47 protein-coding genes (2 of these 47 only partly in view) are annotated in these 57,671 nt (G+C 59.1%); 33 read left to right on the top strand and 14 right to left on the bottom strand.

Going from position 1 to position 57,671, the window contains the following annotated elements; genetic code table 11:
• Positions 1 to 1,113 carry the 5' portion of an electron transfer flavoprotein-ubiquinone oxidoreductase gene (locus ACA070_RS22280; RefSeq protein ID WP_461975748.1) on the bottom strand. It extends 552 nt beyond the left edge of the window, so the window shows 1,113 of its 1,665 coding nt (coding positions 1-1,113); it begins with the start codon at positions 1,111 to 1,113; its stop codon lies beyond the left edge, outside the window.
• A gap of 549 nt (positions 1,114 to 1,662) precedes the next feature.
• Between ACA070_RS22280 and ACA070_RS22275 the strand changes: the two genes are divergently transcribed.
• The 10 genes from ACA070_RS22275 to ACA070_RS22230 all read left to right on the top strand — a co-directional run bounded on the left by ACA070_RS22275 (position 1,663) and on the right by ACA070_RS22230 (position 11,101).
• Positions 1,663 to 2,412, top strand: a complete 750-nt coding sequence (locus ACA070_RS22275; protein ID WP_064676439.1) for an electron transfer flavoprotein subunit beta/FixA family protein — start codon at positions 1,663 to 1,665, stop codon at positions 2,410 to 2,412.
• Positions 2,413 to 2,414: 2 nt separating this feature from the next.
• Positions 2,415 to 3,344 carry an electron transfer flavoprotein subunit alpha/FixB family protein gene (locus tag ACA070_RS22270; RefSeq protein ID WP_462028177.1) on the top strand — a complete coding sequence of 310 codons (930 nt, stop codon included), beginning with the start codon at positions 2,415 to 2,417 and terminating at the stop codon, positions 3,342 to 3,344.
• Between the two features lie 80 nt (positions 3,345 to 3,424).
• Complete coding sequence (locus ACA070_RS22265) at positions 3,425 to 4,261, top strand: substrate-binding periplasmic protein (RefSeq protein WP_497448364.1); 837 nt, start codon at positions 3,425 to 3,427, stop codon at positions 4,259 to 4,261.
• Between the two features lie 9 nt (positions 4,262 to 4,270).
• Positions 4,271 to 4,627, top strand: coding sequence for a DUF4398 domain-containing protein (locus ACA070_RS22260; protein WP_497448363.1), 357 nt, complete (start codon positions 4,271 to 4,273; stop codon positions 4,625 to 4,627).
• Entirely contained in the window at positions 4,624 to 5,436 is an 813-nt protein-coding gene (locus ACA070_RS22255) for an OmpA family protein (RefSeq protein WP_497448362.1), read from the top strand. The genes ACA070_RS22260 and ACA070_RS22255 overlap by 4 nt, the downstream gene beginning before the upstream one ends.
• 201 nt (positions 5,437 to 5,637) lie before the next feature.
• Positions 5,638 to 7,077 carry an aminotransferase-like domain-containing protein gene (locus tag ACA070_RS22250; protein WP_109633782.1) on the top strand — a complete coding sequence of 480 codons (1,440 nt, stop codon included), beginning with the start codon at positions 5,638 to 5,640 and terminating at the stop codon, positions 7,075 to 7,077.
• Positions 7,078 to 7,166: 89 nt separating this feature from the next.
• Entirely contained in the window at positions 7,167 to 7,658 is a 492-nt protein-coding gene (locus tag ACA070_RS22245; RefSeq protein WP_497448361.1) for a translation initiation factor 2, read from the top strand.
• Positions 7,659 to 7,823: 165 nt separating this feature from the next.
• Positions 7,824 to 8,078: a YkgJ family cysteine cluster protein gene (locus ACA070_RS22240; RefSeq protein ID WP_497448360.1), complete on the top strand. Its 255-nt coding sequence runs from the start codon at positions 7,824 to 7,826 to the stop codon at positions 8,076 to 8,078.
• Positions 8,079 to 8,118: 40 nt separating this feature from the next.
• Entirely contained in the window at positions 8,119 to 8,724 is a 606-nt protein-coding gene (locus ACA070_RS22235) for an START domain-containing protein (RefSeq protein ID WP_497448359.1), read from the top strand.
• A gap of 283 nt (positions 8,725 to 9,007) precedes the next feature.
• A complete protein-coding gene (locus ACA070_RS22230) occupies positions 9,008 to 11,101 on the top strand; it encodes an LTA synthase family protein (RefSeq protein WP_497448358.1) in 2,094 nt (697 codons plus the stop codon).
• 60 nt (positions 11,102 to 11,161) lie between these two features.
• Here the strand turns inward: ACA070_RS22230 and ACA070_RS22225 are convergent, their stop codons facing one another.
• On the bottom strand, positions 11,162 to 11,320 hold the full coding sequence (locus ACA070_RS22225; protein ID WP_169858239.1) for a DUF3309 family protein: 159 nt from the start codon (positions 11,318 to 11,320) through the stop codon (positions 11,162 to 11,164).
• Positions 11,321 to 11,599: 279 nt separating this feature from the next.
• Here ACA070_RS22225 and ACA070_RS22220 point away from each other — a divergent pair, with 279 nt between their 5' ends.
• The 3 genes from ACA070_RS22220 to csrA all read left to right on the top strand — a co-directional run bounded on the left by ACA070_RS22220 (position 11,600) and on the right by csrA (position 13,142).
• Positions 11,600 to 12,415 (top strand): SDR family oxidoreductase, encoded by an 816-nt coding sequence (locus tag ACA070_RS22220; protein ID WP_497448357.1) that lies wholly within the window; start codon positions 11,600 to 11,602, stop codon positions 12,413 to 12,415.
• A gap of 64 nt (positions 12,416 to 12,479) precedes the next feature.
• Entirely contained in the window at positions 12,480 to 12,812 is a 333-nt protein-coding gene (locus tag ACA070_RS22215) for a YnfA family protein (protein ID WP_131061342.1), read from the top strand.
• A 144-nt stretch (positions 12,813 to 12,956) separates the two neighbouring features.
• Positions 12,957 to 13,142: a carbon storage regulator CsrA gene (csrA, locus tag ACA070_RS22210; RefSeq protein WP_403107393.1), complete on the top strand. Its 186-nt coding sequence runs from the start codon at positions 12,957 to 12,959 to the stop codon at positions 13,140 to 13,142.
• Positions 13,143 to 13,147: 5 nt separating this feature from the next.
• Here the strand turns inward: csrA and ACA070_RS22205 are convergent, their stop codons facing one another.
• Positions 13,148 to 13,375: a YheU family protein gene (locus ACA070_RS22205; protein ID WP_010461751.1), complete on the bottom strand. Its 228-nt coding sequence runs from the start codon at positions 13,373 to 13,375 to the stop codon at positions 13,148 to 13,150.
• A 308-nt stretch (positions 13,376 to 13,683) separates the two neighbouring features.
• Between ACA070_RS22205 and ACA070_RS22200 the strand changes: the two genes are divergently transcribed.
• Positions 13,684 to 14,646, top strand: coding sequence for an IS110 family transposase (locus tag ACA070_RS22200; RefSeq protein ID WP_497447722.1), 963 nt, complete (start codon positions 13,684 to 13,686; stop codon positions 14,644 to 14,646).
• A gap of 106 nt (positions 14,647 to 14,752) precedes the next feature.
• On the opposite strand, the gene ACA070_RS22195 is transcribed toward ACA070_RS22200, so the two are convergent.
• From ACA070_RS22195 to ACA070_RS22185, 3 genes are all read right to left on the bottom strand, one after another.
• Complete coding sequence (locus ACA070_RS22195) at positions 14,753 to 15,943, bottom strand: osmoprotectant NAGGN system M42 family peptidase (protein WP_497448356.1); 1,191 nt, start codon at positions 15,941 to 15,943, stop codon at positions 14,753 to 14,755.
• 160 nt (positions 15,944 to 16,103) lie between these two features.
• Positions 16,104 to 17,852: an N-acetylglutaminylglutamine synthetase gene (gene ngg / locus ACA070_RS22190; RefSeq protein ID WP_497448355.1), complete on the bottom strand. Its 1,749-nt coding sequence runs from the start codon at positions 17,850 to 17,852 to the stop codon at positions 16,104 to 16,106.
• Between the two features lie 3 nt (positions 17,853 to 17,855).
• Entirely contained in the window at positions 17,856 to 19,628 is a 1,773-nt protein-coding gene (locus ACA070_RS22185) for an N-acetylglutaminylglutamine amidotransferase (RefSeq protein ID WP_497448354.1), read from the bottom strand.
• 296 nt (positions 19,629 to 19,924) lie between these two features.
• Between ACA070_RS22185 and ACA070_RS22180 the strand changes: the two genes are divergently transcribed.
• Positions 19,925 to 24,739 (top strand): NEL-type E3 ubiquitin ligase domain-containing protein, encoded by a 4,815-nt coding sequence (locus tag ACA070_RS22180; protein ID WP_497448353.1) that lies wholly within the window; start codon positions 19,925 to 19,927, stop codon positions 24,737 to 24,739.
• Between the two features lie 5 nt (positions 24,740 to 24,744).
• Here the strand turns inward: ACA070_RS22180 and mnmC are convergent, their stop codons facing one another.
• A complete protein-coding gene (gene mnmC, locus ACA070_RS22175) occupies positions 24,745 to 26,727 on the bottom strand; it encodes a bifunctional tRNA (5-methylaminomethyl-2-thiouridine)(34)-methyltransferase MnmC2/FAD-dependent 5-carboxymethylaminomethyl-2-thiouridine(34) oxidoreductase MnmC1 (protein WP_497448352.1) in 1,983 nt (660 codons plus the stop codon).
• A gap of 278 nt (positions 26,728 to 27,005) precedes the next feature.
• Between mnmC and pap the strand changes: the two genes are divergently transcribed.
• Complete coding sequence (gene pap / locus ACA070_RS22170; RefSeq protein ID WP_497448351.1) at positions 27,006 to 28,529, top strand: polyphosphate:AMP phosphotransferase; 1,524 nt, start codon at positions 27,006 to 27,008, stop codon at positions 28,527 to 28,529.
• Between the two features lie 102 nt (positions 28,530 to 28,631).
• Entirely contained in the window at positions 28,632 to 29,816 is a 1,185-nt protein-coding gene (locus ACA070_RS22165; RefSeq protein ID WP_497448350.1) for a thiolase family protein, read from the top strand.
• Positions 29,817 to 29,938: 122 nt separating this feature from the next.
• On the opposite strand, the gene ACA070_RS22160 is transcribed toward ACA070_RS22165, so the two are convergent.
• Positions 29,939 to 30,133 (bottom strand): DUF6316 family protein, encoded by a 195-nt coding sequence (locus tag ACA070_RS22160; protein WP_497448349.1) that lies wholly within the window; start codon positions 30,131 to 30,133, stop codon positions 29,939 to 29,941.
• A gap of 211 nt (positions 30,134 to 30,344) precedes the next feature.
• On the opposite strand from ACA070_RS22160, the gene ACA070_RS22155 reads away from it, so the two are divergent.
• Complete coding sequence (locus ACA070_RS22155) at positions 30,345 to 31,304, top strand: DMT family transporter (protein ID WP_497448348.1); 960 nt, start codon at positions 30,345 to 30,347, stop codon at positions 31,302 to 31,304.
• A gap of 131 nt (positions 31,305 to 31,435) precedes the next feature.
• Here ACA070_RS22155 and ACA070_RS22150 read toward each other — a convergent pair whose 3' ends face one another.
• The gene (locus tag ACA070_RS22150) at positions 31,436 to 32,830 is read right to left on the bottom strand and encodes a class II fumarate hydratase (protein ID WP_497448347.1); all 1,395 of its coding nucleotides are present in this window, start codon (positions 32,828 to 32,830) and stop codon (positions 31,436 to 31,438) included.
• A 191-nt stretch (positions 32,831 to 33,021) separates the two neighbouring features.
• Between ACA070_RS22150 and ACA070_RS22145 the strand changes: the two genes are divergently transcribed.
• The 7 genes from ACA070_RS22145 to ACA070_RS22115 all read left to right on the top strand — a co-directional run bounded on the left by ACA070_RS22145 (position 33,022) and on the right by ACA070_RS22115 (position 40,989).
• Complete coding sequence (locus tag ACA070_RS22145; protein ID WP_461955129.1) at positions 33,022 to 33,552, top strand: DUF2059 domain-containing protein; 531 nt, start codon at positions 33,022 to 33,024, stop codon at positions 33,550 to 33,552.
• Positions 33,553 to 33,564: 12 nt separating this feature from the next.
• Positions 33,565 to 33,864 (top strand): BolA family protein, encoded by a 300-nt coding sequence (locus tag ACA070_RS22140; RefSeq protein ID WP_497448346.1) that lies wholly within the window; start codon positions 33,565 to 33,567, stop codon positions 33,862 to 33,864.
• A gap of 296 nt (positions 33,865 to 34,160) precedes the next feature.
• A complete protein-coding gene (trhO, locus tag ACA070_RS22135) occupies positions 34,161 to 35,102 on the top strand; it encodes an oxygen-dependent tRNA uridine(34) hydroxylase TrhO (RefSeq protein WP_497448345.1) in 942 nt (313 codons plus the stop codon).
• A 39-nt stretch (positions 35,103 to 35,141) separates the two neighbouring features.
• Positions 35,142 to 35,744 (top strand): DsbA family protein, encoded by a 603-nt coding sequence (locus tag ACA070_RS22130; protein ID WP_497452007.1) that lies wholly within the window; start codon positions 35,142 to 35,144, stop codon positions 35,742 to 35,744.
• A complete protein-coding gene (locus ACA070_RS22125) occupies positions 35,737 to 37,554 on the top strand; it encodes an ABC transporter ATP-binding protein (RefSeq protein ID WP_497448344.1) in 1,818 nt (605 codons plus the stop codon). Before ACA070_RS22130 ends, ACA070_RS22125 begins: the two co-directional genes overlap by 8 nt.
• A gap of 135 nt (positions 37,555 to 37,689) precedes the next feature.
• On the top strand, positions 37,690 to 40,149 hold the full coding sequence (locus ACA070_RS22120) for an EAL domain-containing protein (protein ID WP_497448343.1): 2,460 nt from the start codon (positions 37,690 to 37,692) through the stop codon (positions 40,147 to 40,149).
• Between the two features lie 45 nt (positions 40,150 to 40,194).
• Positions 40,195 to 40,989, top strand: coding sequence for an iron-containing redox enzyme family protein (locus ACA070_RS22115; protein WP_497448342.1), 795 nt, complete (start codon positions 40,195 to 40,197; stop codon positions 40,987 to 40,989).
• Positions 40,990 to 41,131: 142 nt separating this feature from the next.
• Here ACA070_RS22115 and ACA070_RS22110 read toward each other — a convergent pair whose 3' ends face one another.
• From ACA070_RS22110 to ACA070_RS22090, 5 genes are all read right to left on the bottom strand, one after another.
• Positions 41,132 to 42,058, bottom strand: coding sequence for a GGDEF domain-containing protein (locus ACA070_RS22110; protein WP_497448341.1), 927 nt, complete (start codon positions 42,056 to 42,058; stop codon positions 41,132 to 41,134).
• A gap of 374 nt (positions 42,059 to 42,432) precedes the next feature.
• Positions 42,433 to 43,173, bottom strand: a complete 741-nt coding sequence (locus ACA070_RS22105; RefSeq protein WP_007899713.1) for a YciK family oxidoreductase — start codon at positions 43,171 to 43,173, stop codon at positions 42,433 to 42,435.
• A gap of 189 nt (positions 43,174 to 43,362) precedes the next feature.
• Complete coding sequence (mupP, locus tag ACA070_RS22100; RefSeq protein ID WP_497448340.1) at positions 43,363 to 44,034, bottom strand: N-acetylmuramic acid 6-phosphate phosphatase MupP; 672 nt, start codon at positions 44,032 to 44,034, stop codon at positions 43,363 to 43,365.
• 4 nt (positions 44,035 to 44,038) lie between these two features.
• Complete coding sequence (gene ubiG / locus ACA070_RS22095; protein ID WP_109633737.1) at positions 44,039 to 44,737, bottom strand: bifunctional 2-polyprenyl-6-hydroxyphenol methylase/3-demethylubiquinol 3-O-methyltransferase UbiG; 699 nt, start codon at positions 44,735 to 44,737, stop codon at positions 44,039 to 44,041.
• A gap of 61 nt (positions 44,738 to 44,798) precedes the next feature.
• Entirely contained in the window at positions 44,799 to 46,130 is a 1,332-nt protein-coding gene (locus ACA070_RS22090; RefSeq protein ID WP_497448339.1) for a TRZ/ATZ family hydrolase, read from the bottom strand.
• Positions 46,131 to 46,238: 108 nt separating this feature from the next.
• Between ACA070_RS22090 and mtnA the strand changes: the two genes are divergently transcribed.
• The 8 genes from mtnA to rpsA all read left to right on the top strand — a co-directional run.
• Positions 46,239 to 47,315: an S-methyl-5-thioribose-1-phosphate isomerase gene (gene mtnA, locus ACA070_RS22085; protein WP_497448338.1), complete on the top strand. Its 1,077-nt coding sequence runs from the start codon at positions 46,239 to 46,241 to the stop codon at positions 47,313 to 47,315.
• A gap of 425 nt (positions 47,316 to 47,740) precedes the next feature.
• Entirely contained in the window at positions 47,741 to 50,404 is a 2,664-nt protein-coding gene (gene gyrA / locus ACA070_RS22080; RefSeq protein ID WP_461955117.1) for a DNA gyrase subunit A, read from the top strand.
• A 251-nt stretch (positions 50,405 to 50,655) separates the two neighbouring features.
• A complete protein-coding gene (gene serC / locus ACA070_RS22075) occupies positions 50,656 to 51,741 on the top strand; it encodes a 3-phosphoserine/phosphohydroxythreonine transaminase (RefSeq protein ID WP_056744078.1) in 1,086 nt (361 codons plus the stop codon).
• Complete coding sequence (gene pheA, locus ACA070_RS22070; RefSeq protein WP_028620536.1) at positions 51,741 to 52,835, top strand: prephenate dehydratase; 1,095 nt, start codon at positions 51,741 to 51,743, stop codon at positions 52,833 to 52,835. Before serC ends, pheA begins: the two co-directional genes overlap by 1 nt.
• A gap of 10 nt (positions 52,836 to 52,845) precedes the next feature.
• Positions 52,846 to 53,958 (top strand): histidinol-phosphate transaminase, encoded by a 1,113-nt coding sequence (gene hisC / locus ACA070_RS22065; RefSeq protein WP_497448337.1) that lies wholly within the window; start codon positions 52,846 to 52,848, stop codon positions 53,956 to 53,958.
• 28 nt (positions 53,959 to 53,986) lie between these two features.
• Positions 53,987 to 56,194: a bifunctional prephenate dehydrogenase/3-phosphoshikimate 1-carboxyvinyltransferase gene (locus ACA070_RS22060; RefSeq protein ID WP_497452006.1), complete on the top strand. Its 2,208-nt coding sequence runs from the start codon at positions 53,987 to 53,989 to the stop codon at positions 56,192 to 56,194.
• Complete coding sequence (gene cmk / locus ACA070_RS22055) at positions 56,191 to 56,880, top strand: (d)CMP kinase (protein ID WP_497448336.1); 690 nt, start codon at positions 56,191 to 56,193, stop codon at positions 56,878 to 56,880. The genes ACA070_RS22060 and cmk overlap by 4 nt, the downstream gene beginning before the upstream one ends.
• A 119-nt stretch (positions 56,881 to 56,999) precedes the next feature.
• Positions 57,000 to 57,671 carry the 5' end (the start) of a 30S ribosomal protein S1 gene (gene rpsA, locus ACA070_RS22050; RefSeq protein WP_074874771.1) on the top strand. The gene runs 1,023 nt beyond the window's last position, so only the first 672 of its 1,695 coding nucleotides appear in the window; its start codon is at positions 57,000 to 57,002; the stop codon falls past the right edge of the window.

Raw genomic sequence — 57,671 nt, 5'->3', positions numbered from 1 at the left:
CAGCTCTTCGGTGCCGTCCTTTTCAGCGAACAGCGCCTCGGCCACGGATTCAGCGGCGAGCATGCCGGACTTCATCGCGGTGTGGCTGCCTTTGATCTTGGCGAAGTTCAGGGTGCCGAGGTCGCAACCGATCAGCGCGCCGCCCTTGAAGACCATTTTCGGCAGCGAGTTCAAGCCGCCTTTGCAGATGGCGCGAGCGCCGTAGCTGATGCGCTTGCCGCCTTCCAGGTACTGCTTGAGCACCGGGTGATGCTTGAGGCGCTGGAACTCATCGAACGGCGACAGGTACGTGTTGCTGTAGGAAAGATCGACGATCAGACCGACGACAACCTGGTTGTTTTCCAGGTGATAGAGGAACGAGCCGCCGGTGTTCTCGGTGCCCATAATGTCCATCGGCCAGCCGGCGGTGTGGACCACCAGGCCTGGTTGATGCTTGGCCGGGTCGACTTCCCAGATTTCTTTCAGGCCGATGCCGTAGTGCTGGGCGTCGGCTTCGCTGTCGAGGTTGAAGCGCTTGATCAGTTGCTTGCCGATGTGGCCACGGCAACCTTCGGCGAACAGCGTGTACTTGCCGCGCAGTTCCATGCCCGGGGTGTACAGGCCTTCTTTCGGATTGCCTTCGCGGTCAACACCCAGATCGCCGGTGATGATCCCGCGAACCACACCGTTCTCGTCGAACAGCGCTTCCTGAGCGGCGAAGCCCGGGTAGATTTCTACGCCCAGGTTTTCGGCCTGCTGGGCCAGCCAGCGGCACAGGTTGCCCAGGGAGATGATGTAGTTGCCATCGTTGTGCATGGTCTTGGGCACAAAGAAGTCAGGAATTTTTTGCGCGCTGTCGGCGTTTTTCAGGACGAAGATGTCGTCGCGGGTCACTGGCGTGTTCAGCGGCGCGCCAAGTTCTTTCCAGTCCGGGAACAATTCGTTCAGGGCGCGGGGTTCGAAGATCGCGCCGGACAGGATGTGTGCGCCGACTTCGGAGCCTTTTTCGACCACGCAGACGCTGATTTCCTTACCGGCTTCAGCAGCCTTCTGCTTCAAGCGGCAGGCGGCGGAAAGACCCGCGGGGCCGGCACCGACGATGACCACGTCGAATTCCATGTATTCGCGTTCCACAGGTTATCTCCTACTCAAGGCTCAACAGTTTTTTTTCTAATTGGAGGTTTGGTGTCGCATCCATGAATTCCTGCGTAATGCGCGGAACAGGACAATCGATAGACCACCTTTCTCTCTGGGTGGCGCATTATATCTACACCACTCCTAGCGTCCAATACAAACGTTTGTTTGAATTGGCTCAAAGCCAGAGAAATCAAAGTCACGCGGCTTATGAACGGCTATTTTGCCGTATTGACCGGAATAGGCGTTCCGGTCAAGATACGGTCGGTTTTGCGCTCGCCGTAGGCTGACTGTTGGTATCAAGAGCACCTCTAAAGACAGGGCGATGGCAGTACAAGGTGATTTGCTGCGCAGGTTTGGCGCGCAGTTTACACGCCGCGATAATGAATGACTTGTCGGTCACCACTGACGAACGGTCATCACGCCTCGTGAGCAAGGTTCACCCGATACACCTGCCAGCGTTTTTAGAGGTGCCCTTGCGCCGATGAGCATCAAACCGCCAGGTTCGCCTAGGCGACTTTCTTTTCACCGGAGAGTAACGAGGAATCCATGAAGGTTCTTGTAGCTGTCAAACGCGTTGTGGATTACAACGTCAAGGTTCGCGTCAAGGCGGACAATTCCGGCGTAGACCTCGCCAACGTCAAGATGTCGATGAACCCGTTCTGCGAAATCGCAGTGGAAGAAGCCGTACGCCTGAAAGAGAAAGGCGTTGCGACTGAAATCGTCGTCGTCTCCATCGGCCCGACCACCGCTCAAGAGCAACTGCGCACCGCGCTGGCTCTGGGTGCTGACCGCGCCATCCTCGTTGAATCCGCCGAAGACCTGACATCGCTGGCCGTTGCCAAGCTGTTGAAAGCTGTTGTCGACAAGGAACAGCCTCAGCTGGTGATCCTTGGCAAACAAGCCATCGACAGCGACAACAACCAGACTGGCCAGATGCTCGCTGCGTTGAGCGGCTACGGTCAGGGCACTTTCGCGTCCAAAGTCGAAATCAGCGGCGACAGCGTTGCTGTGACTCGCGAAGTCGACGGCGGCGCGCAGACAGTTTCCCTGAAACTGCCGGCCATCGTCACCACCGACCTGCGTTTGAACGAGCCGCGCTACGCGTCCCTGCCAAACATCATGAAAGCCAAGAAGAAGCCTCTCGAAGTGCTGACTCCGGACGCTTTGGGCGTTTCCACCGCCTCCACCAACAAGACCGTGAAAGTCGAAGCGCCAGCTGCACGCAGCGCGGGTATCAAGGTCAAGTCGGTGGCTGAACTGGTCGAGAAACTGAAAAACGAAGCGAAGGTAATCTAATCATGACTATCTTGGTAATCGCTGAACACGACAACAAGGTCGTGGCCCCGGCCACACTGAACACCGTGGCTGCTGCCGCCAAAATCGGCGGTGACATCCACGTTCTGGTTGCCGGCCAGGGCGTTGGCGCCGTGGCTGAAGCCGCTGCGAAAATCGCTGGCGTGGCGAAAGTGCTGGTGGCCGACAACGCCGCCTACGCTCACCAACTGCCGGAAAACGTAGCGCCGCTGGTAGCTGAGTTGGGCAAGGGCTACAGCCACGTCCTGGCTGCTGCAACCTCCAACGGCAAAAACATCCTGCCGCGCGTTGCCGCTCAGCTGGACGTTGACCAGATCTCCGAGATCATCTCGGTCGAAAGCGCTGACACCTTCAAGCGCCCGATCTATGCCGGTAACGCGATCGCTACCGTTCAATCGAACGCTGCGGTCAAAGTGATCACCGTGCGTGCCACCGGTTTCGACCCGGTTGCTGCCGAGGGTGGTTCGGCCGCTGTTGAAGCGGTTGCTGCTGCTCACGACGCTGGCATTTCGAGCTTCGTTGGCGAAGAACTGGCCAAGTCCGATCGTCCGGAACTGACCGCTGCCAAAATCGTCGTTTCCGGCGGTCGCGGCATGCAGAACGGCGACAACTTCAAACACCTGTACGCCCTGGCCGACAAGCTGGGCGCTGCCGTCGGTGCTTCCCGCGCCGCGGTCGACGCAGGTTTTGTACCCAACGACATGCAGGTCGGTCAGACCGGCAAAATCGTTGCTCCACAGCTGTACATCGCCGTCGGTATCTCCGGCGCGATCCAGCACCTGGCCGGCATGAAAGACTCCAAAGTGATCGTTGCGATCAACAAGGACGAAGAAGCGCCGATCTTCCAGGTGGCCGATTACGGCCTGGTGGCAGACCTGTTCGAAGCCATCCCCGAGTTCGAGAAGCTGGTCTAATCCAGTCGCTTGACTTATAAAGAGCCCGACCTTTTGGTCGGGCTTTTTTTTGTTCCGGATTTGGGTGGGAGAGTATCGCCATGGATTTGCGCCGCGTGTGTGGCTGGTCATTACTGCTGGGGCTGACGGTGCTGCCAGCGTTGGCCGTGGCTGCCGGCAAGTGCGAACGCCTGGTGGTGACCGGCAGCCCTGACGCGCCGCCGTACTTGTGGCAAGACCCGCAAAACCCCAAATATTTGATCGGCGCCAGTGCTGACCTGTTGCAACACGTGGCAGGGGAGTTGGGCATCAAGGTCGAATTGCTTTACGCCGGCAAGCGCTCCCAGGCTCTGGACGAGGTACGCAGCGGACGCATGGACATGCTGGCTGATGCGCCGTTGACAGTCAGCGAGCTGGACACCCTGGATTACATCCATCCGCCGCTGCTGGAAAACGACTATCTGGTCTGGACTCGAAAAGACTCGGCATTGGTCTACAACGAAGCGCAAGACCTTCACGGCCATCCAGGTGCCGTGTCGGAAAAGTCTCGAATGACCCAGGCATTCGGCACTTTTGCCGAGCAGCAATTGACCCTCGTGCGTACGCCGAATCTGACCCAGGCCTTTCAGAAATTGTTGCTGGGCGAGGTGGAATTTGTCCTCGCGGGACGCTACTCGGGCATGGCCGCCGCGCAAACCCTGAGCATGGCCAACGACCTGATCGCTCGCCCCCAACCGGTCGACAAACCCGGCCTGTTCCTCGCGGTTTCCCATAACTCCGCCTGCAACGATCCGTGGTTGCGCGGACAGCTGGCCAAAAAGGTGACAGAATTGCCCGCGTCCGGACTGACGGAGGCCGTGGTGCAACGCAATATCGAACGCTGGAAAGCGCAGCAACAGCAGCCACCGCAACAACCCGTCAGTACCCCAAAACAGTAGGGATTTTTAGTGAGTATTCGACCTCTTTTCGCTGCCCTGGCCGTTCTGGCTCTGGCGGGTTGTGCAGCCGATCCGGCGCCGAATGAACAAATACGCCTGACCGAGCAGGCACTCGTGCAAGCCAAAGCCGTGGGTGCCACCGCCGAAGACGTGCCGGAAATGAAACTGGCCGAAGACAAGTTTTCCCGTGCCCAGGGCGACATGACGGATCAGTCCTACAAACATGCGCGCATGCGTGCCGAACAAGCCGAACTGGACGCGCGCCTGGCCGAAGCCAAGGTGCTGACCCTCAAGAGCGAGGAGCAGCTGAACGTGCTCAACACCCGCATCACTCGCCTGCGCAAGCAACTGGGAGATGCCAAATGAGCCTCAAGTCCAAAGCACTCGGCGGTTTGATCCTGGCAGGTTGCGCAAGCCTTTACGGCTGCGCCGGCCAACACAGCGAGGCCGTGTTGCAACAGGCCGGAACTGACTTTCAGAAGGTCAAGGAAGACTCCAACGTGCTGCGAATCGCGCCCAAGGACGTGATCCGTGCCGGTGAGTCCCTGGCCCGCGCCGATCGTCTTACCAGCTATTGGGGCAGCGGCTCGGACGTGGTGCATTACGCCTACCTGAGCCAGCGCTACAGCGAAATCGCCCGTGAACACACCAATCAGGTACTCAACGAAGAGCGCGCGGCGAAGCTCGAATTGGAACGTCAGCGCCTGCAACTGGCCCTGCGTGAGTCCAAGTTGCTCAGCGTGCAGCAGCAGGGCAAATGGCTCGAAGAGCAGATCGTTGCACTGGCAACCACACAGACCGACCGTGGTCTGGTGATGACACTGGGCGATGTACTGTTCGATACCGGCGAAGCGGAGCTGAAAAATTCAGCGAACCGTGTGGTGCTGAAGATCGTGCAATTCCTTCAGCTCAATCCCAAGCGCGTAGTCCGCATCGAGGGATATACCGACAGCACGGGCGGCAAGCAGGACAACCGCAAGCTGTCCCGCGACCGTGCGCAATCGGTGGCGGACGTGCTGATGGACCTGGGTATCGACGACAAACGTATCAAAGTCGAAGGCTACGGCGATGAATACCCGGTGGACGTGAACGCTTCCGAGCGTGGTCGCGCGCAGAACCGTCGGGTGGAAATTGTGTTCTCCGACGAAAAAGGCCAGCTCGGCGCCGCCCGCTAAGGGCTGCGTTTCTGGAAAACCCGGCCTGCCCGACAGCGCCGGGTTTTTTTGCGTCTGCCAATTGCCTCTCAAAACAGTACAGTTTTTGCTGACACTGCACTGTACGGTCGACTATTGTGGCAACTGTCCCAGTACACTTCTAAACTGTTCCGGTATTGTTTCACACAAGAATAAAATGCCCGTGAAATCGAGTGCTGCGTCATGACCAATCTCTTGCTCTACCAACGTATTGCTCAGCAACTGGCCGAAGACATCCGCCGTGGTGTCTATCAACCGGGGGAGCGCGTGCCTTCGGTGCGCAAGATGAGCTCGCAGCTCAACGTCAGCCACGCGACCGTTTTGCAGGCCTACGCCAATCTTGAGGATCAAGGGCTGATCCGTGCCCGGCCGCAGTCGGGTTACTACGTGCACCAGACCCCGGCCCTGACGGCGCCAACACCGGACATCGCCCGGGTCGAGCGGCCCGGCCTGGTCACCCGCAGCAGCATCATTCAGCAAGTGCTGGTCGAATCCCGTCGCGAAGGCGTTTTCCCCTTGGGCGCAGCGGTACCGAGCGTCGATTATCTGCCGGTTCGCGCCTTGCATCAGCAATTGGCCAAGGTCACCCGTTTCCATAGCCCGCGTGCCTTCAGCTACATGTTCAGCCCCGGTTTTGAACCGTTGCGCCGACAGGTGGCGATCCGCATGCGTGATGCCGGCGTGGTGGTTGATCCGTCCGAAGTGGTGATCACCCACGGCTGCGTCGATGCGTTGCAGATGTCTCTTCGCGTGTTGACCCGGCCGGGCGACCTGATCGCCGCCGAGTCGCCGACTTACTATGGTTTGCTGCAACTGGCCGACCTGCTGGGCCTCAAAGTCATCGAGATCCCGAGCGACCCGGCGACCGGCATGAGCCTCGAAGCCCTGCAGTTGGCGGCTAACCAGTGGTCGATCAAGGCACTGGTGCTGACCACTCGTCTGAGTAATCCGCTGGGCGGTACCATGCCCGAAGAGCGGCAGAAACAACTGCTGCGCCTGGCCTCGGATTTCGATATCCAGATTGTTGAAGACGATATCTACGGCGAGTTGATGTTCGAACAAGGCCGGACCAAATCACTTAAAGCCTACGACCGGCTTGATCGAGTGATCTATTGCTCGAGCTTCTCCAAGACCCTGTCACCGGGCGTGCGGATTGGCTGGATGATCGCCGGAAAATACCAGCAAGAGATTCAGCGTTTGCAGACGTTCAGTACGCATTCGGCGTGCAGCGTCACGCAAATGGGCATCGCCGCCTACCTGGAGAATGGCGGTTACGACCGTCACTTGCGCTACATCCGGCAGGAATACCGCAAGAATCTCAGCGCCTTCCAATTGGCCGTGCAGCAGTATTTCCCGGAAGGCACGCAGATGACCCGGCCCACGGGCGGCTTCATTCTGTGGGTCAGCTTGCCGGGAAGGGTCAACACTCAGGAACTGCATGTACGTGCGTTGCAGCAGGGCATCAGTATCGCGCCGGGCCTGATTTTCAGTAACACCGAGCAGTTCAATCACTGCATTCGCCTGAACTGTGGCACGCCCTGGAACCGAGAAGCCGAGCGCGCATTGATGACGCTGGGGATGTTGGCCACGCAGCTTTGCCAGGAGACGGCCAGTGGTTTCTGACAAGAACGCCGGTCGTTTCGTACACGTACTTGTCATGCTGCGTACAACAGGGGAGCATATGGCCCTCTGCCGTTAGCGTCGTTGGGTCCATGAAACCTATTTTCCCTGCCGTCTGCCTATCGATTTGTCTCTTCATGACTGTTCATGCCCAAGGCGTCATGGCGGCTTCGACACAGGAAAAACCGGCAGCCAGCAGCGAAACCTCGAAAAAACCAGCGCCAGTCAAGAAAACCGCTGCGGTCAAAAAGAACACCACACCGGTAAAAAAGAAAGCGGCAGTGGTGAAAAAACGACCGCCAATTGCCTCCAAGTCCAAAACCGCCAGTGAGGTCGTGAAAACCAAGCTTCCTTCGGTCGACCTGGATTTGAGCCTGCCCCAGGACATGGCGGAGGAGCTAAAACCGATCGGTACGGTCCCATTGCCCCGGCGCGACGCTGTGTTGCCACAAATGTTCGGTGACAAGAGCGCGCCGTTTCAGCTCAACGGAAGGCTGATCAGCAACGAAATGCAGTTGCAACTGCGAAACGAAGAGCGCCGTGAAGTCGAAGGTGCGGCGCTGGAATTCGAGTTCAAGCGGTAATTCCTTCACATCTGTGACCTGCTGGCCAGACGCTTTGTCGGAGACTGGTCAGTCACATCCGTTTGAGCGCAAAAACCCCGGCCCAGGTAATTTTAAACAACTGTTTTAGCGGTTACTCTGTGCCCCGTCCATTAACACATCGCCCGTCGCGAGGAGCTTGTCGTCATGAAATGCCGTGAAGGCTGTGGCGCCTGTTGCATTGCCCCTTCCATCAGTTCACCGATTCCCGGCATGCCCAATGGCAAAGCCGCTGGCGAACGTTGCATACAACTTTCTGTCGATAACCTGTGCAGTATTTTCGGCGATCCGAAACGTCCTGCTGTGTGTTCGGCGTTTGAAGCCGACGTCGAAGCCTGCGGAAGCAGCAGTGACGAAGCAATCAAGTTGCTGGGTTGGTGGGAGCAAATGACGGCTGCATGATGTGTTCACGAACGGAACTTCAACAATAAGGAATAAGACTATGGGTTCGCTGCATCGTATGGCTGTGCTGTGTGGTTTGACAGTGTTGCTGGCCACCACGGCCGCGCAGGCTGAAGACTGGAAAGTAGCCAAGAATGAAGACGGCATCAAGGTGTCCCTGAGTGAAGTGGCCGGTTCCGACTACAAGGCCTACCAGGGCGTCACCCTGATGAAGACCACCATGGCCAAATTGCGCGCGCTGCAGGAAGACGTGACTGGTGCTTGCGCCTGGATTCACGAGTGCAAGACCCAGAAACTGCTCAAGCACGAAGGCGATCAGAGCTGGACCTACACCCAATTCAATACCCCATGGCCGGTGACCCCGCGTGATTCGGTGCTGCATATCACCACCACCGAAGGCGCCGATGGCAGCCTGACCCGCAAGCTCGAAGGCGTGCCGAAATACGCTCCTGAGGAAAAGGGTTTCGTGCGGGTCACCAAGGTCGAAGGTTTCTGGAAGTTCGTCCCCAAGGGCGACCAGGTCGAAGTGACTTACCAGGTGCACACCGACCCAGGCGGCAGCATCCCATCGATGATCGCCAACAAGTTCGTGGTCGATGCGCCGTTCAACACGCTCAAAGCCCTGAAAGAACGCGCCGAGAAGTAACCGCGCGCTGTTCCATAAAACGCCCCGACCATTCGGGGCGTTTGCGTTTTCTATGAAAGGAGGGGGTTTATTTTGTTTCCGGATATGCGTTGCACGAAATTTTCACAATGCCTCCAAGACAATTCGCCCGCGTCAACATTCCGGGCACTAATCAATGGCAATGCTGCGGTTGATCGTGCAACATTTGCGCACCGCGCAAGCCCCGGGGCCGAGAACTGGCCAACAGAGGGCAGGGCGCCGCTTTACTTTTGAAACTTAAACTTCCAATGGGTCCTAAAACGACATGGCAATCCCGGACGCCCTGAATCAGCAGCGAGCTTCTAGTCGCCTGCTGCAACCGACCGTCAAATCGCATCTGGCCTACACGCTGCTGTGCGCCTTGGTCATGATGGTCATGTTCAGCCTGCTGCGCGTCGCGCTGCTGGTCTATAACCGCGAAATGATCCTCGACACACCGGCCTCGACCTTCTTTGAGGCGTTCGCCAATGGCCTGCGTTTCGACCTGCGCCTGGTGGTCTACCTCAGCATTCCGCTGGTACTGGCACTGTTCAGCGCCCGGGCCATGGCCGCTCGCGGGTTCTTCCGCTTCTGGCTGACCATTGCCTCGAGCATCGCGCTGTTCCTCGGCCTGATGGAGATGGATTTCTACCGCGAGTTCCACCAGCGCCTCAATGGCCTGGTCTTCCAGTACGTGAAGGAAGACCCGAAAACCGTGATGAGCATGCTCTGGTACGGTTTTCCTGTGGTTCGTTACCTGCTGGCCTGGGCTTTCGGTACGTTGATCCTGACCCTCGCGTTCAAGGGCGCGGACCGTGCGACCCGTCCACGCGGTCCGTTCAGCGGCGGCAGCATCGGCACGCGCCAGATCGCCCCGTGGTATGCCCGAGGCGTCGTATTTGTGGTCTGCCTGCTGGTCTGCGTAGTCGCTGCTCGTGGCACTCTGCGTCAGGGCCCGCCAATGCGTTGGGGTGACGTCTACACCACCGACTCGAACTTCGCCAACCAGTTGGGCCTAAACGGCACACTGTCGCTGATTGCGGCGGCCAAGAGCCGGATGTCCGAAGATCGCGACAACATCTGGAAATCCACGCTGGAACAGCCACTGGCTCAGCAGACCGTCCGCGACATGTTGCTGACCCCTGGCGACAAACTGGTGGATGGCGAAACCGCGGCCGTGCGTCGTAACTACTCCCCGGCCGCTGACAAGACCCTGCCGATCAAGAACGTGGTTGTGATCCTGATGGAAAGCTTCGCCGGTCACTCGGTGGGCGCACTGGGTCGTCCGGGGAACGTCACGCCGTACTTCGACAAACTGTCGAAAGAAGGTCTGCTGTTCGACCGCTTCTTCTCCAACGGCACCCACACCCACCAGGGTATGTTTGCCACCATGGCCTGCTTCCCGAACCTGCCGGGTTTCGAATACCTGATGCAGACCCCGGAAGGCAGCCACAAACTGTCCGGCCTGCCGCAGTTGCTCAGCGCCCGTGACTACGACGATGTGTACGTCTACAACGGTGACTTCGCCTGGGACAACCAGTCGGGTTTCTTCAGCAACCAGGGCATGACCAACTTCATCGGGCGTAACGACTTCGTTAACCCGGTATTTTCCGACCCGACCTGGGGCGTGTCCGACCAGGACATGTTCAACCGTGGCCTGGAAGAGTTGAAAGCCCGCGATGGCAAGGACAAAAAACCGTTCTATGCCTTGCTGCAAACCCTGTCCAACCACACGCCATACGCTCTGCCGACGCCTTTGCCGGTCGAGCGCGTGACCGACCGTGGCAGCCTCAACGAACATTTGACCGCCATGCGTTATTCCGACTGGGCGCTGGGTCAGTTCTTCGAGAAAGCGCGTAAAGAGCCGTACTTCAAGGAAACCCTGTTCGTGGTGGTCGGCGACCATGGTTTCGGCAACGAGCAGCAGATCACCGAGATGGACCTGGGCCGTTTCAACGTGCCGATGCTGCTGATCGGGCCGGGCGTGCAGGACAAGTTCGGTCAGGTTGACCACACCGTGGGCACTCAGATCGACATCGTGCCGACCATCATGGGGCGAATTGGCGGCGACGTGATTCACCAGTGCTGGGGTCGTGACTTGTTGAACCTGCCGGAAGGCGACAAGGGCTTCGGCGTGATCAAGCCATCGGGCAGCGATCAAACCGTGGCGTTGCTGACTGCAGATCGAGTGTTGGTGCTGCCTAAGGAAATGCCGCCCAAGCTGTATCAGTACGAACTGGGCGCCAACTCGAAAGGCGAGGTGATTCCTGCGTCGGCTGACGAAGCGGCCCTCAAGCAGAAACTCGAGTCGTTCATCCAGACGGCCACCAAGAGCCTGATCGACAACACCGCCGGTGTGGTTGACGGCAAGCCGGACTAAGTTTTCGGCGCAATAAAAAAGAGGCCCTTCAAGGGCCTCTTTTTTTTGCGTGTCAAACCTTTATATCTTGCCAAGTAACAGCAGAATCAACAGCACCACCAACACCACGCCGATGATACCCGACGGGCCATAACCCCAACTTCTTGAGTGTGGAAAGACCGGCAAACCACCTACCAGCAGGAGAATCAGAATTACGATAAGAATTGTGCCCATGTCTATTTCCTTGTTGGAAGTGTTCTGGAATGACCTAGCTTTTAACTGTCAGCCGGACTGTAATAATCCCGAGCTGCTTACAAAATCCGACTCTCGCGAGTGTCAGAAAATTCCAAGTTTTTTTAATGTTTTTCGAAGAAAGCCTTATTTCGTTTTTACAGCGTTAGTTGATTCAGGCGCTTCCGTGGTTTGCTCGGACCATTCAGCAATCTGATGGAGCGTGGGTCGCGCAATGTCCTTCGCTACACTCAGCGCATCTTCCCCGGAACAACAAGGCTGTTTGCTATGCAAAATCGCATGATGATCACTGGCGCGGGCTCAGGCCTGGGTCGCGAAATCGCGCTGCGCTGGGCGCGTGAAGGCTGGCAGCTGGCCTTGTCGGATGTCAGCGAACCCGGTCTGCAGGAAACCCTGAAACTGGTTCGCGACGCGGGCGGCGACGGTTTTATCCAGCGTTGCGATGTACGCGATTACAGCCAGCTGACCGCCTTCGCTCAGGCTTGCGAAGAGAAACTCGGTGGCATCGACGTCATCGTCAACAACGCTGGCGTTGCCTCGGGCGGGTTTTTCAATGAACTGTCCCTGGAAGATTGGGACTGGCAAATCGCGATCAACCTGATGGGCGTGGTCAAGGGCTGCAAGGCCTTCCTGCCGCTGCTGGAAAAAAGCAAAGGCAAGATCATCAACATCGCGTCGATGGCAGCCCTAATGCAAGGACCGGCCATGAGTAACTACAACGTCGCCAAGGCTGGCGTGGTGGCATTGTCCGAAAGCCTGCTGATCGAACTGGCGCAGCAGGAAGTTGGCGTGCATGTGGTGTGCCCGTCGTTCTTCCAGACCAACCTGCTGGACTCCTTCCGCGGCCCGACCCCTGCCATGAAAGCCCAGGTCGGCAAATTGCTCGAAAGCTCGCCGATCACCGCGACCGACATTGCCGACTACATCTATCAGCACGTCGCCGCCGGCGAATTCATGATCCTGCCCCACGAACAGGGCCGCATGGCCTGGGCGCTCAAGCAGAAAAACCCGCAACTGCTCTACAACGAAATGACCACCATGGCCGACAAAATGCGCGCCAAGGCCAAACAAAACGCAGGCTGAACTTGCCCGTGCGCAACACCGTCGTTAGGGTGGCCGCAACCGGCCATCCTCACGAGACGTCTGCATGCTCAATTACCTGTGGTTTTTCCTCGCGGCGCTGTTCGAAATCGCCGGCTGCTTCGCGTTCTGGATGTGGCTGCGCCAAGGTAAAAGCGTTTGGTGGGTCGTACCGGCGCTGCTCAGCCTGACGTTGTTCGCGCTATTGCTGACCCGTGTCGAGGCGACTTACGCCGGTCGCGCCTATGCCGCCTATGGCGGCATTTACATCGTCGCGTCGATCGGTTGGCTGGCGGTGGTCGAGCGGATTCGCCCCCTGGGCTCGGACTGGCTGGGCGTGGCGCTGTGCGTGATCGGGGCCAGCGTGATTCTGTTCGGCCCGCGTTTTTCCGCGTCCTGAAGCAGTATCCAAGGATTTGTCAGACGTTTCCGTCAGGGGGGATCGTCCAGCGCTGTAGGGCGAGACTGATTTGCCGTCGTTGCATTGAAGAGCGGCTGTGCGACGGGCATCTTCAAGGGCCGGTAACCCTGAAGGATGAATGCCATGCTTGTACTCAGTCGCGTTGTGGGCGAGATGATTTCCATCGGTGACAACATTTCAGTGCGCATCATTGCCGTCAACGGAGGCAGCGTGCGCTTCGGCGTCGAAGCGCCACAAAACGTCAATGTGCATCGGGCCGAGGTCTATGATCGCATCCAGGTCAAACTGGCCAAAACCAAAGGTCGCTGAGCGCCTCAGTCGAACAGGTGCTTGGGCACATCATGCTTGAGCATCAACTGGCACTGCTCGCTGTCCGGATCGAAAACAATCAGCGCCTGCCCCTTGGTCAATGCCTGGCGAACACGCAAAACGCGGGTTTCCAGCGGCGTGTCGTCACCATTGTCTGTGCCGTCGCGGGTCACGAAATCCTCGATCAGGCGGGTCAGGGTGTCGACTTCAAGTTGGTCGTAGGGAATCAGCATAGGCACCTCGGGCTAAACAATGGCGCGATGCTACGGCGAATGAAGGATCGCGGCTAGTCCAAGCCTGATGGAGTACCTGATACGACGCCATCGCGAGCAGGCTCGCTTGTATGTTTAGACTTGAAGGGGTGGGCGGGACTAAAAGCTCGATTCCGACTCTAGCCAGTACGGACCGTGGGAGACTTCTCGTCCCGCCCTTTCTACCCAAAGCGCCGATAAGGAATTCATCGGTAAAACCGACGATAGAGGCAAGCCAGCGCAAGGGTAAACCCCGACAAGCACCTAAACCCTAGCTCCGAGGATTCGTCATGACAATCCTTACCTCGCCAACGGTAATCGGTATCGATGTGGCCAAGGCCGAAATCGTCGCTTACCGCGAAGACCTGAAAATCACTCAAGCCATCAACAACGATCGGGAAACTCTTGGCCGTTGGCTCAAAACGCTGCCTGCGCAAAGCTCAATTGCCCTGGAAGCTACCAGCATTTACCACTTAGACACGGTTGAGCTGGCCCACGAAATGGGGCATCGGGTTTACGTTGTGGATGCTTATCGGCTGAGCCACTACCGCGAAAGCATTGGCCAGCGGGCGAAAACCGACCCTTGTGATGCGCGTCTGCTGGCGCGTTACCTGACTAGCGAGCAGGAACGGCTGCGCATCTGGAGTCCACCTCCGCAGGCCTACAAAGTATTGAAAAGTCTGCTGCATAGACGCGCAGAACTCATCAACGTGCGTGTGGGGATCACGTTGAGCTGGTCGAGCGAACCGCTTCTGAAAGAGGAGTTGGCCCAGCAGTTGAAGTCCTTCAAACAAGCTGAGCAGGTCATTCAGAAGTTACTGCACAAAGTCAGCAAAGAAGCGGGGATCACCGAAAACATCAAGCGTTGCAAAGCCATTGAGGGGATTGGTGATCTTACTGCTATTGGCTTGGCGACCGCGTTCATGCGTGGCCACTTCGTCAGTGGCGATGCGTTCATTGCCTTTTTGGGGATGGACTTGAGAGCAAGAGATTCCGGGAAAAAGAACGGCCCACGTCACCTGAGCAAAAAAGGCGATACGGAGATACGGCGCCTGGCTCACAACGCGGCAATGGCGGCATGTCGGTCCCCCACTTGGAAACCGTACTATGAGTCCTACCTGGCCAGAGGCTTGGCAAAAACCCAAGCCCTGGTCATTCTCGCCCGCAAGCTGTGCCGGGTGGCATTCGCGCTCATGAAAAACCAGAGCGAATACCAGCCGAATTTGAGGTTGCAGGGTTCCCCTGCAACATAGAATCTCCCACAGTGGACCGAGTTCCTGCGGGAAAACTCGGTCAACTGTGGGAGCGAGCCTGCTCGCGATGGCAATCTTTCAGTCACCAAAAATCTCTATACAAAACTCAGCTTTCAGAGCGCTGCCCAACCAGGCTATCCACCGACGGCACCCGCGTATCGCTTTCCATCTGCGTGTCATGCTCGATCTGATGACTGAACCGGTCCAGCGAGCCCTTCGCCGGCTGCGCATCACTGGCAAATACCGGCGGGCTCAGAATGTAGGCGCCGAGCAGGCGGCTCAAAGCCGCCAGGCTGTCGATGTGCGTACGCTCGTAACCGTGGGTGGCATCGCAGCCGAAGGCGAGCAGGGCGGTGCGAATGTCGTGCCCGGCGGTGACCGCCGAATGCGCATCGCTGAAGTAATAGCGAAACAGGTCGCGGCGCACCGGCAACTCGTTTTCGCTGGCCAATCGCAGTAGGTGCCTTGACAGGTGATAGTCATAAGGCCCGCCGGAATCCTGCATCGCCACGCTCACCGCGTGTTCACTGGAGTGCTGGCCGGGGGCAACCGGTGCGATGTCGATGCCGACGAATTCGCTGACGTCCCAGGGTAAGGCCGCCGCCGCACCGCTGCCGGTTTCCTCGGTGATGGTGAACAGCGGATGACAATCGATCATCAACTCTTCACCGCTGTCGACGATCGCTTTCATCGCCGCCAACAGCGCCGCGACGCCGGCCTTGTCGTCGAGGTGACGGGCGCTGATGTGGCCGCTTTCAGTGAATTCCGGCAACGGGTCGAAGGCGACGAAATCGCCCACGCTGATCCCCAGAGAATCGCAGTCGGCGCGGGTGGCGCAGTAAGCGTCCAGACGCAATTCGACGTGATCCCAGCTGATCGGCATTTCATCCACGGCAGTGTTGAACGCGTGCCCGGAAGCCATCAGCGGCAACACGCTGCCGCGAATCACACCATTGTCGGTGAACAGGCTGACGCGACTGCCCTCGGCGAAACGGCTGGACCAGCAACCGACCGGGGCGAGGGTCAGCCGTCCGTTGTCTTTCACCGCGCGAACTGCCGCGCCGATGGTGTCGAGGTGAGCGGAGACCGCACGGTCCGGGCTGTTTTTCTTGCCCTTGAGGGTCGCGCGGATCGTACCGCGCCGGGTCATCTCAAAGGGGATGCCCAGCTCTTCAAGCCGTTCGGCGACGTAACGCACGATGGTGTCGGTAAACCCGGTCGGGCTGGGAATGGCGAGCATTTCCAGCAGGACTTTTTGCAGATAGTTGAGATCTGGTTCCGGGATTTTGCTGGTCATGGAAACTCCTGATGAGTTGAGCGCATCGATGGTTTCGATGAGGAAGAATTTTTGTTGCCTGTCAGGCCGCCATCGCTAGCAGGCTAGCTCCCACAGTTGGAACGCGGTCAACTGTGGGAGCTAGCCTGCTAGCGATGGCGTCAGCCCAGACACCACATGATTAAGAAATGGCCGGCTGACTATGCGGAAACAACAAATCGACAAACCGCTCGGCCGTCGGCTGCGGTTCATGGTTAGCCAGCCCGGCGCGTTCGTTGGCTTCGATAAACACGTACTCCGGTTGATCGGCAGCAGGCACCATCAGGTCGAGCCCGACCATTGGGATATCCAGCGCCCGCGCAGCCCGAACGGCGGCATCGACCAGGGTCGGATGCAAGATCGCCGTGACATCCTCAAGAACGCCACCGGTATGCAGATTCGCCGTGCGCCGTACGAACAGATGCTCACCGGCCGGCAGAATGCTGTCGTAGTCATAACCTGCCGCCTGCAACGTGCGCTCGGTCTCGTGGTCCAGCGGGATTTTGCTTTCACCGCTGGTGGCCGCCTGCCTGCGTCGGCTCTGCGCTTCGATCAAGGCGCCGATGGAGTGCTGACCATCGCCCACCACTTCGGCAGGCCGGCGAATCGCCGCGGCGACCACCTCGAAACCGATCACCACAATCCGCAAATCGAGACCTTCGTGGAAGCTTTCCAGCAGCACCCGGCTGTCAAATTGTCGGGCGGCTTCGATGGCTTGCTGGACCTCTTCGATGGTCTGCAAATCCACGGCGACACCTTGCCCCTGTTCGCCATCCACTGGCTTGACCACCACGCGCTCGTGCTCGTCGAGAAACGCCAGATTGTCATCGGCGTTGCCGGCCAGTTGCTGCGAAGGCAGGTTCAAACCGGCGGCCTTGAGCACTTTGTGCGTCAGGCTTTTGTCCTGGCACAGGCTCATGCTGATGGCGCTGGTCAGATCGCTCAGGGATTCGCGGCAACGCACCCGGCGCCCGCCATGGCTGAGGGTGAACATCCCGGCGTCGGCGTCATCGACGTGCACATCGATGCCCCGTCGATGGGCTTCCTCAACAATGATCCGCGCATACGGGTTGAACTCGGCTTCAGGGCCAGGGCCAAGGAACAGCGGCTGATTAATGCCGTTCTTGCGCTTGATGGCGAAGGTCGACAAATTGCGAAAACCGAGCTTGGCGTAAAGGTTTTTTGCCTGCCGGTTGTCGTGCAACACCGACAGGTCCAGGTAACTCAGCCCACGGCTCATGAAGTGCTCGATCAAGTGCCGCACCAGCACTTCACCGACGCCGGGTCGCGAACAGTGCGGATCGACCGCCAGGCACCACAGGCTGCTGCCGTTCTCCGGATCGTTGAACGCCTTGTGATGATTGAGGCCCATGACGCTGCCGATGACCGCGCCGCTGTCTTCATCTTCGGCCAGCCAATACACCGGGCCGCCTTGATGTCGCGGGGTCAGCAGATTCGCATCGATCGGCAACATGCCGCGCGCCTGGTACAGCTGATTGATCGCCTGCCAGTCAGTCTCGCTTTGGGCCCGGCGAATACGAAAGCCGCGAAACACCCGGGTTGACTGACGGTAATCGCTGAACCACAGACGCAAGGTGTCGGAAGGGTCGAGAAACAGTTGCGCCGGTTCCAGCCCCAACACTTGCTGGGGCGCCGCAACGTACAAGGCAATGTCGCGCTCACCGGTCTGCTCGTTGAGCAGCTCCTGGGCCAGGCTCGCCGGATCGGGAAAGGTATGGCCGATCAGCAATCGGCCCCAGCCGCAATGCACGGCAATCGGCGCCGCGCCCAGTTCACTGCCGTCTTCGGCCAGGCGCGCCTGCAAGCGTTCGTAAGAGGGCGCCTGACCGCGCAACAAGCGTTGGCTATACGCCGTGGCGTGAGGTTTCATCGATCAGATTCCTTGTTCACTGAGCCACAGGTTCAGCGCTGCCAATTGCCACAGCTTGGAGCCGCGCAACGGGGTCAACTGGCCTTGCGGATCGGTCAGCAGGCGGTCGAGCATGGCCGGGTTGAACAGGCCGCGATCCTGACTGGGATCAAGCAGCAGTTCGCGCACCCAGTTCAGCGTATCGCCCTGCAAATGCTTCAGGCCTGGGACCGGGAAGTAGCCTTTTTTGCGATCGATCACTTCACTCGGAATGACCAGTCGCGCGGCTTCTTTCAACACTTGTTTGCCGCCATCCGGCAGTTTGAATTTGCCGGGCACCCGGGCTGACAATTCCACCAGGCGATAGTCGAGGAACGGCGTCCGCGCTTCCAGGCCCCAGGCCATGGTCATGTTGTCGACGCGTTTGACCGGGTCGTCCACCAGCATCACCGTGCTGTCCAGACGCAGGGCTTTGTCTACCGCTGCATCGGCGCCGGGCTGTGCGAAATGTTCCTTCACGAAGTCACCGGCGGCGTCATTCGCTGTCAACCATTTCGGTTGCACGGTGGCGGCGTAATCCTCGTAGCTGCGGTCGAAGAACGCATCGCGGTAGGCCGCATACGGATCGTCCGCGCCATCGACTTGCGGATACCAGTGATAACCGGCGAACAATTCGTCCGCACCCTGGCCGCTCTGCACCACTTTGCAATGCTTGGCCACTTCCCGGGACAGCAGGTAAAAGGCGATGCAGTCATGGCTGACCATCGGCTCGCTCATGGCGCGGAACGCCGCGGGCAGTTGCTCGATAATCTCTTTCTCGTCGATGCGCAGTTGGTGGTGCTGGGTGTTGTAGTGCTTGGCGATCAGGTCCGAATACTGGAATTCGTCGCCACGTTCGCCACCGGCATCCTGGAAACCGATGGAGAAGGTCGACAGGTTTTCCACGCCGACTTCACGCAACAGCCCCACCAGCATGCTCGAATCGACACCGCCCGAAAGCAGTACGCCGACGTCCACGGCGGCACGTTGGCGGATCGCCACCGCGTCGCGAGTGCTGTCGAGTACACGGTCGCGCCAGTCTTCGAGTGTCAGATTCATCTCGTCGGCGTGTGGGCCGTAGGGCAGGGTCCACCAGGTTTTCTGCTCGGTGCTGCCATCCGCTTCAACGCGCATCCACGTTGCGGGTGGCAGTTTTTCGATGCCGGCCAGCAGGGTGCGCGGCGCCGGGACCACGGCGTGGAAATTCAGATAATGATTGAGTGCCACCGGATCGAGGATCGGGTTGATATCGCCGCCCTTGAGCAACGCCGGCAACGCCGAGGCGAAGCGCAGGCGCTGGCCGGTGCGCGACAGGTACAGCGGCTTCACGCCGAGACGGTCACGAGCGATAAACAGACGCTTGGCGTCGCGCTCCCAAATAGCGAAGGCGAACATGCCATTGAGTTTCGGCAGCAGCGCTTCACCCCAGGCGTGATAGCCCTTGAGCAGCACTTCGGTGTCACCACCGGAATAGAAGGCATAACCGAGGCTTTCAAGCTCGGTGCGCAGTTCCGGGAAGTTGTAGATCGCGCCGTTGAAGGCCAGGGACAAGCCCAACTGGTTGTCGACCATCGGCTGCGCCGAGCCGTCCGACAGGTCCATGATTTTCAGGCGACGGTGGCCCAGGGCAATCGGCCCTTGGCTGTGGAAACCCCACGCATCCGGGCCGCGAGGGGCCAGGTGATGGGTGATTCGTTCAACGGCCGCGAGGTCCGCAGGTTGATGATCAAAGCGTAACTCGCCAGCTAATCCGCACATAAAGTCCTTACCGGTTTTTCCGTTGGGGAGGGTTTATCGATACCCGGCCAAAACGGCGGGTACTCAGAAACTGACCCGCCTCGGTTGTGGGAGTTTTAGAACGATAAGTTATAAGCAGGGATTGCCGGACGAATGGCAGGCACGGCAGAAATGCCTATGGCCGTGGCGGTAATTATTCATGGGATGCATAGAAGTAGCTGCTTGGATGCGCCGCAATTCGACCCGGTATTCGAATTATCAATTGCCGGCCGGGCTTCCTAAACTGAGCGTCTCATAACGCAATAAGGATATTGCTCATGCCGGCTACGACTTCCAATACCGCCCCCGTGGTGGTGCCAATGACAGCGGCACAACGTCTCGAGGCGTTGTTGGAACACACAGGCGACCTGGACAAGGCGCACGTTCTGCAAGCGTCTATTCCGCAATGGTTGGCGACTGCAGATCTGAACGGGGTGCAAGCTCTGACGGCTGCGTTCGAGCAGTCTTTTGTTGCCCAAGGCAAGGTCAAAGAGGCGCTCAAAAAACTCAAGCCGTTGGACGCGTTCTGCCAAGAGCAACTGACCGAGTTCCTCAAGGGTAAATGGACGATCGATTTCGACGTTGAGCGGGACACGCTGGACATCACAAGAAAAACCTACTCGTCGACAGGTGTTCTCCCAGTCATCGGTTCCACGGAAAAAGTAATGACCACCTCACGCAGCCTGCTCCAGGCGGCCATGGAAAACTTTACCGCTGAGGAAGCAAGCAGCGGCGGTATGCCAGCGGACTCGGTCATACGAATCAACCAACAGGCCCAGTCAGGCGCTGAAATAACCCCTGAAAAATTCGCCGCACTCTGTCGTGAACTCGACCTGGGAGCCCGCTATCAGCGGCATATCGACGAGGCCTTGGCATTGCCGGCCAAACCCGCAATTGGAGCGCCTGTCGATGATCGGGCCTCCATTGCGGACATCCGGCGGCTGAAGGTGCTGGACCTGCAAGTTGCCCTCCACACGGCCTCCCTGAAAAAGAACATCACGCCTGCTGCTTACACGATGCTGCTGAGTGTGATCGACCAGGATCTCCCGGCGGCTCAAACCAAGGGCGCACTGTTTGATGGCGGGCCGGTGCATTGGCAGGGCTTGATGATTCATGACACCTGCATCTGTGGGGTACTGGTATTTACCAAAGTCTCCATCGATACCGAGCCGCAGGCCCGGTGTGTGGTTTACATGCCGAACGAACCCCGACGACCGCTGTATGAATACGCCTCACTGGATGATTTCAAGGATTACCTGACCCTCCATTTGCAAAGCAAAGACTACAGAAAAACGTTCGCCGAGCAGTACCTGCACAGCCACGATAAAACCGGGTTTTTTACTCAGTTCGACAAAGGCAAGACCTTGGGCGCGCTCGCTGCCACGCCCGCCGACACTTGCCTTGCCGATTTTTTCTTCAGTACGTTTATCAGCACGACTCAGAAAGACGCGCGAATGCTTGCCGTGCCGACTGAAGATGTCGATGAGCAACAACGAGAAAAAATCCTTCAGACATTACTGGATGGCGGTCTTCTTCTACTGAACGCGGCCGCTTTTTTCGTACCCGGGATCGGCCAGGTGATGCTGGCTGCGGCGGTCGTCGACCTCGTCAGCGAGGTGTATGAAGGTGTGGTTGACTGGACGCACGGCGAGCGAGCGCAGGCGTTGTCTCATTTGCTGAGTGTGGTGGAAAACGTCGCGCAGCTGGCAGCGTTTGCCGTCGGCGGAAAAATCATCGCGACAGCTATCGGTAAGGGCGCGAACGAGCAGGCGGCATTCTTCGACGGTTTCGAGGCCGTCACTCGCGCGGATGGCAAGGCAAGATTATGGAAACCCGACCTCGAACCCTATAAACAGACCACGGCTCTGCCAGTCGACGTGAAACCTGATTCGCAAGGGCTTTACCGGCATGCCGGACACACGTCGATCGTCATGGCGGGAGCCCCCTATCGAACTACCCGCAACGCTGCGGGATCGGCATGGACCCTCAATCATCCTGTGCGCACTGACGCATTTCAGCCTGCCGTCGAGCGAAATGTGGAAGGTGGCTGGCGGCATGCCTATGAGCATGCGCACGAGTGGCGCGACAGTGCTTATGCATTGGGACGAACGGACCCGCGCCTGAGCGATCTTGGCAGTGATCTGGAAGCGATTGCCGACATCACCGACATGACGCCTGACACGTTGCACCAGCTCCATGAAAGCCACCTCAAGTTACCGCAGCGGCTGAACGACTGTGTCGAGCGTTTCAAGATTGACCGGCGCATCACCGCGATGGTTGCGGCAATGGAACGGGGAGAGACCGCGAACAAGGACTTCATTCAGGAGCAACTGCATACACTGCCGAGGCTGTCCGGTTGGCCGGCGGAGCGTTTCATTGAAGTTTGCGACGAGGAGGAGGTGGTCGTGTCGCGCTTTCCCGCGACAGCACCACACGATGATGACGTCAACAGCGTGCACGTCCATCAGGCGGATCTGGAGTCGGGGAAACTGCTCGACACCGTCATCAGTGGCCTCTATCCGGCAGAAGTGGAGGGCATCATCGGTCGCACGACCACTGAATCGAAATCGCAGCTGTTGGCAAAGAAGATCGCGACACGCCTCAAGGGTCATCGCCAGCCGCTGTTTCAGTGGCTCTATGAAACCTGGGACGGCACCGCCACCGGTGATGTGGCGCTACTGCGCGAACACGCCGCTGACCTTCCCACACAGGTGTGTCAGGAATTGCTGGATAACGCCTCTGGCAGGGATCTCAGCTTTCTGCGTGACCGCAAGATCCTCGGAGTGGATCTCGCCCGGCAGGTCAGTGAGGCACAGGCGGGTATCAGGCAGGACCGTGCGCTCACCGGGTTGCATCTGCCGCAACTGGCCAATGCCGACACCGACAGACTGACGCTCGGGCTGATGGATAGGGTGCAAGGCTGGGATGGCAGCTGTCGACTTGAGGTGCGACAGGGTTCAGCGACCGGCACCTTGCTAGACAGTGTGGGCGAAGCGGATGCGCTGTCGCACGGGGTAATCGTCAAGACGTCCAACGGCTATCAGGTCACCCAAACCAATGGCAATGTGTCTAGCACTGCTGTGAGCCAAATGTTGCTTGAGTCGATACTGGATGCATTGCCTGCCACCCAGCGCACCCGCATGGGATTCACTGGCACCGACGGGCTGGATGTCCCGACGCTACGGTCACGCCTGTCGAGGGCCGCCACCGGCGATCCGGCACAGGCCGGCCGGGTGCTGCGGGGCGAGCGCAGTGAAACACCGAACCACCTTTCCGCCTGTGTCCAGGCGAGTCCCCCCGCTGCGGGCTCTTATGCAAGGGGTTTGATTCGTAAAGTCAAAAAGCTCTATCCGCTGTTCACGGATGCCCAGGTTTCGACGTTTCTCGACAATGCCGGCAGCAACCAGATGCAGCGGGTGAATCGAATCAAGGAGCTGCAACAGCAACTGAAAAAACTGCTCGGCGTGTTGCACACCTGGCGTGACGATGAAGTGGCAATGAAGAAGCTGCCGGGGCAGCTCAACGATATCCGAGTCAGCCGTCGTCAGGTGGCCCACGCCATCGAAAACTGCTGGCGCCGGATAGCCCGGCAAAACCCGCCTTCTACCACGCTCGCGCTGGAGCGCAACCCTGTAGGCCCATTGCCAACGTTGACCGAACAGGATGTCGCCCATGTGCGCAGCCTTTCAATCAAGGACATGCAGGCGGGCGATGAACTGGCGTATTTCCTCAAGCCGTTCAAAGGGCTTGTCACTCTGGAACTGGACCGCAATCAACTCACACGATTGCCTGAAGTGTTGTCACACATGCCTGACCTCCAGCACTTGAGGCTGGAGGGTAACCAGATAGCGCTGACCGAACACACCTTGCGCAAACTGGCCGACATGCGCAATTTGCGCACGTTGGGGCTCAGCGGCAATCGCTTGGGGGCCACGATTGATGTCAGCAAAATGCTGGATCTGCAAGAACTGTTGCTGCGCAATACCTACGCGACGGAACTGCCTGTCGGGCTTTCCCGCTTGCCGTATCTGGACTTCGTGGACCTGCGAGGAAACGAGATTCGGGAGTTGCCGCAATGGCTGTTCCAACTCCCTCCGCGATTCGCTCAAGCGATCAACCTGCGCCATAACCCCCTATCCGCGGCGAGCCGTACAAGGCTTGAGACCTTCCGGAACAGTACCGGCATCGGGATGGGGCTGCTGCAAAATGATACCGCGGTGCTCAACGATCAAAGGGCTCGAGACCTGTGGATGCCAAAACCGGTTGAAGAGACCTACGCCAGTCGTCATCGTGCATGGCTGGCGCTGAAGAACGAGCCCGGATCGAAAGAATTCTTTGAATTGCTGGCAGAAGTCGGGAGCTCGGCGGATAGCCGCTTTGTGAACGAAGACATGACCCGACGCGTCTGGAGTGTGATTGAGGCGACTCAAACGGACTCGGCGTTATGCACTCAATTGCTGGCGATGGCAGTAAAAGCCAATTGCGCTGATGACGCGGCGACGCTCTTCAGTAATCTTGAGGTCGCTGTCGAGATCGACAGGGTGGTTAGACTGTCCGCCAATGCCCATGATCAGGCCGCTCGGCTATTGAAACTTGGGCGAAGCCTGTTCCGTCTGGATTATCTTTCCAGAATTGCGCGGGAAAAGGCCCAGGCCAATCCTGCCCTCGATGCAGTGGAAGTAGAGCTGGCTTATCGCACCGGCCTGGCCGACAGGCTCGAACTGTTCGGTCAGCCCCGGCATATGCGTTATGCATCGCTAAGTGGCGTAAAAGCCAATGATCTGGAGGTTGCCTATACCAAGGTCCTTGCTGCAGAAAACTCATCTGAACTATCGACTTATATCCGTGGCCGCACGTTCTGGAGCGACTTTTTGCGGCAGCACCATGGCAAACAGTTCACCGATTTGTCTGCGCCCTTTCACGTGCGGATGGAGACGGCCTTTGAAAATGAGGCGACGCTTGGTGCGGGCTATCGCCCGCAGGTCGACGGCATCGCAGATGAGTTGAAGAAGGCCGAGACTGCTTTGTTAAAGCGTCTGACCGAAGCGGCCATGAAGGCTGACGAGTCAAAGACTTGCTTTGCACTGGATTGAGCGCCTCAGGCCTTGCCCCGAATCAGGCGCCGCAAGGCAAAGCGATTCGGATGACAGGCTTCGGCCACGGCTCTGGGCAACGGCAGTGGTTCGTTGTCGAGCCAGGCTGCCAGCAACTCGCCTGACAACGGCGCGGTGATCAGCCCTCGCGAACCGTGGCCACTGTTGACGTACAAGCCGTCGAGCCATGGGCAAGGGATGTCCGGCGTTTGCCGGGCGTCCTTGCTCAGGGCGATGTAGGCGTCGGCGAAGGCCTGACGGTCAGCCAAAGGACCGACAATCGGCAGGTAATCCGGGCTGGTGCAGCGAAACGCTGCGCGACCTTCAAGTGCCTCGGGTTGCAAGGTGTCTGCGCCGAGTCGGGTAACCAGGTCCAGCGAGATTTCTTCGAGCATCTGCAGGTTGCCGGCGTGCTCGGCCGTGGTGGGCGTCAGGTCGTCGTTGTTGAAGTCGAAACTCGCGCCCAGGGTGTGTTCACCCAGGCGGGCCGGTGCGACATAACCTTCGGCGCACACGACGGTGCTCAGGCTTTGGCTTGCAGGTGTCTGGGGCAGGCGGGTGATCTGTCCGCGAATACGTTTGAGCGGCAGATCGCTGCTGAAATCGAAACGCTTGATCTCCGCCGCACCGGCCAGCACCACCACCGGTGCGTTGGCCAGCAACGTGTTGCCATCCCACGCTTGCCATTGCCCCTCCACACGACGCAATTCCAGTACATCGTGATGGGTCAGGAGCTGGATATTCGGATGCGCGGCTTGCCATGCGCACAGGGCTGGCGGATGCACCCAACCGCCTTCGGGGTAAAACAGGCCACCGGATTGCAACGCGATACCCGCGCGAATTTCGGCGTGCTCTCGATCGAGTGTGTGCAGCAGATCTTCGGGAAACGCTTGCGCCAGTTGCGCCTGACGTTCTGCTTCCTTGGCGTTGAAGGCCAGTTGCAGTACGCCGCAATCGTCCCAGTCGACGCTGCGCTGCAAATGCTCCAGCAGGCGCCGGGTGTGGCCGAAACCACTGACAATCAACTGTGACAATGCCGTGCCATGGGCCGACAGCTTGAGGTACAGCACGCCCTGTGGATTGCCGGAAGCTTCCTGCGCCAGCGCATCGTGGCGCTCCAGCAAACTGACGTGCCAACCTCGCGCCGCCAGGCTTGCAGCGGTCGCGCAACCGGCCAGGCCTGCGCCGATCACCAGTGCATGACGTTCGCCGGTCAAGGGTGTCGGGCGCGCAAACCAGGGTTTGGGGGCGACGGCTGTCGGGGCGTCTTCAGGCCAGCCGAGAAACACGCCGCGCAGGATTTCCCATTTGTGGCCGATGCCGGGCGTGCGCTTCATCTTGAAACCCGCCGCGTTCAGCAGACGGCGCACCCAACCGGTGCTGGTGAAAGTGCTGAGGGTCGAGCCGGGCGCGGCCAACCGTGCCAGTTCGGCAAACAACTCGGCGGTCCACATGTCGGGGTTTTTTGCCGGGGCAAAACCGTCGAGAAACCACGCATCAATCTGCGCGTCCAGTTGCGGCAATTGCTCCAGCGCATCGCCGATCAGCAGCGTCAGGGTGACGCGGCCGTTGTCCAGCATCAGTCGCTGGAAGCCTTGATGAATCGCCACGTATTGCGTCAGCAATTGATCGGCAAACGGCTTGAGCTCCGGCCACAAGGCCAGGGCTCGCCGCAAGTCTGGCTGGCTCAGCGGGTACTTTTCGACGCTGACAAAATGCAGTCGCGCACCGGCTACCGCGTGCTGCTCGAACAACTGCCAGGCGCAGAGGAAGTTAAGCCCGGTGCCGAAACCGGTTTCGCCGATGACCAATCGACCGCCGTCCGGCAGCGCGGTGAAGCGTTCGCGCAAACCGTTTTGTTCGAGGAACACGTAACGGGTTTCTTCAAGGCCTGACTTGTCCGAAAAATAGACGTCGTCGAACACCCGCGAATACGGGCGACCCTGGTCGTCCCAGTCGAGTTGGGCGTGAGGCAATACAGGTTTCATGGCAGGCTCGGCAACGGCAAGGCGGCCATTCTAGCTGATCGACGTGGCGGTGCCTGTACGACCGCCGACTCGCAGAAAATCCTGTAGCAGCTGCCGAGGCACGAGGCTGCGATGCGTGTCCACAGGACCGCCCTAAAGAAGGGCCGCTGCGCAGCCCAACGCAGCCTCGTGCCTCGACAGCTGCTACAGGGAACTGTGGTTGCGGTGAAGAAATGGATTTCTCCCACGCTGGCGAGGTCAATCCGCTAGTCTTGCTCAATCCGGAAAGGGAGCCATCCATGTTCGAATCTGCTGAAATCGGTCACGCTATAGACAAAGAAACCTACGAAGCTGAAGTACCGGCGCTGCGTGAAGCGTTGCTCGAAGCGCAGTTCGAACTTCAGCAGCAAAAGCGTTTTCCGGTGATCATCCTGATCAACGGCATCGAAGGTGCCGGCAAGGGCGAGACGGTCAAATTGCTCAACGAGTGGATGGACCCGCGCCTGATCGAAGTCCGCACCTTCGATCAGCAGACCGATGAAGAGCTGGCGCGACCACCGGCCTGGCGCTACTGGCGGATGCTTCCGGCCAAGGGGCGCATGGGGATTTTCTTCGGCAACTGGTACAGCCAGATGCTGCAGGGTCGGGTTCATGGGCTGTTCAAGGACGCGGTGATGGATCAGGCGATCAACCAGTCCGAGCGTTTTGAAAAAATGCTCTGCGACGAAGGCGCGCTGATCTTCAAGTTCTGGTTTCACCTCTCCAAGAAGCAAATGAAGGCGCGACTCAAGGCACTCGCCGACGACCCTTTGCACAGCTGGCGCATCAGCCCACTGGACTGGCAACAATCGCGCACCTACGACAAATTCGTGAAGTACGGCGAGCGCGTGTTGCGCCGCACCAGCCGCGACTACGCCCCCTGGCATGTGATTGAAGGGGTGGATGCGCATTACCGCAGTCTGGCGGTGGGAAAAATCCTGCTCGAAGGTCTGCAAAATGCCTTGAAGCGGTCGAAGATCCATCCCGTCAAGGTCAGCGCTGCGCCGCTGCCGATCCATGTCGATCAGTTGAACGTGCTCGATAGCCTGGACTTGAGCCTGCACCTGGATAAGGACGATTACGAAGAACAACTGATTACCGAGCAGGCGCGATTTTCGGGCCTGATGCGCGACAAGCGCATGCGTCAACACGCGTTGGTCGCGGTGTTCGAAGGCAATGATGCGGCCGGCAAGGGTGGGGCGATTCGTCGCGTCGCAGCGGCGCTCGATCCACGCCAGTACAACATCGTGCCGATTGCCGCGCCGACCGAGGAGGAACGGGCGCAACCGTATTTGTGGCGGTTCTGGCGGCACATTCCGGCCAAGGGCACGTTCACGGTGTTCGATCGCTCGTGGTATGGCCGAGTGCTGGTCGAGCGCATTGAAGGCTTCTGTCCGCCCGCGGACTGGCTGCGGGCGTACAGCGAGATCAATGATTTCGAAGAGCAGATCTCCGAGTCGGGCCTCATCGTGGTCAAGTTCTGGTTGGCCATCGACAAGGAGACGCAACTGGAGCGTTTCGAGGCTCGGGCAGAAATCCCCTTCAAGCGTTTCAAGATCACTGAAGACGATTGGCGCAACCGCGATAAATGGGACGCCTATCGCGCGGCGGTCGGTGACATGGTTGACCGCACCAGCACCGAAATCTCGCCGTGGACCCTGGTGGAGGCCAATGACAAGCGCTGGGCCCGGGTCAAGGTGCTGCGCACGATCAACCAGGCACTGGAAGCAGCGTTCGAGAAATCAGACAAGCACGACAAGAAGGCCAAAAAACACAAGTCGTGAGCCGATGGTTACGCATACGCGGGGTGAATGATTGTCGCGGTCGGTTATGGGGTGGACTTATGCTCGGTCCACTCTCAACCGACAACAACAATGAGGTATGCCATGCGTGAAGTGGTGATCGTCGACAGCGTGCGGACCGGCCTGGCCAAATCCTTTCGCGGCAAGTTCAACCAGACCCGTCCGGATGACATGGCGGCGCATTGCGTCGATGCCTTGTTGGCGCGCACCGGCATCGACCCGGCCAGCGTTGAGGATTGCATCGTTGGTGCGGGCTCCAACGAAGGCGCCCAGGGTTTCAACATCGGCCGCAACGTCGCGGTGTTGTCGCGATTGGGCATCGGTACCGCCGGCATGACCCTCAACCGTTTCTGCTCGTCGGGCTTGCAGGCCATCGCCATCGCCGCCAACCAGATCGCTTCGGGCTGCAGCGACATCATCGTGGCCGGTGGCGTCGAATCCATCAGCCTGACCATGAAAAGCGTCAACACCGACAACCTGATCAACCCGCTCCTGAAAGAGCAGGTGCCGGGCATCTATTTTCCGATGGGCCAGACCGCCGAAATCGTCGCGCGCCGTTACGACGTCAGCCGCCAGGAGCAGGATCTGTACGCCCTGCAAAGTCAGCAACGTACGGCCCAGGCTCAAGCCGCTGGATTGTTTGATGATGAAATCGTGCCGATGGCGGTGAAATACCGGGTTGAAGACAAGGCCACCGGTCAGATCCAGATCCTCGACGGGATCGTCGATCGCGATGACTGCAACCGCCCCGACACCACGCTGGAAAGCCTGGCCGGGTTGAAGCCGGTGTTTGCCGAGGACGGTTCGGTGACGGCGGGTAACTCGTCGCAACTGTCCGATGGCGCTTCGATGACGCTGGTCATGAGCCTGGAAAAAGCCCTGGCACTCGGACTCAAGCCAAAGGCGTTCTTCCGTGGTTTCGCGGTGGCCGGGTGCGCGCCGGATGAGATGGGTATCGGTCCGGTGTTCTCGGCGCCGAAATTGCTCAAGGCCAAGGGATTGCAGGTGGCCGACATTGATCTGTGGGAACTCAACGAAGCGTTTGCTTCGCAGTGCCTGTACAGCCGCAACCGCCTGGAGATCGATAACGAAAAGTACAACGTCAATGGCGGCTCGATTTCCATCGGGCATCCGTTCGGTATGACCGGCTCGCGTCAGGTCGGGCACATTGTGCGTGAGTTGCAGCGGCGCAACTTGCGTTACGGCGTCGTCACTATGTGCGTGGGTGGCGGGATGGGGGCGACCGGGTTGTTTGAAGCGGTGCGTTAAGGCCGCAAGACTTCTGCTGCCTGATTAACCGCCATCGCGAGCAGGCTCGCTCCCACAGGAATCTGATGCGTTACACAGATCCAATGTGGGAGCCAGCCTGCTGGCGATGGCTGCGCCTCGGTCTAACCGTGGGCACCCAAAACCTGCAACCGCGCGATGTAAGCCTGAATTTCCCGCTCTGCCGCCTGCGGATTCTCAAACGGCCCCTCCAGCGTGTTTTCCCGGGTGCTGAAATACAATTCCCCGTTCACACGACTCACCCGGGGGCAACGAAAGTGCGTGGCGGGGGCGTTGTCCTGGGCGCGCATGCCGTACATGGCGGTCTCCTGAAGGATGTTCCTGTGGGTGGATCCGATGAGCTTATGCATGAACCACTTGCGGCGCCTGACCAACTGATCGACGGCACATCGCCAAATTAATGGTGCGACCTGCACAGTTTCATTCGCGGCCAGTCGCCAACTGTCCCTGTGTCGCGCCGGGGTCTGCGCCTAGAATGGGGTTTCTTGCCATCTGGCTTTTGGGGTTCGCATGCACATTTCATCCGGTCGCTGGGTTTACGGTCTGTTCCTGGCCTTGCTGACTGCGCTGCTGTGGGGAATCCTGCCGATCAAGCTCAAACAAGTCCTGCTGGTGATGGACCCGGTGACGGTGACCTGGTTTCGCCTGACGGTATCCGGTGGGTGCCTGTTCATTTATCTGGCGGCGACCAAACGCCTGCCGAGCCGCAAAGTCCTTGGCCCACGCGGCGGCTGGCTGGTGTTGATGGCGGTGCTCGGTCTGGTCGGCAACTATGTGCTGTACCTGATGGGCCTGAACCTTCTGAGCCCCGGCACCGCGCAACTGGTGGTGCAGATGGGCCCGATCATGTTGTTGATCGCGAGTCTGTTTGTGTTCAAGGAACGCTTCAGTGTGGGGCAGGGCATTGGTCTGCTGGTGCTGCTGATTGGCTTCGCACTCTTCTTCAATCAACGCCTGGCCGAGTTGTTGACCTCGCTGACCGATTACACCGCGGGCGTGTTGCTGGTGCTGCTGGCGTCGACGGTCTGGACGTTTTACGCGTTGGGGCAGAAGCAATTGCTGACGGTGTGGAATTCGTTGCAGGTGATGATGGTGATTTACCTGTTCTGCGCGCTGTTGCTGACGCCGTGGGTGCATCCGCTGGAGGCGCTGCAATTGAGCCCGCTGCAAGGCTGGTTGCTGCTGGCGTGCTGCATGAACACCTTGATCGCCTATGGCGCCTTTGCTGAAGCGCTGGCCCATTGGGAAGCTTCGCGAGTCAGTGCGACGTTGGCGATTACGCCGTTGGTGACGTTTGGCGCGGTGGCCGTGGCGGCGTGGGCGTGGCCGGAGTACGTGCATGCCGAGACGATCAATGGTCTGGGGTATGGCGGGGCGGTGTTGGTAGTGGTGGGTTCGGCGCTGGTGGCGTTGGGGCCGTCGTTGATTGCCGGGCTCAGGGCGCGGCGGATGAAGATGGCTGCCAGTTAGACCTCGTTATCGTTCTTCGCGGGCAAGCCTCGCTCCTACAGATTCTGTGTTGATCACAATATTCAGGATCGACAAAAAATCTGTAGGAGCGAGGCTTGCCCGCGAAGACTGACTGTCAGACGCTGAAAATCTTAACCTTTGGCACCGGCCTCAAGCATATTCTCCGGCCTTACCCAGGCATCAAACTGTTCATCCGTCAGATACCCCAACTGCAACGCCGCCTCACGCAATGTCAGCCCCTCGCTGTAAGCCTTCTTGGCAATCTCCGCCGATTTGTCGTAGCCGATATGCGGGTTCAGCGCCGTCACCAGCATTAACCCACGCTCCAGATGTTCAGCCATTTTCGCCGCATCGGGCTCAAGCCCGGCGATGCAATGTTGCTGGAAGTTGCTGCAGCCATCGCCCAGCAGGCGGATCGATTGCAGCAAGTTGTGGATGATCACCGGTTTGAACACATTCAGCTGCAAGTGCCCCTGACTCGCCGCAAAACCAATGGCGACGTCGTTGCCCAGGACCTGACACGCCAGCATCGACAGCGCTTCGCACTGAGTCGGATTGACCTTGCCCGGCATAATCGAGCTGCCCGGTTCGTTGGCCGGCAGTTTCACTTCGGCAAAACCTGCGCGCGGCCCGGACCCCAGCAGACGCAGGTCGTTGGCGATTTTCATCAGGGTCACGGCGAGGGTTTTCAGCGCGCCCGACAGGGTGGTCAGCGGCTCATGGCCGGCCAGCGCGGCGAACTTGTTCGGCGCGGTGACAAACGGCAGGCCGGAGAGGGCGGCCAATTCCGCAGCGACCGCTTCACCAAAACCGTGGGGTGAGTTCAGCCCGGTGCCGACCGCGGTGCCGCCCTGCGCCAGCTCACAAACCGCCGGCAGCGCGCTGCGGATCGCCCGTTCGGCGTAATCCAGTTGCGCGATGAACGCCGAGAGTTCCTGGCCGAAGGTGATCGGCGTGGCGTCCATCATGTGGGTACGGCCGGTCTTGACCAGCTTCATGTGCCGCGCCGACAACTCGGCCAACCCGCCAGAGAGTTCACTGATCGCTGGCAGCAAATGCTGCTGCACCGCCTGAACAGTGGCAATGTGCATGGCGGTCGGGAAGCAGTCGTTGGAGCTTTGGGAGCGATTGACGTGATCGTTGGGGTGAACCGGGGTTTTGCCGCCACGCGGGTTGCCGGCTAGCTCGTTGGCACGACCAGCGATCACTTCGTTGACGTTCATATTGCTCTGCGTGCCGCTGCCGGTCTGCCAGACCACCAACGGGAATTGGTCGTCGTGGCTGCCGTCGAGCACTTCGTCGGCGGCCTGTTCAATCAGTCGGGCGATGTCGGCGGGCAGGTCGCCGTTGCGGTCATTGACCCGCGCCGCGGCTTTCTTGATCAGGGCCAGTGCGTGCAGCACGGCCAGCGGCATGCGTTCGTTGCCAATGGCGAAATTGACCAGCGAGCGTTGCGTCTGAGCGCCCCAGTAGGCCTCATCCGGGACTTCCACCTGGCCTAGGCTGTCGGTTTCGATACGGCTCATCTTGCACACTCCTGTAGGTCGATAGCGCAGTTTAGGCCGTGATCGCCGGCCGTGGTTCCATCAGTCTGGATTTTGACCGCTCAACCCCTCTAATTCAGGCCCGACAAGGCTTGGGGTTGAGTGACACACTTTTTTAGGCGCAGAATGGACGCCCTTGGGGTTTTACCTCGCCTGCTAGAAAAGGAAACTCGATGACTCGTCTTCGTGCCATCTGTACCGCGGTTGCACTGGTTTGCGCCAGCGGCCCTGTTTTTGCCGATACCGCCAGCCACAACGCCAGTGCCGAAGCTTTCCTGACCCTGGCGCACGCTGACAAATTGGGCACTCCGGTGTACATGCAAGTGCAGCAAATGTTCGCTCAGCGCTTTGAACAGACCAAAGCCCCTGAATCGAAAAAAGCCTTGTTGGAAACTTACCAGGCCAAAGCCAATGCCGCGCTGGACCAAGCCATTGGCTGGAACAAGCTGAAGCCGGACATGGTCAAGCTCTACACCACCAACTTCAGCGAATCCGAGCTCAAAGACCTGGTCGCGTTCTACAAGTCGCCACTGGGCAAGAAAGTCCTGGAAAAAATGCCGCAGCTGACTCAGCAATCGGCCCAGATGACTCAAGCCAAGCTGGAAAGCGCGGTGCCTGTGGTCAACAAACTGCTGGCTGACATGACCAACGAGCTGGACCCTAAAGCCGGTGCTGCTGCTCCTGCTGTCAAGAAAAAGCCTTAAGCGGAGTTTGGTATGACCATGCAACAACGCATCGAATCGACGCTGGGCTTGTTGCAGCCGCAGCATCTGCAGGTGCTGGATGAAAGCCATATGCACAGTCGTGGGTTGCAAACCCATTACAAGGCGGTGGTGGTCAGCCAGCAGTTTGAAGGGCTCAACCGCGTCAAGCGTCACCAGAAAGTCTACGGCACGCTCGGCGAGCTGATGGGCGAGTTCCATGCGTTGGCGCTGCATACCTACACGCCGGAAGAATGGGCACAGATCGACGCGGCTCCGGCCTCGCCCACCTGTGCTGGCGGTAGCAAACATTGATGTGACGGGTTGAAGGGCTGTTGTGGCGAGGGGATTCATCCCCGTTCGGCTGCGAAGCAGTCGTAAAACCGGCAGCTCGGTTTGTCTGAAACGCCTCAGTGAGGCTGATATTTTCAGGTCTGCTTCGCAGCCCAGCGGGGATAAATCCCCTCGCCACAATGGTTCTCACCAGACTTTTAGATCCCAGTCCTAAACCCACACCTTTTTTGCTAGAATCCGCAACGCGCCGCTCACCCGGCGCGTTTTTTTTGAATCCGGTTCACCCTTTACGAGGGTAGCCACCTGGAGAATCACCCATGACACAACAGATTGTCGTGGCGGCACTGTATAAGTTCGTCACCCTGGAAGATTACGTCACCCTGCGCGAGCCACTGCTGCAAGCCATGGTCGACAACGGCATCAAAGGCACGTTGCTGATCGCCGAAGAAGGCATCAACGGCACCGTGTCCGGCAGCCGCGAAGGCATTGACGGGCTGATGGCCTGGCTCAAGAACGACCCGCGCATGGACGACATCGACCACAAAGAGTCGTACTGCGACGACCAGCCGTTCTACCGCACCAAGGTCAAACTCAAGAAAGAAATCGTCACCCTCGGCGTCGAAGGCGTGGACCCGAACAAAAAGGTCGGCACCTACGTCGATCCACAGAACTGGAATGCGCTGATCAGCGATCCTGAAGTGCTGTTGATCGACACCCGCAACGATTACGAGGTCTCGATCGGCACCTTCGAAGGCGCCATCGACCCGAAAACCACCAGCTTTCGCGAATTCCCCGACTACATCAAAGCCCATTTCGACCCGGCCGTGCACAAGAAAGTCGCGATGTTCTGCACCGGCGGCATTCGGTGTGAGAAGGCCTCGAGCTATATGCTCAGCCAGGGTTTCGACGAGGTCTACCACCTCAAGGGCGGCATTCTGAAGTACCTCGAAGAGGTGCCGCAGGAAGAAACCAAATGGCAGGGCGACTGCTTCGTGTTCGACAACCGCGTGACCGTGCGCCATGACCTCAGCGAAGGCGACTACGATCAATGTCATGCCTGTCGTACGCCGATCAGTGTCGAAGACCGCGCGTCCGAGCACTATGTGGCCGGCATCAGTTGCCCGCATTGCTGGGATACGCTGAGCGAGAAAACCCGTCGCAGCGCCATTGATCGGCAGAAGCAGATCGAACTGGCCAAGGCGCGCAACCTGCCTCACCCGATCGGCTACAACTACAAGCAAACTCCTTCAGAGGCTTGAACCATGTCTGCCCAACGCCTGCTCTACGTGATGGACCCGATGTGCTCCTGGTGCTGGGGCTTTGCGCCGGTCGCCAACGCGCTGGTCGAGCAGGCGCAGGCGGCAGGGGTGGAGTTGCATCTGGTGGTGGGCGGTTTGCGCACCGGCAGCGGCTCCGCATTGGAGCCGACCACCCGGCGCTATATCCTTGAGCATTGGCAGGCCGTTACCCAGGCCACCGGCCAACCGTTCAAGACCGAAGGCGCGTTGCCTGACGGTTTTGTCTACGACACCGAGCCTGCGTGCCGGGCGCTGGTGACGGCGCGCAACCTGGCGCCGGATTGCGCGTGGAAACTGCTCGGGCTGATTCAACACGCGTTTTACGCCGAGGGCCGGGACGTCACCCACGCCAGTGTTCTGGTCGAGTTGGCCGAGCAGGCCGGTCTGCCGCGCATTGAGTTTGCTGCCGCGTTCGACCGTGCCGATCAGCACGCCGCGACCGCTGCCGATTTCACCTGGGTCCAGGACCTCGGCATCGCCGGATTCCCTACGCTGTTGGCCGAACGCAATGGTCAACTGGCGCTGTTGACCAATGGCTATCAACCGTTAAGTGAATTGTCGCCATTGCTCGGTCGCTGGCTGGAGCGCGCTGCCTGTGCATGACGTGCCCGATGACACGCCAGCTCCCAAGCGTGTCGATCGGCTGAGTTGGGCTGAAATCCGTCGCCTGGCCCTTCACCATAAAAAATCCCTGTGGATCGCCAATGGCGTGGCGGTATTGGCCACCCTGTGCAGCGTGCCGATTCCTTTGCTGCTGCCATTGCTGGTAGACGAAGTGCTGCTGGGTCACGGCGATTCCGCGCTGAAAATCATGAACCATGCGTTGCCTGAAGGCTGGCAGAAAGCGGCGGGCTACATCGGCCTGATGCTGCTGGTGACCTTTTTGCTGCGTTGTGGCGCCTTGCTGTTCAACGTGGTGCAGGCGAAGTTGTTCGCGGCGCTGGCCAAAGACATCGTGTATCGCATCCGCATACGGCTGATCGAACGGCTCAAGCGCATTTCCCTGGGTGAGTACGAAAGCCTGGGCAGCGGCACGGTGACCACGCACCTGGTCACGGACCTGGACACGCTGGACAAATTTGTCGGCGAGACACTCAGTCGATTCCTCGTGGCGATGCTGACCCTGGTCGGCACCGCGAGCATTCTGATCTGGATGCACTGGAAGCTGGCGCTGCTGATCATGCTGTTCAATCCGCTGGTGATCTACGCCACGGTGCAACTGGGCAAGCGGGTCAAGCACCTGAAGAAACTCGAGAACGACAGCACCTCGCGTTTCACCCAGGCCCTGACCGAGACCCTCGACTCGATTCAGGAAGTGCGTGCCGGCAACCGTCAGGGATTTTTCCTCGGGCGTCTGGGGCAGCGAGCCCGGGAAGTGCGCGATTACGCGGTGAATTCACAATGGAAGACCGATGCGTCGAACCGCGCCAGTGGCTTGCTGTTCCAGTTCGGCATCGATATTTTTCGCGCCGCGGCGATGCTCACCGTGTTGTTCTCCGACTTGTCCATCGGCCAGATGCTGGCGGTGTTCAGCTACCTGTGGTTCATGATCGGTCCGGTGGAGCAGCTGCTCAATTTGCAGTACGCCTATTACGCCGCCGGTGGTGCGCTGTCGCGGATCAACGAGCTGTTGGCCCGCGCCGATGAGCCGCAATACCCCGGCGGTGTCGATCCGTTCCAGGGACGCGACACCGTGGGCATCGAAGTCCAGGGCTTGAGTTTCGGATACGGCGACGAGTTGGTGTTGAACCAGATGGACCTGTCCATCGCCCCCGGTGAAAAAGTGGCGATCGTCGGTGCCAGTGGCGGTGGCAAGAGCACACTGGTGCAGTTGTTGCTGGGGTTGTACACGCCCCTTGCCGGGACCATCCGCTTTGGTGGCTCGACCCAGCAAGAGATCGGCCTGGAAACCGTGCGCGAAAACGTCGCCGTGGTCCTGCAACATCCCGCGCTGTTCAACGACACCGTGCGCGCCAACCTGACGATGGGCCGTGTACGCAGCGACGAGGCCTGCTGGCAAGCACTGGAAATAGCCCAGCTGAACCAAACTGTTCGAGAGTTGCCTGATGGTTTGGACAGCATCGTCGGACGTTCAGGTGTGCGTTTGTCCGGTGGCCAGCGGCAACGGCTGGCGATTGCGCGGATGGTGCTGGCCGAACCCAAGGTGGTGATTCTCGACGAGGCCACCTCGGCGCTGGACGCCGCCACCGAATACAACCTGCACCAGGCGCTGGCGCGGTTCCTGAGCAACCGCACCACGCTGATCATTGCGCACCGGTTGTCGGCGGTGAAGCAGGCCGATCGGGTGCTGGTGTTCGACGGCGGGCAAATTGCCGAGGATGGCGACCATCAGCAACTGATTGCCGAAGGTGGTTTATACGCCAAACTTTATGGGCATTTGCAGCAGCATTAATGACAGTTCGCGCGAAGTTGACGCCAGATTGCGCACAAATATGGCCGCTGGCTTGCCGGGATCGAATACGCACCCTAGTCTAGCTGTAGCGATCACGTTGGATGATGATCTGGCAGTGCTAATGCAAGGGACCTCATGAAGCAAAAGCGGACTCTCGGAACCCCAAGGTTGTTGGGCATCGTCTGGCCATTTATTGCCGTAGTGCTATTTCAAGCGCTGTTGGGCGGGGTCAGTCTTTATGTGCTTTCGGCGGTTCGCGGCTATGTTGCCGGGGAAAGCCTGTGGTCCAAGGGCCAGAAAGACGCCATCTATTACCTCAATCTCTACGCGGACAGTCGCGATGAGGCCATTTTCCTCAAGTACCAGAATGCCATTGCCGTACCGCAAGGTGGCCACGAATTGCGCGTGGCGTTGGATCACCAGCCACCGAATATCGAAGCCGCACGGGTGGCGATTCTCAAGGGTGGCAATCACCCCGATGACGTCTCCAGCCTGATCTGGCTGTACCTCAATTTCCGGCATTTCAGCTACCTGGAAAAAGCCATCGACCGCTGGACGGTGGGTGACGCGTACCTGGTGCAACTCGATAACGTCGCCCGGGAGATGCATCAGCGCATTACCGAAAGTCAGGCGTCGGACGCCGACATCAAGCGCTGGAAGGATCAGATATTTGCGATCAACGATGGTGTGACGCCTGCCGCCAAAGCCTTCAGCGATGCCTTGGGCGAGGGCTCGCGCTTGATTCTGCGCCTGTTGCTGGTGACCAACCTGGCCACGGCCCTGGGCTTGATTGCGTTGGCCCTGATGCGCACCCACAAACTGCTCAAGCAGCGCCATGCCTTTGCCGAAGCCCTGCAATTGGAGAAAGACCGCGCGCAGATCACCCTGCAATCCATTGGCGACGGGGTGATCACCACGGATGTCGACGGTGCAATCGCCTACATGAATCCCGCTGCCGAGGCGTTGACTCACTGGAAAGGCGAGCAGGCCGTCGGCTTGCCGCTGGCGGCCTTGTTCAATCTGCTGGATGACAATGCTCAAGCCGATGGCTTTACCTTGATCGAGCACATTTTGAGCGGACAGCTCAGCGGCGGCAGCGAACATTCCAAACTGATCCAGCGCCTGGATGGCAGCACCGTTTCGGTCACCCTGGTGGGGGCGCCGATCCGCAATGCCGACAAGGTCAGTGGCGCCGTGCTGGTGTTGCATGACATGACTCAGGAGCGGCAGTACATCGCCAATCTGTCCTGGCAGGCGACCCATGACGCCTTGACCGGGCTGGCCAATCGCCGCGAGTTCGAGTATCGCCTGGAGCAGGCGCTGCACAACCTGACGCGGTACGCCGGGCGCCACGCCTTGATGTTCCTTGACCTGGACCAGTTCAAACTGGTCAACGATACCTGCGGCCATGCTGCGGGAGACGAGCTGCTACGGCATATCTGCGCGCTGTTGCAATCGGGCCTGCGCGAAGGTGACACCCTGGCCCGGCTGGGCGGCGACGAGTTCGGCATTTTGCTGGAAAACTGTCCGCCTGAAGCGGCCGAGAAAATCGCCGAGAGCCTTCGCCATACCGTGCAGAACCTGCATTTTGTCTGGAAGGGCCGGCCATTCGTCACGACGGTGAGCATCGGGATGGTTCATGTTGCACAGAACCCGACCACCCTCGAAGCTTCGCTGCGTGCCGCTGATATGGCCTGTTACATGGCCAAGGAAAAGGGGCGTAACCGTGTTCAGGTGTATAACGCCGATGATTCGGAGCTGTCCCTGCGTTTCGGTGAGATGGCATGGGTACAGCGCCTGCACATGGCACTGGAAGAGGATCGCTTTTGCCTGTACTCACAGGAAATCGCACCCCTTGGACATACCGAACACGGCGGCGGGCATATAGAAATCCTGTTGCGTCTACATGATGAAGCCGGGCGCATGATATTGCCTGACAGTTTTATTCCGGCCGCCGAACGTTATGGCCTGATGACTGCACTTGATCGTTGGGTAGTGCAGAACGTCTTCAAGATTATTGCCCAATGTATAGCCGAAGAGCGCAAAGGTCCTTTGGCCATGTGTGCGATTAATCTGTCAGGCACTACTATCGGAGATGACGCGTTTCTGGACTTCCTGAAGGAACAGTTTGTTGTATGGGCAATTCCACCTGAAATGATTTGTTTTGAAATTACAGAAACCAGTGCAATTTCAAATCTGGGAAGTGCAATTAGATTTATCAATGAACTCAAAGGTTTAGGCTGCCATTTTTCATTGGATGACTTTTGCGCCGGGATGTCCTCATTCGCCTACTTGAAACATTTACCTGTAGACTTCTTGAAGATCGATGGAAGTTTCGTAAAGGACATGCTGGACGACCCGATTAACCGCGCCATGGTAGAAGTGATTAACCACATCGGCCATGTCATGGGTAAGCGTACGATTGCCGAGTTTGTAGAAACACCCCAGATCGAGCAGGCATTGCTGGAGATCGGGGTGGATTTCGCTCAAGGGTATGTCATTGAACGCCCGCATCTGTTTACCTGCGATAGTTTGCAAAGTCGTCCTGCCAGGCCTCAACCTTTGTTATTCAAGGCGCCTGGCACGTTCCGTTGAAATCTCTTGCTGATCCTAACAATCACAATCAAAAGGAGCCCGACAGTGATCGACACATTCAACCGAACCGGACCACTCATGGAAGCTGCAAGTTATCCCGTATGGGCGCAACAGCTCATCAAGGATTGCAGCGAGAGTAAGCGCCGGGTTGTCGAGCACGAACTGTATCAGCGCATGCGAGACAATAAGCTCAGCGCAAAGACCATGCGACAGTACCTTATTGGTGGCTGGCCCGTAGTTGAACAGTTCGCGTTATACATGGCACAAAACCTGACCAAGACTCGTTTTGCCCGCCATCCAGGTGAAGACATGGCGCGTCGCTGGTTGATGCGTAACATCCGTGTCGAACTTAACCATGCCGATTACTGGGTGAACTGGAGTCGCGCTCATGGTGTGAACCTGGAAGATCTTCAAGCGCAAGATGTTGCTCCTGAGTTGCACGCGTTAAGCCATTGGTGCTGGCATACCAGTTCGGCGGATTCGCTGATTGTCGCCATTGCCGCGACCAACTACGCCATCGAAGGCGCGACTGGGGAGTGGTCGGCACTGGTCTGCTCCAATGGGGTCTACGCGGCAGCGTTCCCTGAGGAAGATCGCAAGCGGGCCATGAAGTGGTTGAAGATGCACGCCCAGTACGACGATGCCCACCCATGGGAAGCGCTGGAAATCATCTGCACGCTGGCGGGCATGAACCCGAGCAAGTCCCTGCAAGTGGAGTTGCGCGAGGCTGTCTGCAAGAGCTACGACTATATGCACCTGTTTCTGGAGCGCTGCCTGCAACTGGAACACTCGGAAAAGGCTCCGGTCGCGCGTGAGCGCATGGTATTGGCGGAAAGCTGATCCATAGGCAACACACACCAAAAAAATGTGGGAGCGAGCCTGCTCGCGATAGCGGATTGTCAGTCAACATCATCGTTGAATGTCAGTCAGCATTCGCGAGCAAGCCCGCTCCCACATTGGTTATGTGACGCAGCTAAAAGTTTTAACCCGCCATGGCCAACCGGTTACGCCCTTCGCGCTTGGCGACATACAGCGCGCTGTCGGCCCGTCGCAACAAACTCTCGGCAGACTCGCCCGGCAGCAAGGTCGAGCAACCGAGGCTAACCGTCAGCTCGACCATATTGCCATCGGCTTTATAGTTTTGCGCCTGCGCGGCAAACCGCAGTCGTTCGCCGACCATGGCGGCGGCTTCACGGCTGGTGTTGGACAGCAGGATCAGGAACTCTTCGCCCCCAAACCGGAACACCATGTCCACATTGCGCAGCTGGTTTTTGATCGAGGCTGCGACAGCCTTCAGTACGTCATCGCCCGCACTGTGGCCGTAATTGTCGTTCACGTTTTTGAAGTGATCAATGTCCAGCATCAGTAGCGACAACGGCATCAAATGGCGTCGCGACATCTCTATTTCACGTTGCAAGGTCTGATCCATGGCGACGCGGTTGCCGGTGTCGGTCAATGGATCGCGCAGTGCACTTTGAGTCGCGGCACGGTAGAGCAGGGCGTTACGCATCGGGAACAGGAGAGTGGACAGCAACGACTCCAGATTGCCCTGTTCGTATTCGCTGAATCGCTGATTGCGGCGGAACACCAGTTCACCCAGGTTCTCGCCGTCATGGCTGAGGCTGTAGGTGACTGAATGATGGCCGCGCTGACCGAACTCCAGGCGCAAGTCGCTGGCCGGGTGCTGATAATTCAGCGCGTCCAGCGGTACGAGGCGCTGAATCTCGCGGAAGAAAAGTCCGAGAATACGTTGTGGCTCAAGACTGGTTTGCAGCTGCTGGCCGAGTTGCTGGCGCAATTGTGCAAGGCTGAATGGCCGCTCCAGAACGGGAGGTTGCTGACCAAAGCCCAGGCGTTGCAATTTGGCGCTGTCGAAGTCAATTGCGTTGGTCTGGGATGGTGATTTCATATGGCGTGAGCCCCTAAGCAGTAAGGCTGTCTTACAGGCTGGGTGAGAGCGGCTTTGGGCTGCGCGTCATACTGGTCCATCAGTCCCGTAGGACATTTGGCGCAAGTTTAGTCCGCTTTATCGAAGATTAGTAACCTATCGACTGCGGCGTCTGCCCGATTGCTTTCACACGGCGTGTCTGAGCAAATTTAGAGCGAAAGTCATGCCAATGAGTTCCTTCTAATAAAAAGCGTTCAAAATCAATGTTTTGAGAGGGTTTTGATGATTTTTTGCCCGGAAGGGCGACGGCGATTTGACTGAAGCGGGCATTGTTACAAGGCACTTTGAGTGTCGCGCCGGGAAATCGACGCGACACAAAAAGCGACGTGCGGTTGCTACTGAGCGTTAAAAGCCTGGCCGTTGATGCCCGTGCTGTCCGGGCCCATCAGGTAGAGGTAGACCGGCATGATCTCCTCGGGCGTCGGATTGTTCAGCGGATTTTCACCCGGGTAGGCCTGGGCGCGCATGCTGGTGCGGGTGGCGCCCGGGTTGATGCTGTTGGAGCGCACCGGTGCCACGGTGTCGACTTCGTCGGCCAGGGTTTGCATCAGGCCTTCGGTGGCGAACTTGGACACGCCATAAGCGCCCCAATACGCACGACCCTTGCGACCAACGCTGCTGGAGGTGAACACCACCGAAGCGTCCTGTGACAGCTTGAGCAAAGGCAGCAAGGTGCTGGTGAGCATGAACATGGCGTTGACGTTAACGTGCATGACGCGCATGAAGTTCTCGCCTGACAGCTGCTCGATCGGCGTGCGCGGACCAATGATCGACGCGTTATGCAGCAAACCGTCGAGGTGGCCGAACTCTGTTTCGATCATCGCGGCCAGCTCGTCGTACTGATGAGGCAGAGCGGTTTCGAGGTTGAACGGGATTACCGCAGGTTGCGGATGCCCGGCCGCTTCGATCTCGTCATAGACCTGAGTCAGGTTGGCTTCGGTCTTGCCCAGCAGCAATACGGTTGCGCCATGGGCGGCGTAGGTTTTCGCAGCCGCAGCGCCAATGCCGCGACCTGCGCCGGTGACCAGGATGACCCGGTCCTTGAGCAATTCAGGGCGGGCGGAATAATCAAACATAAGAAACCTCACAACAATTCAACACAAAGGCGGACACCGAACCTGTGGCGAGGGAGCTTGCTCCCGCTCGGCTGCGAAGCAGTCGTCAAATCAGCAGATATGGTGTGCCTGACAGAATGCGGTTGTAGATAGAGGGGACGCTTCGCGCCCCAGCGGGAGCAAGCTCCCTCGCCACAAAATCTGCGGTGCCTAGCAGCTACAGAGGGCGCTATCCAAAACCTTGCGCAACTCCAGCGGATGATCAACCACCACATCCGCCCCCCAATGCCGCGGGTTGTCGTCCGGGTGAATGTACCCATAGGTCACGGCAGCCGTTTTGGTGCCGGCATCGCGACCGGACTCGATATCGCGCAGATCATCGCCCACAAACAGCACGCTGGCCGGGTCCAGGTTGAGCATCTTGCACGCCAGGATCAGCGGCTCAGGGTCCGGCTTGCTGTTCTTCACATGGTCCGGGCAAATCAGCAGCGCCGAGCGGTCAGCCAGCCCCAGTCGTTGCATGATCGGTTCGGCGAAGCGCACAGGCTTGTTGGTCACCACGCCCCAGATCAGGTTGGCCTTTTCAATGTCGGCCAGTAGCTCGCCCATGCCGTCGAACAGCTTGCTGTGAACCGCGCAATCCTTGAGGTAGCGCTCGAGGAACTCCAGGCGCAGTGCTTCAAATCCTGGGGATTCCGGGTCCATGGAGAAGGTCACGGCGACCATCGCCTTGGCGCCGCCGGAAATCTCGTCGCGGATGTGTTTGTCGTTCACCGGCGGCAAGCCGCGATCGGCGCGCATCGCCTGGCAGATGGCAATGAAGTCCGGCGCGGTGTCGAGCAGCGTGCCGTCCATGTCGAAAAGGACTGCTCTGATACGCATCGGCTTATTCCTCCCGCAGGGTCTGGATCATGTAGTTGACGTCCACATCGGCCGCCAGTTTGTAGTGCTTGGTCAGCGGGTTGTAAGTCAGCCCGATGATGTCCTTGACGGTCAGGCCGGCCATGCGGCTCCAGGCACCCAACTCGGAAGGGCGGATGAATTTCTTGAAGTCGTGAGTGCCGCGTGGCAGCAGCTTCATGATGTATTCAGCGCCGACGATGGCGAACAGATACGCCTTCGGATTGCGGTTGATGGTGGAGAAAAACACCTGGCCGCCCGGTTTGACCATTTTGAAGCAGGCGCGGATAACCGAAGACGGATCCGGTACGTGCTCGAGCATTTCCAGGCAGGTAACCACGTCGAACTGCTCGGGCATTTCTTCTGCCAGTGCTTCGGCGGTGATCTGCCGGTATTCGACGCTCACCCCGGATTCCAGCTGATGCAATTGCGCGACCGCCAAGGGTGCTTCGCCCATGTCGATGCCCATGACAGTAGCACCGCGCTGGGCCATGGCTTCACTGAGAATGCCGCCACCGCAGCCCACATCGAGGACTTTCTTGCCGGCCAGGTTGACCCGCTCGTCAATCCAGTTGACCCGCAGCGGGTTGATGTCGTGCAGCGGTTTGAACTCGCTTTCGCGGTCCCACCAGCGATGGGCCAGGGCTTCGAATTTGGCGATTTCGGCGTAGTCGACGTTGCTCATGGTTTAAGTCCTCTGAAACTTGAAAAATCCTGTTGCCCCGGTGTTCAGTCCGGGGGGCTTACTATTCGGTGTGGCCGCTGATGCGTTGACCCCAGGCCTTGGCGGTGGCGCAGAGCTGTTCTTCGTCCAGGCGGGTCAGGCGACGGTCGTCGAGCAGTTGCTTGCCGGCGACCCACAGGTGTTTCACGCAGTCCCGGCCGGTGGCGTATATAAGTTGCGAAACCGGATCGTAGACCGGCTGCTGTGCCAGGCCCGACAGGTCGAACGCCACGATGTCCGCCGCTTTGCCGACTTCCAGCGAGCCGACTTCAGCCTCGATCCCCAGCGCGCGGGCGCCGTTGAGCGTGGCCATACGCAGCGCGCGATGGGCGTCCAGCGCGGTGGCCGAGCCGGCGACAGCCTTGGCCAGCAACGCGGCGGTGCGGGTTTCGCCGAGCAAATCGAGGTCATTATTACTGGCCGCGCCATCGGTGCCGACGGCGACGTTGACGCCGGCCTGCCACAGGCGCTCGACCGGGCAGAAGCCGCTGGCCAGCTTGAGGTTGGATTCCGGGCAATGAATCACACTGGTGTTGCTTTCTACCAGCAACACCAGGTCTTCATCGCTGATTTGGGTCATGTGAACCGCCTGGAAGCGCGGCCCGAGCAGGCCAAGGCGCCCGAGTCGAGCCAGTGGGCGTTCACCGCGCTGCTCGACCGATTGCTGCACTTCGAAAGCGGTTTCGTGGACATGCATGTGAATCGAGGCGTCCAGTTCTTCGGCGATCACCCGGATTTTTTCCAGGTTTTCGTCGCCCACGGTATAGGGCGCATGGGGGCCGAACGTGACTTTGATGCGTTCGTGGTGCTTGAGATCGCCGAACAGTTCGACGCCCTGACGAATGGCCTCATCCGCCGTGCTGGCACCTGGAATCGGGAAGTCGAGGATCGGAATCGCGATCTGTGCGCGAATACCGCTGTTATGCACGCGCTCGCTGGCAACCTTCGGGAAGAAATACATGTCAGAGAAGCAGGTGATGCCACCTTTTATCTGCTCGGCGATGGCCAGGTCAGTACCATCGCGGACGAACGCTTCATCGACCCACTTGGCCTCGGCCGGCCAAATGTGGTTTTCCAGCCAGGTCATCAGCGGCAGATCGTCGGCCAGGCCCCGGAACAGTGTCATCGCCGCATGCCCGTGGGCATTGATCAGGCCGGGGCTGAGCAACATGTCCGGCAACTCACGCACTTCAGTTGCGTTAAGCTTCAGCGCAGCCGCCCGCGGGCCGATAAACACGATGCGCCCGTCGCGAATGCCCAGGCCGTGCTCTTTGAGGACAACACCAGCGGGTTCGACGGGTACCAGCCAGGTCGGCAGCAATAACAGGTCGAGCGCAGCGGCAGTGTTCGGCATCGAGGGTCGGTTCCAGTGCTTTTGTAAAGGATGGCGAAGTATACCCGAGCGTCTTCGCGGGGGGATCGCTATAATCGGCGGCTTTTGTTCATGAGTGCGGGGTGTGGGATGCGCGATCGACTGTTGGCTGCGGAGAAGGTGAAGGCCATCGATTGGCGTGATGGCGCCCTGTACCTGCTGGACCAGCGTATTTTGCCGTTCGAGGAAACGTGGATCGCCTACACCAGCGCCGCTGGCGTGGCCGAGGCCATTCGCTCGATGGTAGTGCGCGGCGCGCCGGCGATTGGCATCAGTGCCGCGTATGCCATGGTGCTTGCAGCCCGCGCCCGAATTGCCGAGGGCGGTGACTGGCAGGCAGCGTGGGAAGAGGATTACGCGTTGCTGGCCGATTCTCGTCCAACGGCGGTGAATCTGTTCTGGGCCTTGGCCCGCATGCGTGATCGCCTTGATCGTCTCAAGGGCAATGCCGACCCTTTGGCGGCGCTGGAGGCGGAGGCCATCGCCATTCATGAAAGCGATCGCGAAGCCAACCTGACCATGGCGCAACTGGGTGTGGACCTGATCCGCAAGCACCAGGGTAACGCCCAGGCAATCCTGACCCATTGCAACACCGGCGCACTGGCCACCGGCGGCTTTGGCACGGCGCTGGGGGTGATTCGCGGGGCCTTTATCGAAGGCATGGTCGAGCGCGTTTACGCCGATGAAACCCGCCCATGGCTGCAAGGTTCGCGATTGACCGCGTGGGAATTGGCCAATGAAGGCATCCCCGTGACCGTCAACGCCGACTCCGCCGCTGCGCACATCATGAAAACCAAAGGCGTGACCTGGGTGATCGTCGGCGCGGACCGGATCACCGCCAATGGCGACGTGGCCAACAAGATCGGTACTTATCAGCTGGCGGTCAACGCCATGCACCACGGCGTGCGTTTCATGGTGGTGGCGCCGAGTTCGACCATCGACATGAACCTGGCCAGCGGCGACGAGATTCCTATTGAAGAACGCGATGGTCGCGAGTTGCTGGAAGTCGGCGGCAATCGGGTAGGAGCGGATGTCGATGCGTTCAACCCGGTGTTCGACGTGACCCCGGCGGACCTGATCGATGCGATCGTCACCGAGAAAGGCATCGTCGAACGCCCGGATACCGCGAAAATGGCGCAGTTGATGTGCCGTAAGCGCCTGCATTGAGAGCGTCCGGCGCCTTGTGAATCGCCATCGCCAGCAGGCTGGCTCCCACAGGTTTTGTGATCGACACCGATCCTGTGGGAGCCAGCCTGCTGGCGATGAGGCCCTCAAAGTCAATAAACATCCGTAATTCAGCTGCCAATTCTACATTCGGAGCGGCTCTAAGCCTCTCTGGTCCCCTTTCAGCCTGTCACCAGTCAACTAACTACACTCCATGCGCATCTGGGGGATAGGTGCGTGGCGGCTCTTGTGATAACATCCGGCGTTTTCCGAGGCAGTCCCACGGGGTTGTCTTTACTGCGCAAATCCATGGTTCATCTTGTTGATTTGTCGTAAGTCGGTGCATGGCACTCAGCCTGCAGCGGCGAGCTTCGTTCGTCCCATATGGATGTGACGAAGTTTCACCAGAAAAAGGAATCGAGCTTCTCATGGGCGAACTGGCCAAAGAAATCCTCCCGGTCAATATCGAAGACGAGCTGAAGCAGTCCTACCTCGACTACGCAATGAGCGTAATCGTCGGGCGGGCCCTGCCGGATGCGCGCGATGGCTTGAAGCCCGTGCACCGGCGTGTGCTGTTCGCGATGAGCGAGCTGGGCAACGACTTCAACAAGCCGTACAAGAAATCTGCCCGTGTTGTCGGTGACGTAATCGGTAAGTATCACCCGCACGGTGATACCGCGGTCTACGACACCATCGTCCGGATGGCGCAGCCATTCTCGCTGCGCTACCTGCTGGTAGACGGCCAGGGCAACTTCGGTTCAGTGGACGGCGACAACGCCGCCGCCATGCGATACACCGAAGTGCGCATGACCAAGCTGGCGCACGAGCTGCTGGCTGACCTGCACAAAGAAACCGTGGACTGGGTGCCGAACTACGACGGCACCGAAATGATCCCGGCGGTCATGCCGACCCGTATCCCCAACCTTTTGGTCAACGGCTCCAGCGGTATCGCCGTGGGCATGGCGACCAACATCCCGCCGCACAACCTCGGTGAAGTCATCGACGGTTGCCTGGCCCTCATCGACAACCCTGAGTTGACCATCGATGAGCTGATGCAATACATCCCCGGCCCGGACTTCCCGACCGCCGCGATCATCAACGGTCGCGCCGGCATCATCGAAGCCTACCGCACCGGTCGCGGGCGCATTTACATGCGCGCCCGCTCGATGATCGAAGACATCGACAAGGTCGGTGGCCGTCAGCAGATCGTCATCACCGAACTCCCTTACCAGCTGAACAAGGCCCGTCTGATCGAGAAGATCGCCGAGCTGGTAAAAGAGAAGAAGCTCGAAGGCATCACCGAACTGCGCGACGAGTCCGACAAGGACGGTATGCGCGTTGTGATCGAGCTGCGTCGCGGCGAAGTGCCTGAGGTGATCCTCAACAACCTCTACGCCCAGACCCAGCTGCAAGCCGTATTCGGTATCAACATCGTTGCGCTGATCGACGGCCGTCCGCGGATCCTGAACCTCAAGGATCTTCTGGAAGCCTTCGTTCGTCACCGTCGCGAAGTCGTTACCCGTCGTACCGTGTTCGAACTGCGCAAAGCGCGCGAACGTGGCCACATCCTGGAAGGTCAAGCGGTTGCCCTGTCGAACATCGACCCGGTCATCGCCCTGATCAAGGCTTCGCCGACGCCGTCGGAAGCCAAGGAAGCGCTGATCAAGACCGCGTGGGAATCTTCCGCTGTGGTCGCGATGGTTGAGCGCGCCGGTGCCGACTCTTGCCGTCCGGAGACCCTGGACCCGCAATACGGTCTGCGCGAAGGCAAATACTTCCTGTCGCCGGAACAGGCACAAGCCATTCTGGAACTGCGTCTGCACCGCCTGACCGGTCTGGAACATGAAAAGCTGCTGGCCGAGTATCAAGAGATCCTCAACCAGATCGGCGAGCTGATCCGCATCCTCAGCAGCGCCACGCGCCTGATGGAAGTGATCCGCGAAGAGCTGGAAGTGATCCGTGCCGAATACGGCGACGTGCGCCGCACCGAGATTCTCGATGCCCGTCTCGACCTGACCCTGGGTGACATGATCCCGGAAGAAGAGCGCGTCGTGACCATCTCCCACGGTGGCTACGCCAAGACCCAGCCGTTGGCTGCGTACCAGGCTCAGCGTCGTGGCGGTAAAGGCAAATCGGCGACCGGCGTGAAGGATGAGGACTACATTGCTCACCTGCTGGTCGCCAACAGCCACACCACGCTGCTGCTGTTCTCCAGCAAAGGCAAAGTGTACTGGCTGAAAACCTACGAAATTCCCGAAGCGTCCCGCGCTGCCCGTGGTCGTCCGTTGGTCAACCTGCTGCCGCTGGACAGTGATGAATACATCACCACCATGCTGCCGGTCGAGGAATACACCGAAGGTCACTTCATCTTCATGGCCACTGCCAAAGGCACCGTGAAGAAGACCCCGCTGGAATCCTTCAGCCGTCAACGCAGCGTCGGCTTGATCGCGCTGGAACTGGACGAAGGTGACGTACTGATTTCTGCGGCCATTACCGATGGCGAGCGCGAAGTCATGCTGTTCTCCGACGGCGGCAAGGTCACTCGCTTCAAGGAAACCGACGTTCGCGCCATGGGCCGTACCGCTCGCGGTGTCCGCGGCATGCGCCTGCCGGAAGGCCAGAAGCTGATTTCCATGCTGATCCCGGAAGAAGGCAGCGAGATCCTTACGGCTTCGGCCCGTGGTTTCGGCAAGCGCACGGCGATCTCCGAGTTCCCTGAGTACAAACGTGGCGGTCAGGGCGTTATCGCCATGGTCAGCAACGACCGTAACGGCCGTCTGGTCGGCGCAGTCCAGGTGCTCGATGGCGAGGAAATCATGTTGATCTCCGACCAGGGCACCCTGGTGCGTACCCGTGTCGACGAAGTCTCCAGTCTGGGCCGTAACACCCAGGGCGTAACCCTGATCAAACTGGCCAGTGATGAAACGCTGGTCGGTCTGGAGCGAGTTCAGGAGCCGTCGGAAGTCGAGGGCGAAGAGCTTGAGGGTGAAGAGGGTGAAGAGGGTGCGGTGTTCGACGGCGAAGTCGTGATCGACGACGTTGTTGAAGATCAGCAACTCGACGCCGCTGCTGACGAAGAGCCACAAGAGTAAGTGGACAAACAGGGGGCGGATGAAAATTCGCCCCCTTGTTGTTTGTCCGGACGAAAAATTCGAAATCGGTGGAGATCCCCTTGTGGGAGCGAGCCTGCTCGCGATGCAGGCGCTGCGGTACCTCAGAAACACCGCGGTGATGCATTCGCGAGCAGGCTCGCTCCCACAGATGTTTTGCTTTAGCAGGGATCTGTGTCGATTGATGTTGTGATTTATTGCGTGATTACCACCAAATCAGAGCGAGATTGGATGTGAGCAAGAGAGCCTATAACTTCTGTGCCGGTCCTGCGGCACTTCCCGAAGCTGTCCTGCAGCGCGCCCAGGGTGAACTCCTTGATTGGCACGGCAAAGGACTGTCGGTCATGGAAATGAGTCATCGCAGTGATGAGTTCGTGTCCATCGCCACCAAGGCCGAGCAGGATCTGCGTGATCTGCTGAATATCCCCTCGAACTATAAAGTGCTGTTTCTGCAAGGTGGCGCCAGCCAGCAATTTGCTCAGATCCCTCTGAACCTGTTGCCGGAAAGCGGCACCGCCGACTATATCGACACCGGTATCTGGTCGCAGAAAGCCATCGAAGAAGCGTCGCGCTACGGTAACGTCAACGTTGCCGCCACCGCCAAGCCTTACGACTATTTCGCGATTCCCGGTCAGAACGAATGGAACCTGTCGAAAGACGCGGCCTACGTTCACTACGCGCCGAACGAAACCATTGGCGGTCTGGAATTCAACTGGGTCCCGGAAACCGGTGACGTCCCGCTGGTCGCCGACATGTCCTCGGACATCCTCTCGCGTCCGATCGATGTTTCGCGCTTCGGCATGATCTACGCCGGCGCACAGAAAAACATCGGCCCGAGCGGCATCGTCGTCAACATCGTTCGCGAAGACCTGTTGGGTCACGCCCGTTCCCTGTGCCCGACCATGCTCAACTACAAGGTCGCGGCCGATAACGGCTCGATGTACAACACGCCGCCAACCCTGGCCTGGTATCTGTCGGGTCTGGTATTCGAATGGCTGAAAGAGCAGGGTGGTGTTGAAGCCATCGGCAAGCTCAACGAAGTGAAGCAGCGCACGCTGTACGACTTCATTGACGCCAGCGGCTTGTACAGCAACCCGATCAACAAGTCGGATCGCTCGTGGATGAACGTGCCGTTCCGCCTGGCTGACGATCGTCTCGACAAGCCATTCCTGGTCGGTGCCGAAGAGCGTGGCCTGCTGAACCTCAAGGGTCACCGTTCCGTGGGCGGCATGCGTGCCTCCATCTATAACGCCGTCGACATCGTTGCGGTCAACGCACTGATTTCGTACATGGCAGAGTTCGAGAAGGAACACGGCTAATGTCTGAGCAAGAACTCAAGGCACTGCGCGTTCGCATTGATGCTCTGGACACCAAAGTCCTGGAGCTGATCAGCGAGCGCGCACGCTGCGCCCAGGAAGTTGCGCGAGTAAAGATGGCCTCGCTGGCCGAAGGCGAAGTGCCGGTGTTCTATCGTCCTGAGCGTGAAGCTCAGGTGCTCAAGCGCGTGATGGAGCGTAACCAGGGACCGCTGGGCAACGAAGAGATGGCGCGTTTGTTCCGCGAAATCATGTCCTCGTGCCTGGCCCTCGAACAGCCGCTGAAAGTGGCTTACCTCGGCCCTGAAGGCACCTTCACCCAAGCCGCAGCCATGAAGCACTTCGGTCACGCCGTGATCAGCAAACCGATGGCGGCGATCGACGAAGTGTTCCGCGAAGTGGCGGCCGGTGCGGTGAATTTTGGCGTGGTCCCGGTGGAAAACTCCACCGAAGGCGCGGTCAACCACACGCTAGACAGCTTCCTCGAACACGACATGGTCATCTGTGGCGAAGTCGAGTTGCGGATCCACCATCACTTGCTGGTCGGTGAAAACACCAAGACCGACAGCATCAGCCGCATCTACTCCCACGCCCAGTCCCTGGCCCAGTGCCGCAAGTGGCTGGACGCGCACTACCCGAATGTCGAGCGCGTGGCGGTTTCGAGTAACGCCGAAGCGGCCAAGCGGGTCAAGGGTGAGTGGAACTCGGCGGCGATTGCCGGCGACATGGCGGCAGGCCTGTACGGGCTGACCCGTCTGGCCGAGAAAATCGAGGATCGCCCGGACAACTCCACGCGCTTCCTGATGATCGGCAGCCAGGAAGTGCCGCCGACCGGCGATGACAAGACCTCGATCATCGTCTCCATGAGCAACAAGCCCGGTGCGCTCCACGAGTTGCTGGTGCCGTTCCACGACAATGGCATCGACCTGACGCGAATCGAGACGCGTCCTTCGCGCAGCGGTAAATGGACCTACGTGTTCTTCATCGACTTCGTCGGCCACCACCGTGATCCGTTGATCAAAGGTGTATTGGAAAAGATCAGTCAGGAAGCAGTAGCACTCAAAGTGCTGGGTTCCTACCCGAAAGCAGTTCTCTAAGGGGTAGCAAATGAGTGGTGACTTCCTCGCTCTGGCACAGCCGGGCGTGCAACAACTTTCGCCTTATGTTCCGGGCAAACCCGTGGACGAACTGGCGCGCGAGCTGAACATCGATCCAGCCAGAATCATCAAGCTGGCCAGCAATGAAAACCCGTTGGGCGCCAGTCCAAAGGCGCTGGCGGCCATTCGCGAAGAACTGGCCGATCTGACCCGCTATCCGGACGGCAACGGTTTTGCGCTCAAGACCCTGCTGGCCGAGCAGTGCCGCGTCGAGCTGAGTCAGGTGACGCTGGGCAACGGTTCCAACGACATTCTGGAGCTGGTGGCGCGCGCTTATCTGGCGCCCGGCCTGAACGCAGTGTTCAGCGAGCATGCCTTTGCGGTCTATCCGATCGTCACGCAAGCCGTCGGCGCTACGGCCAAAGTGATCCCGGCCAAAGACTGGGGTCATGATCTGTCGGCCATGCTGGCCGCGATCGATGCCGATACCCGTGTGGTGTTCATCGCCAATCCGAACAACCCGACCGGGACCTGGTTCGGTGCCGAAGCGCTGGACGAATTCCTGCAGGACGTACCGGAACACGTGCTGGTGGTGCTGGACGAGGCCTACATCGAATACGCCGAAGGTGGCGACTTGCCGGATGGCCTGGACTTCCTGGCGGCGTACCCGAACCTGCTGGTCTCGCGCACGTTCTCCAAGGCTTATGGCCTGGCGGCGCTGCGGGTCGGTTATGGCTTGTCCACCGCCGTGGTCGCCGATGTGCTGAACCGCGTACGTCAGCCGTTCAACGTGAACAGCCTGGCCCTGGCCGCTGCGTGCGCTGCGCTGCAAGACACCGATTACCTGGCTGAAAGCCGCCGCATGAACGAATCCGGCATGCAGCAACTGGAAGCGGGTTTCCGTGAGCTGGGGCTGAGCTGGATTCCGTCCAAAGGCAACTTCATCTGCGTCGATATGGGGCAGGTCGCTGCGCCAATTTTCCAGGGGTTGTTGCGCGAAGGCATGATCGTGCGTCCGGTGGCCAACTACGGCATGCCGAACCATCTGCGCATCACCATCGGTTTGCCGGCTGAAAACAGCCGCTTCCTTGAGGCGCTGACCAAGGTTCTGGCTCGTGGTTGATGTCACTGCACTGCAATCTGCTGAACCTATGATCGGTCGCCTGGTGGTGGTCGGTCTAGGGTTGATCGGCGGTTCGTTTGCCAAGGGGCTGCGAGAAAGTGGCCTGTGTCGCGAAGTGGTCGGGGTCGATCTCGACCCGCAATCGCGCAAGCTGGCGGTTGAGCTGGGCGTGGTGGATCGCTGTGAAGAAGACCTGGCAGTTGCTTGCCAGGGCGCAGACGTGATTCAGCTCGCCGTGCCGATTCTCGCCATGGAAAAAATGCTTGGCCGATTGGCCGGCATGGACCTGGGGCAAGCGATCCTGACAGACGTCGGCAGTGCCAAAGGCAACGTGGTGCGTGCTGCGACTGAAGCATTTGGCGGCATGCCTGCGCGATTCGTGCCGGGTCACCCGATTGCCGGTTCCGAGCAGAGCGGGGTGGAAGCCTCCAATGCCGAACTGTTCCGTCGCCATAAAGTGATTTTGACGCCGCTGGATCAAACCGATCCGGCTGCGCTGGCCGTGGTCGACCGTTTGTGGCGCGAATTGGGCGCCGATGTCGAACACATGCAGGTCGAGCGTCACGACGAAGTGTTGGCGGCGACCAGCCATTTGCCGCACCTGTTGGCGTTCGGTCTGGTCGATTCGTTGGCCAAGCGCAATGAAAACCTTGAGATCTTCCGTTACGCTGCCGGCGGTTTCCGCGATTTCACAAGAATCGCGGGTAGCGACCCGGTCATGTGGCACGACATCTTCCTCGCCAACCGCGAAGCTGTCCTGCGCACACTTGATACATTTCGCAGCGACCTCGACGCCTTGCGCGACGCGGTCGATGCAGGGGATGGGCACCAATTGTTGGGCGTTTTTACTCGCGCTCGGGTTGCCCGCGAACATTTCAGTAAAATCCTGGCACGCCGGGCTTATGTGGACGCTATGAACTCCAACGACCTGATTTTCCTGGCACAACCTGGTGGCCGCCTGACTGGGCGGATTCGCGTACCGGGCGATAAATCGATTTCCCACCGTTCGATCATGCTCGGCTCCCTGGCCGAAGGCGTCACCGAAGTGGAAGGTTTCCTTGAGGGCGAAGACGCTCTGGCAACCTTGCAAGCCTTCCGTGACATGGGCGTGGTGATCGAAGGTCCGCACCACGGCCGCGTGACCATTCACGGCGTCGGCCTGCATGGCCTGAAGCCTGCGCCGGGCCCGATCTATCTGGGCAACTCCGGCACCTCGATGCGTCTGCTGTCGGGTCTGCTGGCTGCGCAGGACTTCGACAGCACGCTGACTGGCGATGCTTCGCTGTCCAAGCGCCCGATGAATCGCGTGGCCAATCCGCTGCGTGAAATGGGCGCCGTGATCGAGACCGCCGCCGAAGGTCGTCCGCCGATGACCATCCGTGGCGGCAACAAGCTCAAAGGCCTGACTTACACCATGCCGATGGCCAGTGCTCAGGTTAAATCCTGCCTGTTGCTGGCCGGCCTGTACGCCGAAGGCAAGACCACCGTCACCGAGCCGGCTCCGACTCGTGATCACACCGAGCGCATGCTGCGTGGCTTCGGCTACCCGGTCAGTGTCAACGGTGCTACCGCTTCGGTCGAATCCGGCCACAAGCTGACGGCGACCCACATTGAAGTACCGGGCGATATTTCTTCTTCCGCGTTCTTCCTGGTGGCCGCTTCGATCGCTGAAGGTTCGGAACTGGTGCTTGAGCACGTCGGCATCAACCCGACCCGTACCGGCGTGATCGACATTCTGCGTCTGATGGGCGCTGACATCACCCTGGAAAACCAGCGTGAAGTCGGCGGCGAGCCTGTAGCTGACCTACGCGTACGTGCAGCTAAACTCAAAGGTATCGAGATTCCCGAAGCGCTGGTTCCTCTGGCCATCGACGAATTCCCGGTGCTGTTCGTGGCCGCGGCCTGTGCCGAAGGGCGAACCGTATTGCGCGGCGCCGAAGAGCTGCGAGTCAAGGAGTCGGATCGTATCCAGGTCATGGCCGATGGCTTGTTGGCGCTGGGCGTCAAGTGCGAACCGACCCCGGACGGCATCATCATCGACGGCGGCCTGATCGGCGGCGGCGAAGTGCATGGTCACGGCGATCACCGGATTGCCATGGCCTTCAGCGTGGCTTCGCTGCGCGCCACCGCACCGATCCGCATCCATGACTGTGCCAACGTCGCGACGTCGTTCCCGAACTTCCTGGCGCTGTGCGCGCAGGTCGGCATCCGTGTTGCACAAGAGGCTCAGTCGTGAATATCAAGCCACCGGTCATCACCATCGACGGGCCTAGCGGTTCGGGCAAGGGCACTATTGCCGGAATTCTGGCCAAGCGCCTGGGCTGGTGCCTGCTGGATTCCGGTGCGTTGTACCGCCTGCTGGCATTCGCTGCGCGTAATCATGGCGTCGACCTGACCAATGAGGAGTCGCTCAAACTGCTGGCCGCTCATCTGGACGTGCAGTTCGTCGGAGCGACCGAAGGTCATCCGCAGCGAATCATCCTCGAAGGTGACGATGTCACCGACGATTTGCGCAATGAACAGGTCGGCGCATGGGCTTCCCAGGTGGCTGCCTTGCCGGCCGTTCGTGATGCTCTGCTTCAGCGTCAGCGGGCATTTCAGGAGTCTCCAGGTCTGGTCGCCGATGGTCGCGACATGGGCACGGTAGTTTTCCCGGACGCGCCACTGAAGATATTCCTCACTGCCAGTGCCGAGGAGCGTGCGCGCCGTCGATACTTGCAGTTGAAGGGCAAAGTCGATGGTGTTAGTCTGTCGAGTCTGCTAGATGAGATACGTGCACGCGATGAGCGTGACACCCAGCGAGCGGTAGCCCCGCTCAAGCCGGCGGCTGACGCCATACAGCTGGATTCCACGGAATTATCCATCGATCAGGTGCTGGAACGCATCATGAGCGAGATCGCACTCCGCGATATCGCCGGGTGACCAAGAAGCGACCCAGGGGACCAGTCATAGTCCTGCGTTGTTTCTTTAAATGAACGTAACCCACGTCGTCTGGGATGTGGAGATGGGCGTATTCTTCGCCCTTATACTCAGGAATTAAAATGAGCGAAAGCTTTGCGGAACTCTTTGAAGAAAGCCTAAAAACCCTGAACCTTCAGGCAGGCTCCATCATCACCGGTGTTATCGTTGATATCGATTACCAAGCTCGCTGGGTAACCGTTCACGCTGGCCTGAAGTCTGAAGCACTCATCCCGCTTGAGCAGTTCTACAACGATGCTGGCGAACTGACTATCAACGTCGGTGACGAAGTTCACGTTGCTCTGGACTCGGTTGAAGACGGCTTTGGTGAAACCAAGCTGTCCCGTGAAAAAGCCAAGCGCGCTGAATGCTGGATTGTTCTGGAAGCAGCCTTCGCAGCCGAAGAAGTGGTCAAGGGCGTTATCAACGGTAAGGTTAAAGGCGGCTTCACTGTCGACGTTAACGGCATCCGTGCGTTCCTGCCAGGTTCTCTGGTTGACGTTCGTCCAGTGCGCGACACCACGCACCTGGAAGGCAAAGAGCTGGAATTCAAGGTCATCAAGCTTGACCAGAAACGCAACAACGTTGTCGTTTCCCGTCGTAGCGTCCTCGAAGCCGAGAACTCCGCCGAGCGTGAAGCTCTGCTGGAATCCCTGCAGGAAGGCCAACAAGTCAAAGGTATCGTCAAGAACCTCACCGATTACGGCGCATTCGTCGATCTGGGTGGCGTCGATGGCCTGCTGCACATTACCGAC

This window comes from Pseudomonas sp. LBUM1678, from assembly GCF_059695575.1.
The sequence above is the reverse complement of the archived record's forward strand: the minus strand, read 5'-3'. Positions and strand labels throughout refer to the sequence as shown.

Bases quoted from the DNA above. Each gene is read 5' to 3' on its own strand.
- ACA070_RS22275 (WP_064676439.1), top strand. From the start codon at position 1,663: ATGAAGGTTCTTGTAGCTGTCAAACGCGTTGTGGATTACAACGTCAAG.
- ACA070_RS22270 (WP_462028177.1), top strand. From the start codon at position 2,415: ATGACTATCTTGGTAATCGCTGAACACGACAACAAGGTCGTGGCCCCG.
- ACA070_RS22265 (WP_497448364.1), top strand. From the start codon at position 3,425: ATGGATTTGCGCCGCGTGTGTGGCTGGTCATTACTGCTGGGGCTGACG.
- ACA070_RS22255 (WP_497448362.1), top strand. From the start codon at position 4,624: ATGAGCCTCAAGTCCAAAGCACTCGGCGGTTTGATCCTGGCAGGTTGC.
- ACA070_RS22250 (WP_109633782.1), top strand. From the start codon at position 5,638: ATGACCAATCTCTTGCTCTACCAACGTATTGCTCAGCAACTGGCCGAA.
- ACA070_RS22245 (WP_497448361.1), top strand. From the start codon at position 7,167: ATGAAACCTATTTTCCCTGCCGTCTGCCTATCGATTTGTCTCTTCATG.
- ACA070_RS22240 (WP_497448360.1), top strand. From the start codon at position 7,824: ATGAAATGCCGTGAAGGCTGTGGCGCCTGTTGCATTGCCCCTTCCATC.
- ACA070_RS22235 (WP_497448359.1), top strand. From the start codon at position 8,119: ATGGGTTCGCTGCATCGTATGGCTGTGCTGTGTGGTTTGACAGTGTTG.
- ACA070_RS22230 (WP_497448358.1), top strand. From the start codon at position 9,008: ATGGCAATCCCGGACGCCCTGAATCAGCAGCGAGCTTCTAGTCGCCTG.
- ACA070_RS22220 (WP_497448357.1), top strand. From the start codon at position 11,600: ATGCAAAATCGCATGATGATCACTGGCGCGGGCTCAGGCCTGGGTCGC.
- ACA070_RS22215 (WP_131061342.1), top strand. From the start codon at position 12,480: ATGCTCAATTACCTGTGGTTTTTCCTCGCGGCGCTGTTCGAAATCGCC.
- csrA (WP_403107393.1), top strand. From the start codon at position 12,957: ATGCTTGTACTCAGTCGCGTTGTGGGCGAGATGATTTCCATCGGTGAC.
- ACA070_RS22205 (WP_010461751.1), bottom strand. From the start codon at position 13,375: ATGCTGATTCCCTACGACCAACTTGAAGTCGACACCCTGACCCGCCTG.
- ACA070_RS22200 (WP_497447722.1), top strand. From the start codon at position 13,684: ATGACAATCCTTACCTCGCCAACGGTAATCGGTATCGATGTGGCCAAG.
- ACA070_RS22195 (WP_497448356.1), bottom strand. From the start codon at position 15,943: ATGACCAGCAAAATCCCGGAACCAGATCTCAACTATCTGCAAAAAGTC.
- ngg (WP_497448355.1), bottom strand. From the start codon at position 17,852: ATGAAACCTCACGCCACGGCGTATAGCCAACGCTTGTTGCGCGGTCAG.
- ACA070_RS22185 (WP_497448354.1), bottom strand. From the start codon at position 19,628: ATGTGCGGATTAGCTGGCGAGTTACGCTTTGATCATCAACCTGCGGAC.
- ACA070_RS22180 (WP_497448353.1), top strand. From the start codon at position 19,925: ATGCCGGCTACGACTTCCAATACCGCCCCCGTGGTGGTGCCAATGACA.
- mnmC (WP_497448352.1), bottom strand. From the start codon at position 26,727: ATGAAACCTGTATTGCCTCACGCCCAACTCGACTGGGACGACCAGGGT.
- pap (WP_497448351.1), top strand. From the start codon at position 27,006: ATGTTCGAATCTGCTGAAATCGGTCACGCTATAGACAAAGAAACCTAC.
- ACA070_RS22165 (WP_497448350.1), top strand. From the start codon at position 28,632: ATGCGTGAAGTGGTGATCGTCGACAGCGTGCGGACCGGCCTGGCCAAA.
- ACA070_RS22160 (WP_497448349.1), bottom strand. From the start codon at position 30,133: ATGTACGGCATGCGCGCCCAGGACAACGCCCCCGCCACGCACTTTCGT.
- ACA070_RS22155 (WP_497448348.1), top strand. From the start codon at position 30,345: ATGCACATTTCATCCGGTCGCTGGGTTTACGGTCTGTTCCTGGCCTTG.
- ACA070_RS22150 (WP_497448347.1), bottom strand. From the start codon at position 32,830: ATGAGCCGTATCGAAACCGACAGCCTAGGCCAGGTGGAAGTCCCGGAT.
- ACA070_RS22145 (WP_461955129.1), top strand. From the start codon at position 33,022: ATGACTCGTCTTCGTGCCATCTGTACCGCGGTTGCACTGGTTTGCGCC.
- ACA070_RS22140 (WP_497448346.1), top strand. From the start codon at position 33,565: ATGACCATGCAACAACGCATCGAATCGACGCTGGGCTTGTTGCAGCCG.
- trhO (WP_497448345.1), top strand. From the start codon at position 34,161: ATGACACAACAGATTGTCGTGGCGGCACTGTATAAGTTCGTCACCCTG.
- ACA070_RS22130 (WP_497452007.1), top strand. From the start codon at position 35,142: ATGTGCTCCTGGTGCTGGGGCTTTGCGCCGGTCGCCAACGCGCTGGTC.
- ACA070_RS22120 (WP_497448343.1), top strand. From the start codon at position 37,690: ATGAAGCAAAAGCGGACTCTCGGAACCCCAAGGTTGTTGGGCATCGTC.
- ACA070_RS22110 (WP_497448341.1), bottom strand. From the start codon at position 42,058: ATGAAATCACCATCCCAGACCAACGCAATTGACTTCGACAGCGCCAAA.
- ACA070_RS22105 (WP_007899713.1), bottom strand. From the start codon at position 43,173: ATGTTTGATTATTCCGCCCGCCCTGAATTGCTCAAGGACCGGGTCATC.
- mupP (WP_497448340.1), bottom strand. From the start codon at position 44,034: ATGCGTATCAGAGCAGTCCTTTTCGACATGGACGGCACGCTGCTCGAC.
- ubiG (WP_109633737.1), bottom strand. From the start codon at position 44,737: ATGAGCAACGTCGACTACGCCGAAATCGCCAAATTCGAAGCCCTGGCC.
- ACA070_RS22090 (WP_497448339.1), bottom strand. From the start codon at position 46,130: ATGCCGAACACTGCCGCTGCGCTCGACCTGTTATTGCTGCCGACCTGG.
- mtnA (WP_497448338.1), top strand. From the start codon at position 46,239: ATGCGCGATCGACTGTTGGCTGCGGAGAAGGTGAAGGCCATCGATTGG.
- gyrA (WP_461955117.1), top strand. From the start codon at position 47,741: ATGGGCGAACTGGCCAAAGAAATCCTCCCGGTCAATATCGAAGACGAG.
- pheA (WP_028620536.1), top strand. From the start codon at position 51,741: ATGTCTGAGCAAGAACTCAAGGCACTGCGCGTTCGCATTGATGCTCTG.
- hisC (WP_497448337.1), top strand. From the start codon at position 52,846: ATGAGTGGTGACTTCCTCGCTCTGGCACAGCCGGGCGTGCAACAACTT.
- ACA070_RS22060 (WP_497452006.1), top strand. From the start codon at position 53,987: ATGATCGGTCGCCTGGTGGTGGTCGGTCTAGGGTTGATCGGCGGTTCG.